The following is a 55,543-nucleotide window of genomic DNA, read 5'->3' on the forward strand; positions in this document are numbered from 1 at the left end:
AGAAAATAGAAGGGCTGGCAATGCGATGAGACAAAGTGCAAAAGAGAAGATCGTAGTGCTGGCGGTGAGTTTCGCGCTCTTCGTCGGCGGGGTGCTGGCCCTCTCGATGGACCGGGGCGCGGGGCGTACGGTCGTCCTTGCGTGCGTCGTGCTGGCTTTGCTGGCCGTCGCCGTGCGGCAGACGGTTTTGAAAAACGGAAAAAAGAAGTAACGAGACATGCGGTTTGCGGATATAACGGGACAGGAGGATTTGAAACGGCATCTGGTGCAGAGCGTGGACGCCGGACGCATCAGCCACGCCCAGCTCTTCACGGGGCAGGCCGGGGCGGGTGCTCTTGCGCTGGCGGTCGCCTATGTGCAGTACCTCTGCTGCTGCCACCGCCGCGGCGGGGATTCGTGCGGCGAGTGTCCCGACTGCAAGCAGATCGCTGCGCTGGCCCATCCCGACCTGCATCTGGTCTTCCCGGTCAACAAACAGGGCAAGAAGTCGGGCGAGGTGATGCGCAGCGACGAGTTCCTGCCGCTGTTCCGCGGGCTTTTCGCCGAGCGCGGCGGCTATTTCTCGGCGCAGGACTGGTACGACCGGCTCGATCTGGGCAAGACCCTCAAGGGCATGATCGCTGCGCGCGAAGCCGACGACATCATCCGCAAACTGTCGTTCAAGAGCTTCGAAGCCGACTATAAGACCATGCTGATCTGGCTGCCCGAAGCGATGAACGAGGAGGCGGCCAACAAGATTCTCAAGATTCTCGAAGAGCCGTGGGAAAAGACGCTTTTCCTGCTGATCTCCGAACAGCCCGAACGGCTGCTGCCGACCATCATTTCCCGCACGCAGGAGGTCGCCGTGCCGCGTATCGCGCCCGACGTGCTGGAGCGCGCGGCGCAGGAGCGGGGCGTTACGGACCCGGTCAAGGCCCGGAACATCGCCCGTCTGGCCGGCGGCGATCTGGTGGAGCTGCAGCACCTCGTGGCCGGTGAAAGCGACGCCCTGCGCAAAGAGAACTTCGAACTCTTCTGCGGGCTGATGCGTTTGAGCTACAATGACAGGCATCTGGAGCTGGTGACGTGGGCCGAGGAGGCCGCACAGCTTTCGCGCGAGCAGCAGCGGGCCTTCCTGCGCGACGCTTCGCGCCTGCTGCGCGAGAGTTACATGCTCCATGCGGGCATAAACGAAATCAGCTACCTCTGGGGCGAGGAGCTGGCTTTCTGTTCCAAATTCGCCCCATTCGTCGGATCGCAGAACATCGAACCGCTCATTGCCGAGATCGAATGCGCTTTGGCGCAGATTTCGCAGAACGGAAATCCGACGATCGTATTCACCCATTTTGCGCTTTCGGTGAGCAAAATGATAAAACGACTTTGAGTTATGGCACGTGTAGTACTTTTGACCGGCGGCAATTCCGGTGATGTGAAACGGACGCTTCAGGCGGCCCAGCAGCTCGTCAACGCGAAGGTCGGCGCCGTGCTGCGCTGTTCGCACCGCTACGAAACCAAGCCTTGGGGCTTCGACGCCGACGGGGTTTTCTCCAATCAGGCGCTGGAGGTCTCGACCGACCTGCTGCCTTTGGAAGTGCTCGACGCCGTGCAGGCCATCGAACGGGAGTTGGGCCGCAACCGCGCCGCCGAAGCTGTCGAGAAAGCCCGCACGGGCGTGAACTATACCTCGCGGCCGATCGATATCGACATCCTCTTCTACGACGACGAGGTGATCGACAGCGAACGCCTTACCGTGCCGCATCCGCTCATGGGCGAACGGGAGTTCGCACTCGTGCCGCTCTGCGAGATCATGCGCCAGCGCCGCCATCCGGTTACGGGGCGGACCGTGGGGGAGATGCTCGAAGAGCTTCGTAACAAGTAAATTCCGGAGATGAAGACAAAACGAATCATATTGTTTCTTGCCGCGGCCGCGTTGTTTACGGGGTGTTTCAAAGACGTCTCGTACAAGACGACCTATGTGTTCAAGCCGCTGGAGCAGGAGAAATCGGGCGATCCGACGCAGATTCTTGCCGACGCGAAGCTCTATGCCTTTGCGGCCGACACCTCTTCGTGGGAGGTCGCTTCCTACAAGGATGCGCTCGCGGGCGTAATTTCGCAGCGGGGCAACCGCAACGAAAAGATCTCCACGCCGCTCGCCGCGGGCGAGCCCTATGAGCAGGAGGGCGTCGAAGGGCTGCTCCAGATGTCGTTCGACAGATCCTCGGTGATGGTGGTAGCCGTGGACACGAAGAATGAACTTTACGGCTATACGCAGCAGGAAGTGCCGGAAAACACCCCTAAAATCTATGTCACGCTGATTTTCAAGCGGTGGAAACAGGGTTACTCCTACAAAGACGGCAAGTGGCTCATGTTCAACGATTCCTATACACCCCCGATCTATATCGACAGCCAAGTCACCGCGCAGCTTCAGGCCGAGGAGGGCGCCGAACCCACCGTGCCGTCCAACCTCAGGGTTTACGCCTATGCCGTCGATACGACCGCATGGAAGATCAACTCCTACAACGATGCGGCGCAGCGGATCATTACCTCGAAGAGCGATCCCAAGCAGACGCGGACCAGCCCCGACTTCGAAGCCTATTACTCCAAGGAGTCGGGCACTTACGGCATGAAGGTCAGCAGTCCGACGCTGATGGTGGTCGTGACCGATCCCGTCAACCAGCTCTACGCCTACTCGCAGCAGGAGGTCGAGATCGTCGAGGGCGGCCAGCCCGTAAACTTCCTTCCGGTCGTTTTCCGCCCGTGGAAGCAGGAATACCTCTATGTCGAGGAGGGCGGCTGGCGCGTGGTCAATGACAAACTGGCCCCCAAGGAGCCTGAAAAAGCAAGCAAGAGATAACGATGCAGACCCGTAAACGAAATATCCTGCGCCTGCTGCGCGCCGCAGTCCTGCTGCTCTTCGCCACGGCGTTCCTGAGCCGTTGCGCGAGCATGATGACCCCCACGGGCGGTCCCCGCGACACCCTGCCGCCGGTCATTCTGAACATGACGCCCGACAACTTCTCGGTCAACCGGCCCACCGTGCACCACGAGAAGATCTACATCGAATTCGACGAGTTCGTGCAGCTCAAGGACCAGCAGAAGGAGTTCTTCACCTCGCCCCAGATGAAGAAGAAGCCGCTGGTTTCGATGCGCGGCAAAGGCATCGTCGTCCAGCTGCGCGATACGCTCGAAGCCAATACGACCTATGCGCTCAATTTCGGCAGCGCCGTGCGCGACAACAACGAGGGCAACCCCCTCTATTCGATGCGCTATGTCTTTTCGACCGGTCCCACGATCGACTCGATGATCTTTTCGGGCTATACGGCCGACAGCTACAAGGCCGACTCGGTGTCGAAGTCGTTCATCTGGTTCTTCCCGGCGGATTCGGTCGAGAACGTGGCCGAATACGACTCGACGATCTTCAAGTACAAGCCCGCCGTAATCGCCCGTGCCGAAAACAACGGCATCTTCATCGCCCAAAACCTCAAGCCGATCCCCTACCGGGTTTACGCCGTTCAGGACAAGAACGACAACCAGATGTACGAACCCGGTTCCGATCAGGTCGGCTTCCTCGAAAAGAGCTACAATCCGGCCGAGATGCCCGACTTCGCCATGTGGTACGACTCGATCCGCCAATATGTCACGGCCGAGCCGCAGTTCTATCTGCGCATGTTCACCGACAAGGCGTTCCGCCGCCAGCTGCTTTCGCAGACCGAACGGCCTCTGCAGCACAAGGCGATGCTCTACTTCGGAGCTGCGCATCCGCGCATCGAACGCATCCGCTTCGACAGCATTCCCGAAGACCGCGTCATCGTCGATCCGCAGACCGTCGGGCGCGACACCATCGCCTTGTGGTTCAACATGCCCTCTTCGGCGTTGCCCGATACGATCAAGGGTGAAATCACCTACTTCAAGCACGATACGGTCAATGTCCTGCAGGAGGTTACCGAACCGCTGAAACTCTCTTGGCGGCTGATCGAGACCAAAGAGCAGGAGAAGGAGCGCGAGAAACTCGAACGCGACCGCCGCAAGGCCGAGGCGGCCGGCGAGGAGTGGGTCGAACCCAAGAAGGAGAATCCCTTCGCCTATAAACTTCCGCTCACGGGCGAAATCAATCCTGAGAACAACCTGACCGTCGATTTCGACTATCCGCTTACCCGGCTCGATTCGGCGGCCATGCTTCTGACGCTCACCCGATCCGACAACAGCATCGAGGACGTTCCGGTGCGCTTCGTGCGCGACACGGGCCTGCTGCGCCGCTGGCATATCGAGGCGCCGTGGACGAGCGGCGGACAATATACGCTGACCATTCCCAAGGGCGCCATTACCGACGTCGCGGGCTTCTCCAACGACTCGATCGTCGGGAAATACACGGTGCTCGATCCCGAAAAGTTCGCCACCGTGAAAATCCATGTCAAGGGCAAGGACGACAAGGCCAAATACATCCTCCAGCTGCTCGACGGCAGCAATGCGCTCAAGCAGGAGAAACGTGACGTCACCACCGGCGACTGGCAGTTCAATTACGTTCCTGCGGGGGAGATCAAATTCCGCATCATCGAGGACATGAACGGCAACGGCAAGTGGGATACGGGCAACGTGGTCGAGCGGCTCCAGCCCGAACGGGCCGAAATCTATGCCAACGACGAGGGCGAAGACACCTTTGCGACCAAGACCAACTGGGAGGTCGAATTTTCGATCGACATGAACCGGGTCTTCGCTCCGGTGACGATGGAATCGCTTTCGCGCCTGCTCGACGAGCGTGAGGCGCAGCGTCTGCGCCGCGAGGCGGAGAAACGCGCCAAGGAACCGAAAACCAACCGCAACAGCCACGACCAGAACAACCAGAACAACGCCAACGGTTTCGGAAGCTTCGGCGGTTTCGGCGGCGGCATGAACAACAGCATGAACTCTACCGGAGGCATGTTTAACCGATAGCGTTATGATAAAGAGACAACTTAAAACCCTGCTGTTTCTCGCCTTCGCCGCCGTTGCGTGGCAGGGCGCGTCGGCGCAGCATACGCTCGGCTTCACGGCGGGTTACGGCATGGCCAGCTCGCGGCTCGACCCCAAGCAGGAGATGAAGGCTATATGGGGTTCCTACACCGCCGGGCTTACGTGGCGCTATTACGGACAGCAGCGTTTCGTGGGCGGCTTCGGCATCGACCTCGAATTCCTGCAGCAGGGATTCTCGCTGGCCACCAACGCCTCGATGGTCGAGGAGAAGAAGGATTACCGCTACTACACGCGCAACGTCAATTCGATCGTGCTGCCGATCGTGTGGCAGCCCCACTTCTACCTCTTCCGCAACCATGTCCGCGTCTACCTCGAAGCGGCGGCGACTTTCTCCTATCACCTCTCTTCGACCTATGAGAACGAGGAAGCGAAAGCTTCGGGAGCGGCCGACTGGAAGGGCGACTACTCCTTCAAACTGCCGCGCGACAACCGCTGGGGCTACGGACTTGCGGGCGGCGGCGGTATCGCGCTGCTGATCCGGCGTTTCGAGATCAATGTCCGCGCCCGCTATTACTTCGGACTTTCGGACATCGTGCGCAACCGCAACAAATACGCCGACAACGGTATCGACGGTTCCGAAAACCCGTTCTGGGCGACGCCGATGCGTTCGCCGCTCGACAACCTCACCGTTTCGGTCGGGTTGAGCTACCGATTCAACAAGGAGGGCTTCTCGACGTGGAAACCGCGTCCCAAGCGCGAAAAGAACCGCGAAGTCTTCAAATACGGATTATAAAATTTCACCATCATGGAAACGACAAGACAGCAGAAAATCGCCAAGCAGATACAGAAGGACGTCGCCGAAATCTTCCAGAAGGAGGGCGAGGGCATCGTCCGGGGTTCGCTCGTCACGGTCACGGCCGTGCGCGTGTCGCCCGATTTCGGTTACGCCAAGATTTACGTCAGCGTCTTCCCCTTCGGGCGCAGCGCCGCATTGATGCAGGAGCTCGACCGCAACAACAAGTTCATCCGCCACGCTTTGGGCCAGCGCATCCGCAATCAGGTCAAGAACGTGCCCGAAATCCAGTTCTTCCTCGACGATTCGCTGGAGTATATCGACCATATCGAGCAGGCGCTCAAAAACGACTAACCCTTCCGGCCTCACGCCATGCTGCCGCAGTTCTTCGCCCGCCGCTACCTCTTCTCGCCCAAATCCCGATCGGTCGTCAATCTGATTTCGGGGCTGAGCGTTGCGGCCGTTGCGATGCCCGTTGCGGCGATGATCGTCCTGCTCTCGGTCTTCAACGGCTTCGAGAGCCTTGTCAAGTCCATGTGTTCGGCCTTCGACGCCGATCTGACCGTCTCGGCCCGGCAGGGGCAGACCTTTGCGGCAGACGCGGTCGATACCGCGGCGCTGAGACGCATTCCGGGGGTGGAGGCCATGTCGTTCGTGCTGGAGGAGAGCGCCCTGCTGGAACACGGTGACCGTCAGGCCACCGCGACGGTCCGCGGCGTCGATGACGCCTACGAAGCGGTTTTCCCGTTGTCCGACGCCGTCGCTGCCGGAGAGTACCGGGTGCGGGTGGGCGACCTCGAACGGCTCGTCATCGGTCAGTCGATGGCCTACATGCTCGGCGTGCGGACGCTGGCCGACGCCGACGTCGGCGTTTACGCCGTGCGGCGGGGAAGCTTTTCGTCGTTGCTGCCGTTCGACAACTATACGCGGCGAACGATCCCCCTCGGCGGGGTCTATACGCTCGACCTCGAAACCGAACGGACCTATGTCCTCGCTTCGCTGCGCATGGCGCAGGAGCTTTTCAGCCGTCCCGGCCGGGTTTCGGGGCTGGTGCTGCGCCTGCGCGAGGGAGCCGATGCCGTGCAGGTCCGCGACGCCGTGGCGCAGCAGCTGGGCGGCGATTACCGGGTCCGCACCCGCTACGAATTGCGGGCTTCGTTCTACCGGATCATGACCTACGAGAAGTGGGGCATCTTCTTCATCTCGCTGCTGGTTCTGGTCGTCGCTTCGTTTTCGGTCGTCGGGTCGCTGGCAATGCTGATCGTCGAGAAGCGGCGTGACATCGGGACGCTGCGCGCGCTGGGCGCCGATACGACGCTCGTGCGGTCGATATTCCGCAGCGAAGGGTTGCTTATCTGCGCGCTCGGCGCGGCGCTGGGCGTGGTGCTGGGCGTCGGTGCGACGCTTCTGCAGCAGCGCTTCGGGCTGATCGAGATTCCGGCCGAAACGTTCCTCACGAAGAGTTATCCCGTCGAATTCCGTCCGGGCGACCTCGCGGCGGTGCTGGCCGCTTTCGGCGCAGTTGCCTGTGTTATTTCGAATATTACCGTGCGCAGCATGATAAAATCCAACGTTAAGCTATGAAACGTATTGTCCGCATATCCCTCTGCATGTTCCTGCTCGTTCTGGCCGGAGCCTGCGCCCGCCACAAGATCATTCCCGACAGGAAACTGGCGCAGATTTTTCACGACGCTTTCCTCGCCAACGCCTATATCGGCAGCGAACAGGTGGACATCGACTCGCTGAATATCTACGAACCGATCTTCGCCGGTTACGGCTATACCACCGAGGACGTCTACTACACCATCGGCAACTTCTCGAAACGCAAGAGCGCCCGTCTGGGCGACGTGGTCGAGCTGGCGATCGAAATGCTCGAAGCCGAGGGCAAATATTACAACCGCGAAGTCGCCGTCCTCGACACGATCGACAACGTCGCCCGCCGGAGTTTCACCCGCACGGTCTATGCCGACTCGCTGATCCGCGTCGGCTCGCTGCGCGATACGGCCCGCCTGCGGTTCTCCGTAGACGTGCGGCCCGGCGAGTACAACCTGAGCCTCAAATACCTCGTCGATTCGCTCGACCGCAACGAAAAGGGCCTGCGGGGCGTGGTGTGGCTCGAACGCCGCGACAGCACCCGTACCAACGTCTATACGACGACCCTGCGCCGCGACCGGCAGGAGAATTTCACCCGCCGCTTTACGGTCGATACCACCCACCGGCGGCTATGGGTCGATTTCATCGAGTTCCGCGGGAAGCCCCAGCGTCCTTCGCTGACGGTCAGCGACCTGAAGATCGACTATACGCCCGAAACCTCCGCTGCCGAGGACAGTCTCTACATGCAGCAGCTCGACATCCGTATTTTCGCCGATGAATTCTTCCGCGCAGCCATCCCGGCGGATAGCCTCTAACCTGCTCTGGACGCCGCAGGGACTCGTCCGCAACCCGCTCGTCGAAGTTGCGGCGGACGGTCGTATTCTCTCGGTGGGGACCTGCTCCGAACCCGACCGTATGCCGGGCACCGAGTTCTACTCCGGTGTTTTGGCGCCGGGACTGGTCAATGCCCACTGCCACCTCGAACTCTCCTACCTGCGCGGCGCGATTCCCGAAGGGTGCGGTTTTGCGGGTTTCGCCGGAGCCATGGGACAGGTCCGGGAGCGGTTCGGCCCCGAAGAACGGCTGCGGGCCGTAGCGGCGGCCGACGCCGCCATGTGGCAGGACGGAGTGCAGGCCGTCGGCGACATCTCCAACGGCGATACGACCTTCTCCGTCAAAGAGCGCAGCCGCGTCGCCTATCATACATTCATCGAATTTTTCGGCCTGCGTCTCGCGTCGGCCGACTCCGTGCGGCCCCTGCTCCGCCATCCGCATACCTCGCTGACGCCCCATTCGCTCTATTCGGTGCAGGATGCGCCCCTGCGGGCGATCGCCGCCGAGGGCGACGCGCCGTTGTCGGTCCATTTCATGGAGTCGCCCGCCGAATCCGAGCTTTTCGCCCGCCGCGGCCCGCTTTGGGAGTGGTACCGGAAAGTCGGCTTCACCTGCGACTTCCTGCATTACGACTCTCCGGCCGAACGGCTCGTCGCAAGCGTACCCCGCGACCGCCGCGTGATACTGGTGCATAACTGCTGCGTTACGCAGCGCGACATCGACGTCGTCATGAACCATTTCACGGCTCCCGTCCGGTGGTGTCTCTGCCCCCGCTCCAACCGCTATATTTCGCGTCTCGAACCGCCCGTCGAACTGCTGCGCTGCAACCGGCTCGACATCTGTCTGGGCACCGACTCGCTGGCCTCGAACGACCGGCTGTCGGTATTCGAAGAGATGCGCATGTTCCCGGAGGTGCCGCTGCCCGAACTGCTTTCGTGGGCCGCCGAAGGCGGTGCGCGGGCATTGGATATGGATGCCGAGCTGGGCGAAGTAGCGCCCGGCCGCCGCTGCGGACTGACGGCCATTTCGGGACTCGACTACGATACGATGCGTCTGACCCCGGCGTCCCGGATACGGAGAATCCTGTAATATAAAATAAGGAGGAGGCCCGCAAAGACCTCCTCCTTTCGTTTCGGATGTTTCCCGTCCTATTTGTTCAGCGCATTGCAGATGCGTTCGTTGATCCTGCGGATGCGCTCCGGCTCGACCTTCATCACCTTGCGGTCGTAGGTCATCAGGCCGTTCACTTCCACTTCGACGTCGGTCGTCTGCGTGTAGACCGCCGCTGCGAATCCGCGCCCGATCAGCTTGTAGAGCATGTCGGCGTATTTCTCGTATTCGTCCGTCACCTCCTTGGGCGAGTTCAGGCGGACATAGCCCCAGTTGCGGTCGGGTTCCCAAAGGTGCTCTTTCATCACCAGCCCGATGCCGCCGTATTCGCCCAGCACCGTCGCGCGGTTGGTGTCGAGCAGCGTCATGCGCGGGTGCGGATAGTGGTGCGTGTCGAGTATGTCGCCCGTCAGGTAGTGGTTGCCGCCGCTGGCGGGATTGACCAGACGCGAAGGGTCGTAAGCCTTGGTCCATTCGGCGATTTCGGGAGCCTTGAACTGTCCCCACGCCTCGTTGAAGGGTACCCATACGCCGATCGAGGGAACCGAGTAGAGGCAGTCGATGATCTCTTTCCACTCCTTGCGGAAGTTGGCTTCGGATTCTGCCGAGCGGTGTTTCTCCGCGCCGTTGAAGTAGTTGTGCATCTGCCACTGGGGACCTTGGTCGCCGTTGGGCATATCCTGCCATACGATCATGCCCAGCTTGTCGCAATGGTAGTACCAGCGCGCCGGTTCGACCTTCACGTGCTTGCGGATCATGTTGTAACCCAGCTCCTTGGTCTTTACAACGTCGAACGCCAGCGCCTCGTCCGACGGGGCGGTATAGAGTCCGTCGGGCCACCAGCCCTGATCCAGCGGACCGAACTGGAACAGCGGTTCGTTGTTCAGCTCCAGACGTACGATGTCGTTTTCGTCGCGGCCGATCGAGAATTTGCGCATCGCCGTGTAGCTCTGCACCTCGTCCACCTTCCTGCCGTTGCGCACCAGCGCCACTTCCATATCGTAGAGGAACGGCGATGCGGGACTCCACAACTTAGGCTCCGCCACGTTCAGCTCCACGGGCGCACCGCTGAGCGCACGGCCCTCGGCTACCTTCGTGCCGTTGTCTAAAGACGCACTTCGATCACGTCGCCCGGCTGCGCGCCGCAGGCGGCCGTCTCCACGCGAAACAGTTTGCGGTCGAGGTCGGGCGTGGTTCGGATGTTCCTGATGTACTGCTGCGGCACGGCTTCGAGCCATACCGTCTGCCAGATGCCGCTCACGGGGGTGTACCAGATGCCTTCGGGACGGTTCACCTGCTTGCCGCGGGGCTGGCAGCCCGCGTCGGTGGGGTCCCACACGCGTACCTTCAGCTCGTTGTCGCCCTTCTTGAGCGCCGCCGTGATGTCGAATTCGAAGGGCGTGAAGCCGCCCGTGTGCGTTCCCACGCAGACGCCGTTCACCCAGACGTCGGCTTTCCAGTCCACTGCGCCGAAGTGCAGCAGCACGCGTTTGCCGTTCCATTTCGGGGAGATCGTGAAGGTGCGGTTGTACCAGAGTTCGTTCCGGTCGCCCAGACGCTTGCCGACCCCTGAGAGGCTCGACTCCACGGCGAACGGCACCAGAATCTGCCCGTCGTATTTTTCGGGCGTCTCTCCCATCGGGAGAATCGCGTAATTCCAAAGTCCGTTGAGGTTCTGCCAGCCGTCCTGCACCTGCGTGCGCGTCATCTGCGGACGCGGGTATTCGGGCAATACGTTCTGCGGGTCGAGTTTTTCGCCCCACTCGGTGCCGATGCGGTCGCCTGCGGGCTGCCACTGGGCCGCGCCTGCCAGAGTTGTCAGCAGGGCCGCGGCGGTCAGGAGAATGTTTTTCTTCATGTTTCGGTTATTATCAGGTTAATATATCGTTTCAAACAGTACAAATTTAAGTCATCTTGCCGGGAAAACAGTCCGCATCCATGCACAAAAAGTATGTTTGACACGCCCTGACGCTTGCGAAAACGTATTTTTCCGTACTTTCAGCCCCTGCGGCCGGATGTGCCGGCCGGGGATGCGGCATTTTTGGACAAACGATAAAAAGCCCTATCTTTGTAAACGTCTAACCGGAACCGAAGTGGAAGATTCGACATTGATAGCAAGGGTGAAAGCCGGCGACCGCGGCGCTTTCAACGAACTTTACGGCATCTACTGGGCGTCGCTCGTCAATTATGCCGGCCTGTTCGTCGGGGACGACGGGGCGGAGGATGTCGTACAGGACGTCTTCGTGCGCGTGTGGCTCCGCCGCGACAACCTGCGCGACGACGGCACGCTGCAGGGCTACCTGCTCCGCTCGGTCTACCACGCTTCGCTCAACGCCCTCAAGAAGGGCGCCAACGCCACGGCCTACCGGTCGTGGGTGGCGCAGCAGATCGAACAGAGCTGTTACGCCCATTACGATCCCGATGACAGCGAGGTGATCCGCAAACTCTACTCGCAGGAGATCGCCGGCCAAATCGACGCGGCGGTCGAGTCGTTGTCGCCCAAGTGCCGCGAGGTGTTCCGCATGAGCCATATCGAAGGACTTTCGAACCGTGAGATCAGCGAACGGCTGGGCATTACGCTTTCGACCGTCGAAAACCATATCTACAATGCCCTGAAGCAGCTCCGACAAAAATTGAGTCACTATAAGATGCTGATTCTCTTGACAATGTATATTCTCGGCAGATAATTTTTCATTTTTGCATAGGTGATTTGCCCCGGCGAGGTGTATTTAGGGTAGAAACCCAATATTCCGAACCGTGAAACAAGACGACACGACCGCCCGTTTCGACGAGAAACAGCTCGCTGCCTACTTCTCCGGCACCGCGACTCCCGAAGAGGAGCAGGCCCTGCTGGCGTGGATTCGCAGCAGCGATGACAACCGCCGTACCTTTGCCGAGCTGCGCGCCGTCTGGCAGCGCGGCCGCATGCAGCGTCCCGATACGCAGCTGCAGGCCCGTTTCGTGCGTTCGCTCAACAGCCTCAACCGGCGGATCGACGCCCTCGGCGCCGACGCCCCGCTCCGCAGGGGCCGCCGTATTCCGCTGCGCCGCTTCGCTGCGGCGGCAGTCATCGTCGTGGCGCTCGCCGCGGCTTTCATGACCTACCGGGTCGCCACCGCACCTTTCGTCCATCGTTTCCACAACGCCGATACCGTGGCCATGCACGTGGCCATGCCCGACGGCACCGACGTCTGGCTCAGCCCCGGTACGACACTCTCCTACGACGATACGTTCCGCATCGACGGCCGCAATGTCGAACTCGACGGCGAGGCCTATTTCGACGTCACGCACGATGCCGGACAACCCTTCGTCGTCACCGCGCCCGCACTCCGGGTCCGCGTATTGGGCACGGTCTTCAACGTCCGCTCCTTCAGCGGCGATCCGGTCGCCGAAGCCACGCTGGCCGAAGGCTCCGTGGCCCTGCAGCACGCCGGCGGCCGCAACCTGATCTGCCTGCATCCCGGCCAGCAGGCCGTCTATGACGCCGACGCCGAGTTGCTCGAAGTCAACGAAGTGCCCGTGGGCGACCTGCTGCTGATCCGTTACGGGGTCGTCACCCTCGATGACGTCACGCTGCCCGAAATCGTCGCGCGCATCGAACGGACCTACGGCGTAAGCCTGCGCATCGGGGCGCAGCAGATACCCGGCGAACGCTACAATTTCAGTTTCCAGAAGGACGCTTCGGTCGAGGACGTCGTGGAGCTGCTGCAGTTCGTGTCGGGCTGTCGTTTCGAAATAATTCAGCTGAATCGATAAATAGTAACCCAACCCCAAATCCGCTCAGCCTATGGAACAAGAGTCTTTTGCTATCCTTTAGTCCGAACCCGCCGTTCGGACCGGCCTTAAAACAAACTTCTTCCTTTATTCTAATCTGAAACATAATGAAAAAATCGATTACTTCACTCCTGAAAGGGTGGTGTGCGGCTCTGTTATGCGCCGGCCTGACGCTCCCGTCGTTCGCGGCGGCCGATGCCGACGCGGCTTTCGCCGCGCAGCGCCACGATCTGAAACTGTCGCTGCGCAACGCTCCCCTGCGCGAGGTGGTGACGGCTTTCACCCAACAGACGGGCGTGGTCTTTTCCTATGAAACTTCGCTCGGCGAACGGACCCTTCCCCATGTGGACGTCGCGCTGAACGGCTCGACGCTCGACGAGATGCTGGCTTCGGTATTCGCCGGCACCGGCATTTCCTATAAGATCAAGGACAAGGTGGTTGCTCTGTCCGCGCCTCCGCAGTCCGATGCGCCGGCCGCGCGCAGCGCCGCGCAGCAGCGGAAGCAGACCGTCGCCGGCCGTGTGACCGACGAACAGGGCGAACCGCTGGCCGGCGTGAGCGTGCTGGTGAAAAACACCCTTACGGGCACCTCCACCGATGCCGATGGCCGCTACTCGCTCTCCGTTTCCGGAAGCGGCGCCGTGCTGGTCTTCATGTATTTGGGATTCCAGACCCTCGAAGAGGAGGTCGGCGCCCGAAGTACGCTCGACGTGACGCTGCGCGAGAACAAGCAGATCCTCGAAGAGGTCGTCGTCGTGGGCTACGGTTCGGTCAAGCGCCGCGACCTGATCGGCGCCGTGGATCAGGTGGACAGCAGGCAGTTCGCCGAACGCTCCAATCCGAGCGTCTCGCGTTCGCTGCAGGGCGCCATCCCCAACCTCAATATCTCGATGCGCGACGGCAAGCCTTCGCGCGCCGCGACCATCGACATCCGCGGCGCCGGTTCGATCGGTTCGGGCGGCGGTGCGCTGGTGCTGATCGACGGCGTCGAGGGCGACCTCGAAACGGTCAATCCGCAGGACATCGCCAGCGTATCGGTGCTCAAGGACGCATCGTCGGCCGCCATTTACGGCGCCCGCGGCGCTTTCGGCGTGATTCTCGTGACTACCAAGTCGGCTTCCGAAGGCGAGGTGAACGTCACCTACAGCGGCAGTTTCTCAATCCACTCGCGCACCGTCAAGCCCAACCTCGTGACCGACGGTTACGAGTGGACGACGGGTTATATCAACGCATGGAACGGCTACTACAACGGTTCGAAGGAGCTCAATTCGACGATCAACAACATCGTGCCCTATTCCGATTCGTGGTACCGGGAACTCGCCCGCCGCAGTACGGATCCCTCGCTCGAACGCGTGCGCATCAACGACAACGGCAAATACGAATATTTCGGCAATACCGACTGGACCAAAGCCTTCTACAAGGACGTGAACTATTCGCACGAGCACAACCTGAGCATTTCGGGCGGCGGCAAAAACGCCGATTATTACGTTTCGGGCCGCTTTTACGATCAGGACGGCATCTACCGCGTCGGCGACGAACGCTACAAGCAGTATAACGTGCGGGCCAAAGGCAGCGTGCGCATCCGCCCGTGGCTGCGTCTGAACAACAACATGGACTTCACGGTCGTGGACTACCACCAGCCGATGCTCTACTACAGCAACCAGCTCGTGCCGCGCATGGTCGAACACTCCGGCCAGCCCGTCAGCCTGATTACCAATCCCGACGGCACGTGGACCTATGCCGCCGTGCTGAACGGTTACGCCGGGTTCGCCGAAGGGACGAGCTACCAGCAGGAGGATAAATTCACGCTCAAGGACAAGCTCGGCGTCGAGATCGACCTCGTGAAAGACGTGCTCAAGGTCTCCGGCGACCTGTCTTACCTCTTTTCGCGCAACACGCGCGAACGCGTGACCAACATGTACACCGGCTATACCGGACCCGAATCGACCATCACGGTCAATGAAAGTCAGGGCAGCACGCTCCAGAACGTCCGTTACGACATGAACTATGTTTCGAGCAACATCTATGCGGAATACACCCCCAAACTGGGCGACGACCACTCGCTCAAACTTTTGGGCGGCTGGAATCTCGAAAAGAAGAAATACCGCACCCTGACCGTCAAGCGCGAGGGGCTGACCGTTCCTTCGAAGCCCAGTTTCGGGCTGATGGACGGCGTGACGAGCGACCCCACGGTCGGCGGTTACGACTGGAGCTACGTCGGAGCCTTCTTCCGCGCCAATTACGGCTACAAGGGGCGCTACCTCGCCGAGTTCAGCTGCCGCTACGACGGCTCGTCGAAATTCCCCCAGAATTCGAAGTGGGGCTTCTTCCCCTCGGCTTCGGTGGGCTGGCGGCTCTCCGAAGAGAAGTTCATGGGGTGGTCCGAGGGCTGGCTCGACAACTTCAAGATCCGCCTTTCCGCCGGTTCGATGGGCAACGGCAACATCGACCCCTACAAGTATATCGACTACATGACCCTCAAGTCCTCGACCGTGGTCATCGGCAATGCGCTGGGAACCTACACCGTCGCTCCGGGCGCCATTCCGCTCTCGCTCACGTGGGAGACCTCGACCACGTACGACGTCGGCGCCGATCTGGACCTCTTCAAGAACCGCCTGACGATGGGCTTCGACTGGTACCGCCGCTATACGACCGATATGTACACCGTCGGCGTGAGCCTGCCCGCCGTGTACGGCACGGCGGCCCCCAAGGGCAACAACGCCTCGCTGAAGACCAATGGCTGGGAGCTCTCCGTAGGCTGGCGCGACAGCTTCAGACTGGCCGGCAAGGAGTTCCGCTACGGCGTCAAGGCGATGGTCTGGGATTCGCGTACGTGGGTGACCAAATACATCAACCCCACGGGCAACCTCGACGACTATTACGAAGGCATGGAGCTGGGCGAAATCTGGGGTTACCGCGTCGAGGGCCTTTTCCGCGATCAGGACGACATCGACTCCCACGCCACGCAGTCCTTCCTGCAATCCTCCGACAAGGTGACGCGCCCCGGTCAGGTCAAGTTCGCCGACCTGAACGAGGACGGCAAGATCGATCAGGGCGCCAAGACGCTCTCCGACCACGGCGACCTGACCGTCATCGGCAACACCTCGGCCCGCTACCATTACGGCATCAACGTCAATCTGAACTGGAACGGCATCGGCATTTCGACCTTCTGGCAGGGCGTCGCCAAGAAGAACTGGTATCCACGCTACGATTCGGGTTACTTCTGGGGGCAGTACAACCGTCCGTTCGGCTACATGCTCAAGGCCCATACGGGCAGCAACGTCTACAGTGAGGAGCTGGACAACTGGGACACGGCCTACTGGCCCCGCTATTCGGCTTACCAGACCAACGAAAGCTCGGTGAACCGCGTGCTGACCACGCCCAACGACCGCTACATGCAGGACGTGTCGTACATCCGCCTGAAAAACCTGACCGTCGATTACACCTTCCCGGCCCATATCTGCCGCAAGATGCGGATCAAGGGGCTGAAGGTCTATGTTTCGGGCGAGAACCTCTGGACCTCCTCGCCGATGTTCAAATACTGCGACAACTACGACCCCGAAGTCATCAACGCGGGCGACTCCGACTTCCGTACGACCGAGGGCGACGGTTACAGCTATCCGATGCTGCGCACCGTGACGCTGGGTCTCAACCTCACGTTCTAATTCTCAAACCATGCAAACGATGAAAAAGCTGTTTCTGATTCTGTCGGTCGCCGCGGGGCTTGTCTCCTGCGAGGATTTCCTGACCGCCGGAGACCCCAATAAGATCGACGCTCCCTCCTATTTCCGCAACGAGAGCGATCTGGAGGCCTATGCCAACGGATTTCTGCAAACCATGATCCCGACCGCCATTTCCGTGGCCACGGGCGACGCCCGCGCCGACTACATGGCTTGGCGCGGTGAGTGGCAGTACCTCACCGACAACTTCGACGCCGACGACCAGTCGGGCTGGTCTACGGGCAGTTGGGAGGACCTGCGCAACATCAACTACTTCCTCGGCAACTTCCGCCGGGCTGCGGCCGGCGAGGCGATTCTCGACCATTACGAAGGCGTCGCACGCTTTTGGCGCGCCTATTTCTACATGAACAAGGTCAAGACCTTCGGGGCCGTGCCGTGGTATGACAGGGAGATCGACGCCAACGACCGCGAGGCGCTCTACAAGCCGCGCGATTCGCGGGAATACGTCATGCGCAAGGTGCTCGAAGACCTCGATTTCGCCTCGACGCACTGCATCACCAACGCCAAGCTCGAAGTCAATTCGGTGCGCATCACCCGCAACGTGGCGCTGGCCTTCAAGGCCCGTTGCTGTCTCTACGAGGGCACTTTCCGCAAATACCACGCGAACGATCCCTCGACCGGCAAGCCGTGGACGGCCGACGAGTCGGAGATGTACCTCCGGGCCTGCGCCGACGCCTGCGAAACGCTGATGGGCGAGGGCAAATATGCGCTGGTTTCCGATCCGGCCAAGGTCGCCACGCAATACCGGAGTCTGTTCACCAGCGAGAGCGTCGCCTCCGGCGAGGTCATCTGGGCGCGCGCCTACGACGCTTCGCTCAACGCCACGCATATCCTCAATACCTATTTCGTGAATATGCAGTACGGCAGCTACTCGCTCACGCGCCAGTTCGTCAATACCTACCTCAACCGGGACGGCAGCCGTTTCACCGACAAGGCGGGGTATGAGAAAACCCTTTTTGCCGACGAGTTCGAAAACCGCGACTACCGCCTGATGCAGAGCATCCGCTATCCGGGCTATACGCGCAGGAACAACAACGTCAATACGCCCTACGCCCCCGATTTCGGCTACTGCGTGACGGGCTACCAGCCCATCAAGTGGGTCATCGACGACACTTCGATGGACAGCAATACGGCTCCCTGCGCCACCTGCATTCCGATCCTGCGCTATGCCGAGGTGCTGCTCAACTACGCCGAGGCCAAGGCCGAACTGGGCGAATTCAGCGAGACGGTCTGGAACGCCACGATCAAACTCCTGCGCGAACGCGCCGGGGTGGACGGCGCGATGCCTTCGGCCTACGATCCCTACATGGCCGAATACTTCCTCAACACCACGACCGACATGGCCATCTTGGAGATCCGCCGCGAACGCGGAATCGAACTGCTGCTCGAAAACTGCCGTTGGGACGACGACATGCGCTGGGGTATGGGACGGCTGCTGGAACGCCCGTGGTACGGGGTCTATGTAGGCGAGCTGGGCAAGGTCTACGACATGGACGGCGACGGTTCGGGCGACGTCTGCTTCGTGCGTGAAAATCCCCCGGTGACGGAGCCGGGCGTGACCTACCGGGTGCTGGGCGGCGACTATGCGCTTACCGACGGCGACAGCGGCTATATCGAGTGCTACATCCGCATGAACCGCAAGTGGGACGACAAGAAGTACGTGCGGCCGATCCCGACCACGGCCCTCAACGACAATCCCGCGCTGGGCCAGAATCCGGGCTGGAAGAAATAAACGATTGCGAACCTGAAAAATGAAAATCATGAAACGAATATATCAGTTTTTGCTGCTGGCCGCCGGGTGCGCGGCGCTGACGACGGCGTGCAGCGACGACGATGACAGCTATCTGGTCCGCGAGACGGATTCGATCCGCTTCGCCAGCTGTCTGGCCTCGTCCAAGCAGATCACGCTCCGCTGCAACGGCAGCTGGCGAACCGTGATTCCCGAAGACGCCGGATGGCTTTCGACCTCTCCCTCCGAAGGCGTCGGCAGCGGCGCGTTCGAGTGGATCGCCGTTTCGGCCACGCACAACCGTTCCGCCGAGCGCACCGCGACCATCTACCTCGAAAGCGGCGGCAGGCAATATCCGATCACGGTCACGCAGGCCGACGGCGCCGTCGTTTACGGCGCGCCCTATGTCGAAGGCAACCTCATCGAGCAGGAGCCGTCCAAAGCGCGCCTCTGCTTCACCTACGCCAATGCCTATGGCGACGAAACGATCGACGTGAGCTGCGCCCTGGGCGGCGATTCGCAGGGCCTTTCGGTGGCCGGCGCTTCGGTGTCGCTCGTCAACGGCGGCGATACGGTGGCGCTCGACATTGCGGGAACGCCGACCGTGCCGGGCTATGCGGCCTTCGCCGTGTCGGTGGACGGCGTGCAGATCGGTACGGCCCGCGCCAAGGTGTACGCCATGAGCGAAATGCCGATCGAGGGGCTTCCCGTGACGTGGGAGTTCTGTCCCGTCAAGGGCAGTACCGAGGACGTCAATGCCCTGAAAGCCCGGCAGCCCGACTGGGTAACCGCGTCGCACAGTCTGGTTTCGGAGGACGGCCGCGCCTACATCACGGTCGTCGAAGCCGATGCCAAGACGGCTTCGGCGGTCAACAGCTGGGGCTACAACGACGGGCACGCCTATCTCAAGGGGCTCTATACCGGCGATTACTGGCTGCAGAAGATTCCGGTGAAATACCTTGTCTCCGGCACGAAGATCAACTGTACGGGCAGCATCGGCGGTTCGGGTTCTTCGGCGGGGTTCTTCCTGATCGAGTATTCGGCCGACGGGCAGACTTGGCGGCAGGCCGGCGGCGCGAAGAGCGGAACCTTCAACAATACCGAGGTGACCTACCATGTCCGCGCCTACGACAGTCCGCTTTTCGAAGGCGAGAATACGGGTTATTTCTCGTACGATTTCCCCGTCGATCTTACGATCAATTCGGGTACGCTCTGGATACGCTACCGGGTTTCGGCCAACGTGCGCATCACGGCGAACAATACGATCACTACGGGCGGAGGCGGTTCGACGCGCCTGAAGGGCACCTTCTCGGTGTCGGTCGTCGATGAGAACATGAATTGATGAAAACAACGAACAGTATGAAAAAATACCTCACTCTGCTGTTGCTGGCCGTCGTTTCGGCCGCAGCGGGCGCCGGATGCTCCTCGGACGACAGGCCGGTGCAGATCACGTCGCTCAAACTCAACGAGAAGGATCTGGAACTTACCGTCGGGCAGTCGTTCCAACTGGTCGCCGCGACCCGTCCCGCCGACGCCGGAGTCACGCTCAAGTGGAGCTCTTCCGACCAGACGGTCGCCACGGTCGATCAAACCGGACTGGTGACGCTCCGCGCCTTCGGCACGGCCGTCATTACGGCCCGCTACCGCAGCTACTCGGCCCGCTGTACGGTCGCCACGTTGCAGGAGCCGCCGCTCGACCCTTCGGCTGCGCTCGCGGCCCCGCTCTCCGACGGGATTATCTACAGCAAGAACGTACTGCTGTATTATCCATTCATTTTTAGATAGAGTTGTAACTTAAAAAGTTATGACTCTATTTGCATATAGCAGGTAATGGTTAGGAAACAGTCGTATGCATTTGTTCGCATCTGCGTTCCATCTTGTCAAACAACTCCTGTTATTGAATACAAATTTAATAAAATGTCCCGATTTTTCAAATTGGATAATTTATTTAGAATGACTTCACCATGATAAATAGACAGTCCTCCAATGGTTATATTCCATCAAATGATCGTGAACAACAAAACTATCTCGGAGGATATGGGTTATCGTTCCGGAATATTGAGGAACATAAACACATTGACAAACGCTTGTACACTAATATAGAGCGTATGACTTTAAATATTTGGTTCTCCCGTCTCTAAATAGATTGAACCTGATAGATAAGCCGATTATATGCGATGTTGAACCGTTCACATAAATATCGATCGCTTCTGAATCGTACGATAAGCCCCGGGGATCTTTGATTTTGAAAACTAGCAAATCTCCGGGGCGATCTATGACGAATCGGTTATCGACCGGTGTGTTTATCGGGCATTGCCCCCTCCGGAACGTCAATTACGATGTCGTTTCTGTTTGCGAAATGAAGACGATCTTTCGGAACAGGAGCGACCCAACGGCATATTCGTCCGCGCCAGGGCATACGGGAAAAATCCGAAGGCCGAAAATAAAAGGGCTGTCTGTTATTCCCTCCACCCGGACCTTTTCCCGAATCAACCCAAAGTCAGCCACGTCCGACTCCGTTTCAAGGCTGCGCACAGTCTGCCGCCCAGAAAGAAAAGGCGATAACGCACAATAGTCGATGGAACGATTAATCGAAATATTCTTTCCAGATTTCCGGCACATCGAACGGATAATAGTTGTCGATCTCCGCGGCGAGAGTAACCAATTGTTTCCGTTCAGGACTTCGAATCACTCCATCCCGACATACGGCGGCCCGGACCACCGTCGAATCGGTCACGGTAAAAGGAGCTTCGTAAAGCGAAGCGTCGGGCGTCGGCGGGGTTCCGTCTAACGTGTAGCGAATCTCTGCGGGATATTTCTCACAGTCGAGAGTCACCTCAACCGCTCTATTTCCGGAACGAATGCGAGTCGTGATCTCAACTTCGTCGCTCAGCGTAAAAGTATTTAGCCCCCGTTGCTGCAACAGTGGGATATGGGAGTTCATCCGGACTTTGAAATCGCACCATTCGCGCTTCTCCTGCGGTGTCCATGCCAATTCTGCCACAGCCAGCAGACGCGGAAAGATCATGTATTCCTGTTGCTCTTCATCTTCGATATATTCAGCCCACGTACATCCCTGCACACCGACGATGCGGTCGGCGCGATCCGCCCGGATCGGCTCCACGGCCGCAGGGTCCACGAATTCGGCCCGGATGATCGACTCGTTGCGGGCCGCCGATTCCGGATCAGCCGGCACCGGCTCGAAAGCGTACATCTTTTTAATGGGAGAATATCCGTACATGGCACGCGGCTGAGTGGAAGGATCGGCCTGATACCAGTCGAAATAGAGCACTTCACCGGGTGTCATTACGGCATAATTGCCCCGATTAGCGGCTTCGATAGCCCCTTTCTGTCCACGATACGACATAACCAAGGTTTCGGAATGCAGTTCGTTGTGCAGTATTTCATCCCAGCCGACCATAACCCGCCCTTTCGAAGCGAGAAAATCCTGGATACGGGCGATCATATAGGGTTGGAGTCCCTGTATCCCGTCAAGTCTCTCCCGCTCGATCAGGGCCTGGCATTTCGGACAGGTCGCCCAGGCGACTTTCCGGGCCTCGTCGCCTCCGATATGGATGTATTTCGAAGGGAAAAGCTCCATAACTTCGGTAAGCACATCCTCCATAAAAGTATATACCTGTTCGTTGCCGACACAAAATTCTCCCGTCGTATAAGGTTTGCCCGTACAGCACAACTCCGGATAGCCGATGAACACGGCGTCGGAATGCGCCGGGAATTCGATCTCGGGAATGACCGTAATGTGCCGCTCGGCGGCGTAGGTCACGATCTCACGGATGTCCTCTTTGGTGAAATATCCGCCGTAAGCGCCCGGAGTTCCCTCGGGAAGATAGCGACGGTCGTTCTGGTCCCACCATGCATACCAATCCCGCTGCGTGCGGAATGCCCCTTCGGCGGTGAGCCGCGGATATTTGTCGATCCGGATGCGCCAACCACCGTTATCGGTCAGATGGAAATGGAATACGTTGAGTTTGTAGCGGGCCATTTCGTCCAGCATCTTCAGCACCTGACTTTTCGGAAAGAAATGCCGCGATACATCCATGTGCATGCCCCGGTAGGCAAACCGGGGCCGGTCGCTGACCCTTACGCAAGGAATACCCTTGTCGGTCATCAACTGTTCCAGCGTCCGTTTCCCATAGAAAATGCCGGTCTGGGTGGCGGCCGTGAGTCTCACCGACGAGCGATCGACCGTAAGTTCGTATCCCTCCCGTCCCAGCGCATCCATCCGGGAATTGTCCACAACTACGGTCGTGAAGTCGTCCACCGTCGTGTTTCCCGGCTGAAAATACCCGGACAGCACCTCCATTTCCGCCGGGCGCGGAATGAGATTCACCCGAATCGCTTCGTGTGAACAGCACCCGGAAAGGGCCATTAAACAAAGAAAAAGAATAGAGACTCCCCAGCCCGAACGGATACGTCCCGGCAACAATCGTTCATTCATGTCCAATTGATTTTTACATAAAATACGGCCCGGCCGTCAAGCCGGGCCGAAACATTCCTATTTACAGGACCACACGGTTATCTGCACTTCGGCAACATTCACATCGGAATCCTCGACCACATTGCCGTCGGCGTTCACCCGGGAGGTGATCTCGCATTTCACATACCGGTAGGTCGCATTTCCCTTGTCGAATTCGATCCGCCCGGTCGTGACCTCGGCTCCGGCGTCTTCCGTAGGTTTCGTCCGGTCGGAAGTGAAAGTCGTGATCAGCGTCCAGCTTTCGTTGCCGCCCCGATAGTCCTCCGGAGCATTGCTTCCATAGATATTCATCGTGCGGAGCTTCTGGCCGCCTTTGCCTCCGAATTTGTTCCAGTAGGTGAGCGTAATGCCCTGACATCCGGTTCCCAAATCCACATACCACGACGGAACGGTGCCTTTTTCTGCCTCCCCAACTGCGTCGGGGCCCCAATAGAGGTCCTTGTGCTCGTCGCTCCCGTCCATGATACCGTCATAAAGATACGAATCGTATTTTACGGAACCGTCCCAGTCGGTGAATACGGACGAAGCCCAGAAATTGTCATATCCGGGATCGGCTGCGCCGCTGATGGGAAGCGGCGCCGAGGACCAAACCTTATTCAGGTCGTCGTCGGTCTGGAAGTGATCCTCGATCGTTATGCTCGCATCCCACGGAGCATAGGTCAAACCCAACGTCAGTTCAGCATTCTTCAAGATCTCTTCCGCACGGCCTTCAAGCCGCGTGAGTTTGTCTGCCGGAATACTTCCGGAAAGACGTACGACGAAATCCTCATACGCGTCGCCCCGGAAAACCCGAAAATCCATCTTCACATTGGCCCTCGTCTCGTCCGAAGGCATCAGCACACTCCGGGCTGAAAAAACGGTTCCCTCTTTCGTCAGCTCGATCCGCTTCGAAGCAGGCTCCCCCGTCGAAAAGTCGTACTGCCCCGTAAGGTCGACCCGGTCGTAGAGATCGCCTACGGTAAGTTCCACGGCCGTGACATCATTCGGGACATCGGTCAGGCGGACATCCAAGGCCCCGACCAGCCGTTGCAGGTCGGAGACGGGAACCGTCGCGCCGACATTCCGGGAAACGGACGCCGTACCGAGCACCATATCCGGAATAGTCTCGTTCATGTCCGTTACGGTCACGGTTGTGTTCTTTTTGGCCTCGTCCGAAGCCTCATAGAAAACATGAGGAACATCACGATCCATCATCAGCGCGACAAGCGAATAAGCCGCCTTTTCCACCACGAAAGGTTCGAGATCGCCGAACGAGTCGGCATGCTGGTATTTATAGCAGTCGGATGACATGTCGTTGAAAAGGTAGAGCGACACCCCATACTCACCGAGCCCCTCGAAGCCATCGCTTTCGGATGCAAGAACGGGAACGATCTTCCAAAGCTGATCCCCCTCTTCCGGTCTTTCGGATTTCGCCTTGTCCTCGTCGCACGAGCAAAGCAGAACGAGCGTGAGCGCAGGCAGTAACAGAAGGCGTGCAAGGCGATCCGCCCATCCGCAGGCATTCCCGACATTCTGTTTTTTCATCATCATGGCTTTCATATTATATACTTGATTCTTCAGGCCCCGCAGGCCCACACGACTGCCGTTCGGGGCGATGCCGGGAACGGACCGTTAAAGTCCGCTCCCGCAAATCCCCATTCAGCGTATCGCAGGAGGAGAACTCCCCTCCGACAATTATTTGAACTCCCAGTAGGAAACCTCTACCTCGCCGACATTCACGTCGAGCACATCCGTAATGGTCGCACCGTCAGGATTGACCTTAGATGTCATCACGCATTTTACATACTGATAGGAGACGCTTCCATCCTCCGAGAATGCGATCTTGCCCGTCGTCACCTGCGCCCCGGCGTCCGTGGTCGGAGTGGTCTTGTCGGAGGTGAAAGTCATGATCTTCAACCAATCCGCATTGCCACCGCCGTAATCGGCTCGCGTATTGCTTGCGTAAATGTCCATCGTCTTGATTTTCTGACCGCCCTTACCGCCAGCCTTGTTCCAGTAGTCGATGGTCACGCCCTGCTTGGCAGCGCCGAGGTCGATATACCAGACGGGAGCCGTGCGGTCCCATTCGTCAGGACACCAATAGTTGCTTCCGTCCGTTTTGTTCCCGTCATAAAGGTTGTACTGCCAGAATGTCTCGCCCCAGCCGGAATCGCCTCCATCGGACGACGCCCAGAAATTGTCGTATCCAGGAGCGGCTGAACCGCTGATTGGAAGGGCTGTCGGACCCATCCACTGCTTGTCAGGGGTAGTCTCGTCGATGGTAAAGCTGTCGGAAAGATTCACCACCGTGCTGTCCCAGGCCGCGTAGGTAATCGCCGAGTTGAGGTTGACCTTCGAGGAGGAACTGCCGGCTTCGACCGTCGTCGCCAGTTCATACTGCCCGTTGGCCGCGATCCGGCCCGCAGGGGTGCTGGTGTAATCCGTGCCGTTGACGCTGTAAGTCAGCGAGAGGTTGGAAGCCTCCGTATCGGTAGGCATCACGATAGCATTGCCGACGAACTTGCCTTCGGCATTCTTGGTGAGTACAAGACTTTTCGATGCGAACGCAGCTCCGCTCTTGGAAAACGCTCCGTCGAGACTCACCTGATCGTACATGTTGCCGATCGTCAGGGTGATGCTCTCGGCATCGACGTTCTCCAGTCCGCTGACCGTCACCGTGACCGATGCCACGACGCGCTTGAGCTGGAGTGCGGCCGCCGCGCCTTCGGCACCGACCGTAACGACGTCGGAATTACCGACCAACAGTTCGGGAATCTGAGCCGAAATGTCGGTTATTTTGACACGTGCATCGGCAACGGCATTCGAAGCGGCGACACCCGTAAAAGTGAGATTCGTCTCGTCGCTGGAAGCGACGGCGTAAACGGTGTAGCTGCCCGGCTCGACCGAGAAAGAACCTAAAGCCGCAGCATCGGCGGCGCTCTTTGCATCCGCAATGTTACCCTCCGACACCAGAATCGCCCGGTGTGCATAAGCAGCCTCGGCGGCATCCGCCGAGCGGGTCTCGATCTTCAGTTTCGGTCCGTTGTCGGGAGTACCTCCCGGAATCTCCTCCGAAGAGGAGCAGCCCGTCAGAATCATACCGGCCAGCATGGCGACGGCAAATGTGTACATGGAATACTTTTTCATAATTATGCGTTTAAGGTGGTTAATAAAATTTTTTTATTGATTTCAGGCGGTTATTCGAACGTCACGTTCCGGACGTATCCGTTTATCTCCAGATGAGGCCCCGATCCGTCGGTTACCGGCGCGCCGTTGACCGTGAAGTTCCCGATCGTCACTCCGTCGATCGACTGCGCGTCGCTGCGTCCTCTGATCCAGCTCGGAGTCGCCCGCGTACCGGTATAGGCGATGTTGCGCAGGGTGATGTTCCGGGCCCATTGTCCATAAAGTCCGTCGAACGCCCAGGCGTTGGTGAAGTGCGCGCAGAAAACCTTTCCGCCGTCGATGTCCTCGACAATGATGTTTTCGAACGCAATATCCTCGAACGTGCCGTTATCGGCGATCATCACCGCCATCGCTCCGGGATAGATCCCGTCGTTCTGACGGTTTTCCAGCACGATGTTGTCGTGGAACCGGATATTCCGGAATGCAATGCCCCGCGCCTCGGGACCGACGAGCATGTTGTGCGCCTTGTCGGCCCAGAAAACACAATTGCGGATCTCGTAATCGTAGACATCAAACTTGTTCTGCGCCAGATAATAGACCGTCCAGATGGAAGCGTCGGTGAACGATCCGTCGGAGGCGGTGTGCGCGGTGACGTAATCGGTCTTTCCGTTGAAGGCCTTGATAGTCACGTTGTCGTCGTAGTTGCGCTGGAACGTATTCTCGACCAGTACATTGCGACAGCAGATGAAATCCATGCCGTCGGAGTTCATGATCCAGCCGATCTCCTTGATGTTGTCGATATGCACGCCCGTGCTTCCGACGATCTTGAGTGTCCAGTTCGGCGTGTCGCGCAGCAGGATGCCCTCGACCTTGAAACCGTTGCAGTCGAAGGTTTCGATCTGCGGCTGGCGGCCGTCACCGTGATTCTCCTTCGACGAACAGAGGATGCCCCGCCCCCGGATCGTCAAGTTGCGGCATCCCTTGGCATAGATGCAGCCGTAGACCAGCGCCCCCTCGTCGAGATAGATCGTCTGATTATCCTTATAGAGAATCTCCTTGCGCCCCATATTATGAATGCCGGGACCGAAATAAGTTACGTTGGCACCCGTCGGGATCGCCGTGTCGGGCAGGTCGGGCAGGATGAAGAGGTTCTCCATCCGGTTATCGTCGAACTCCACCGAAACCTTTTGCGCGGGATCGTCCAGTTCGAACTCGACGCTGTTCGGGGTCTGCACGTTGGGCACGATGCCGTAAGAAAGCGGACGAATCTCCACTTTCGAAAACGTCCCCGCACGGCGGGTCACACGGACCTTCAACGGAGCGGCGAACGCATCGGTGAACATTGCAAAGCCCATGTCATGCTGGACGTACCCCGCAGCCGGATTGGCGGCATAGTCCGAAACTTCGGCATTGTGCACGAAAATCTCTTCCCAGCATCCGTTGCGGAAAATCTCTACCGTGAAATCGTCATTGGCCGGACGGTCGTCCATGGCGGGCAGCCCGTCGTCGGGAATCGTCGTCGGAGCGTCCCAGGGGAGATAGCTGATCACGGGCGTAAGTTTCAGGTCGGTATCGTCCTTAAATTTCGCCGCGACCGAAAGCGCGTATTTCCGATTAGCCTCGATACGCGTTTCCTGCACGGAAACATAATTCTTTCCGTTGATCGTGAAGCGGAACTCCAACGTCGCGGAGGCTGTGTCAGTCGGCAGGACGACGGCCTGGCCGACATAACGTCCCGCGCTGTTCCGAGCCAGCACGATCGCCTTTTCGGAAAATTCAGCCCCGCTGTTTCCGGGCGTTCCGTCGGAGGCGATCCGGTCGTACATCCGGGGAATCGAGACCGTGATACTTTCGCAGGAGAGCGCTTCCAGCCCCACGACAGTCACCGTAAGGTGAGCCACGGCCCGCTTCATCCCGACCGGAGCCGAAACCGATCTGGCGACGGCTTCGAAACGGCTGTTGCACCCGATCAGCAGGTCGGGAATCGGAGCGGTCATGTCCGTTATCCGGACGCCGTACTCCGACAGAGCGATCCCCTCCGCTGCCGGAAAGGTCAGATTATCCTCGTCCGCAGCAGCAACCGCCAGCATTCCATAGGTTCCCGGCTCTACCCGAAACGGTGCGAGCGCCGCGGCGGATGCCGCAGAGACGGACTGCGCAACAACGCCTTCACGGATCAGGCAGACACGGTGGGCATAGGCGGCCTCCGCAGTCACGGACTGCGGTACGGCCCGCACCATAGCCATTCCGCCCGCAACCAAGTCCGAATCGCACGCGGAGTCGGAGCAGGCGGCTGACAGCGCGGCCGTACACAGGGCAAGAGAGGTTATTAAGATTCTTCTCATGACAAAAGTCTATTCGAACGTTACGTTTCGGACATATTCATTGATCTCCAGATGGGGGCCCGATCCGTCGGTTACCGGCGTGCCGTTGACCGTGAAGTTCCCGATCGTCACTCCGTCGATCGACTGCGCGTCGTTGCGTCCTCTGATCCAGCTCGGAGTCGCCCGCGTACCGGTATAGGCGATATTGCGCAGGGTGATGTTACGCGCCCATTGTCCATAAAGTCCGTCGAACGCCCAGGCGTTGGTGAAGTGCGCGCAGAAAACCTTTCCGCCGTCGATGTCCTCGACAATGATGTTTTCGAACGCAATGTCCTCGAACGTGCCGTCGTCGGCGATCATCACCGCCATTGCCCCGGGATAAATCCCGTCGTCCTGACGGTTTTCCAGCACGATGTTGTCGTGGAACCGGATATTCCGGAATGCAATGCCCCGCGCCTCGGGGCCTACGAGCATATTGTGCGCCTTGTCGGCCCAGAAAACGCAGTTGCGGATCTCGTAGTTGCAGACCTCGAAGTTGCGAAGCCCGGCAACCATCCAGATCGCCCCGTCGGAATAGGAGCCGTCGGTATTCGTATGGGAAGCGATGTATTCGGGCGTGGCATTGAAAGCCTTGATGGTCACGTTATCGTCGTAGTTACGCTGGAAGGTGTTTTCGACCAGCACATCGCGGCAGCAGATGAAATCCATGCCGTCGGAGTTCATGATCCAGCCGATCTCCTTGATATTGTCGATATGCACGCCCGTGCTCCCGACGATCTTGAGCGTCCAGTTCGGCGTGTCGCGCAGCAGGATGCCCTCGATCTTCAGATTGTCGCAATTGCGGAACTCCATCTGCGGCCGCCGGCCGGCGCCGTGATCCTCCTGCGACGAACAGAAAACACCTCGTCCTCGAATTGTAAGGTTGGCGGCATTTTCAGCCTCGATCCGTCCCAGCACGACCGCCCCTTCATCGAGATAGAGAATACGGCCGCTTTCATTCGCAATACGGATCACACCCGCATTGTGCACCCCGGGACCGAAATAAGTTACATTGGCACCCATCGGGATCGCCGTGTCGGGCAGGTCGGGCAGGATGAAGAGGTTCTCCATCCGATTGCCGTCGAACTCCACCGAAACCTTTTGCGCGGGATCGCCCAGTTCGAACTCGACGCTGTTCGGGGTCTGCACGTCGGGCACGATGCCGTAAGAGAGCGGACGAATCTCCACTTTCGAAAACGTCCCCGCACGGCGGGTCACGCGGACCTTCAACGGCTGCCGAAACGAGTCCGTAAACAAGGCGAACCCCATTGTATACTGGGTATATCCCGCCTCGGGATTGCCGGCATAATCGGAAACCCGGGCATTGTAAACGAAAATCTCCTCCCAGGTTCCGCCCCGAAAAACCTCGACCTTATAGGCGGCGTTTCCGGGCAGGACGTCCCGGCCCTCCCCATAGGCCGTTCCGGGCATCAGGCAAACAGCAAGTATCCAGAATACGCCTTGTGCAATCTTCAACAACATTCCTATTCGGTTTTAAATCCATACTTTTGCAGCAGAGCTTTCGCCTCTGCATCTGTCAATTCCTTGCCGGTCAACACTTTCAGCAGAGGACAGTTGATCCGGTAAATGCCATATTCCATATCGACAAATCCGAATCCGCCGTCGAGGCACTCCCAAAGCGTCCATGGAATATTATTTGCCTCCATGGCAGCCACCATATCCGTGAACCACGCCAAACGCATCGCTTCCGCGACGTTTTTACTGCATCCGAATTCGCCGCAATGTACCGCAAGTCCGGCATTCCGACCGTCGGACGCCGCATTGGACATTTCACCCATAATCCGGTCGGCATTGTAGGTCGTTTTGTGAAAAGAGGCATACTGCGGGTATTTGTCAGCATCCGACTGAGTGGGAATGACCACCCCCGGATATTGCACGGCTCCCTGATAGCCGACCCACGCCAGCATCTTATAATGCGACAGCAGCATCGGGAGATAATAATGGAACGACACAACCGCATTGGGATCTTCCTCGGCCACCCGTGCATACTTGATGTAGTTGTAGTCCTGCCAGCCCATTGCCGGGACGAATACGATCCGTTCGGGGTCCTGCTCTCGGACTGCCGTCAGAACCTCATTCTGGAGCTTATTCCAACCAGTTGCGTCGGGTGTCCCGTCATGCGGTTCGTTCAGCAGTTCAAAGGCCACGCACTTCGGATTGTGGCCCTTGAATTCTGCAGCAAGTTTTCGCCAAACATTTACGAAATGGGTGCGAAATTCGGGATAGGCAGGGTCGTACAACTCCTCCTCCCGGTAACTGTCCGAGCCTTCACGGGGAGCCAGTGTGTGCATGTCGAGAATCGCATACATGCCGTTTTGCTCGCACCATGTAAAAAGTTCGTGTAATTTCCCGACGGCCTTTTCGTTAAACTGCCCCTCCCGGTCAAAGATGCACAGCTCGTCGACGGGAACCCGGAAATGGTCGAATCCCAACTCTTTCCACAACGGGAATTGAGCGGGCATGACATAGCCCAACCAGTCACGATCGGCTTCCGTCATCCAATAAGCGAGGTTCACGCCGCGCCGAAACCGGAAGTCAGAGAGATGATCTGCCACCGGTATCGGAGCAATGTCGGCAACCAGTCTATAAGTGTACGTATTGCGGCCTTTGTAAACGGAAAAACTCTCCCCGGTCGAAAGGTCGTACGAAACCTTTTCGCTTGTCGGCCGATAGCCGTCGGAAAGCGTGATATCCAGCGGTACGGCACCCAACAGCTCCTCCGGATATTCCGAAGCATAGATCGTCGTGATCGGGAACGAAACCGTCCTCGTCTCATGGTCAATCACTCCCTCGATCGGTTTCCCGCGAAACAGGAAAGAGGCCGACAAGACCGGAGTTTCGTTCCGGGCTGAGATTTCGTAGGAGACCTCCCCGGCTCCCGAGCTGACCGTCACGGTTCGGGGTTGCGTCAGGTCCATCGTCGTCTCCGGTTCCTTCGGAGAAACCATCGCATACCCGGGATTCAACTGGAACGTCAACTCCACGGCATCCACATCCCGCTTTTTGTCGAAAGTCAGACGGATCGTCCGCTTGCCGTCGTCGATGACCGCCGAAATGGAAGTCCGCCCGCCGTCGGCAGCGGTCACCAGGGCAAAAGGCTTATTCGCAAATACGCCGTCCAGACCGGAATCTTCCCCACAAGCAGGCATCAATGCGACATAAATTAGCAGCAATATGTATTTCAAGAGTTTTTTCATCTTTATCGTTGCTTTTTCAATTATGATTGTCATTCGGCTTCGGGATCGACCAATTCCCGCACGACCTCGTAAAATTCGATCTCTGCGAGTGAAAAATAGGGCTGGTAGACATCGGTTCCTTTCACCACCTCGTATTTTACATGGGAAATAGGCTCTTCCGGCAGAAACAACTCCGAAGTGTAGGAGGAACCCAGATCACCGGGCAGGTTATCCAATTGGGCCAGCAACACCCACGTTTCGCCATCCGGGCTGCCGTAAATATTCACGGCCTTGGGCAGCGAACCGTTCGCTTTCTTACGGTTCCAATATTGGAATTTAAACGCTGAAACTTCCTTGCGAAGATCGAAAGTCAGGTGATGATAACCCGTAGGCTTCAATTCGGGATAGGTCCACTCATCCCAGAAACTCTGGAAAAAAGTATCCGGATTTCCATCCACAAGCAAATCCAAGGGGCCTTCGCTCGGCTCCTGGGCATTGGTAGCCAACTGGTCTGCTGCGAGCGGGATCGGATTCTCCGCAACAACCACATAATAGGACTCGGCCTTTTCACACTGCCGTTCGATATAGACGGGTTGCCCGGGCGTTCCGTTTACATCGTAAGCCGTAAATGTGAAACGGTACTTCCCATATCGGTTTAGCAGTCCGTCAATGTAGAGGGTGCCGGTATAGCGGCTGCACTGCTTCGAAATTGTCGTCTGCGTGCCGAAATCGTAATACGAAACCTCGGCATAGAGGAAGTCGCGGCTTTCGATCGGGTTCCATGTCAGTCGGATCGCTCCCGGAAATGCCTCGGCACGGATTCCCTGTACGGCGAGCGCCGTCATGACAGGCTCATCGTCCCCGCCGCACGAAACGCCGCACGAACAGGTAAAGAGTAACAGTATTTTATATATGCTTTTCATAGATGCAGTTTTTCAAATTCGTGATTCTGTCAATAACCCGGATTCTGGACGAACTTTCGTTCGTTCTTGTTGATGTCATCCTTGGGTATCGGCATCAGGTAATGCATCGGAGTCATGAACTTGCGCTGGACGATCACCTCGGTCACCCGGAAGAAATCGGCATCGGACTCCCCGTTGTAATTCATGCCTTTGGGGCGGACGTTGAAATACTTGTCGCCCTCTTTCCAACGGCGCACATCCCAGAAGCGGTGCCCCTCCAGATAAAGTTCGATAGTCCGCTCCTGACGTGCCATGCGGATCATTTCGTCGCGTCCAAGCGTCAGCCCCGCCTTTTCGAAAGCCTCGTCCACCGGGTCCAGTCCCGCCCGTTCGCGGACCGGTTTCAGCGCTGCTGCCGCTTCGTCAATCCGTCCCAAGTTGGCATAAGCCTCCGCAAGATTCAGGTACAGCTCTGCCATGCGAATCACCGGCCACGGATAATGCGGAGCGGCAACGTCCTCCTGAATGTTGTTGTAGAGCGGCGAACAACCCTTCTTATTGAGGTATCCCGTAGGGGTGTAGTTCGTCGTGCGCTCCTTGATGCCGAAAACATCGTTTTTGCGGAACTTCGTCTGCACGATGTTCGCGTTGTCGTCAGCTCCGTCGCGACGGAGCACTTCGTAATACCCGTTCTGGAAAGCCACCCACGCATAGAAGCGGGGTTCACGATCGATATTCAGGTTCATGGTCACACCGTCGCAGACATCGTTATGATACTCCCCGTAACGGTACCTCCCGGTATAGTCGTATTCCGGGTCGAGATCGATCGGAAGTCCGTTTTTGGAATAGAACATCTCGACCATCGTCAATGTCACGCCGACACCGTTGCCCGATGACGGACCCACGCGATAGGGAGTGGACTTGTATTGCAACCCATAGTGACCCTCTTTCCGGGTATCGGCCCACAGCACCTCTTTCGAAGTGTTGTAATCCATGAAATTCAGACGGAGCACCCGATGCACGGGATCGGTCGGTTGGGCGAACCTCGACGTAACCACCGGACTTTCGGTATAGAGTTTATAACCTGCGGCCTTAGCGACCTCAATGGCCTCCTCGGCTGCGGAAGCCGCCTTTTCCCATTTTGCCTCCGAATAAGTCTGGCTGATCAGATGGCGCCCGTCCACTTTGCTGACGAAATTTGCATAGTATTCGCTGTTTCCGTTGAAGAGCGGGGAAGCGGCATAGAGCCACAACCGTGATTTCAGCGCTTTGGCAGCAACGCTCGTGGCCCGGCCGTAGGCCGTGGAGGTCTGCTCTGCCGGCAGCATCCCGGCCGCTTCGTCGAACAGGTCAGAGATCCACTGCACACATACGTCGTAACTGTCCCGCTCGGGGAAGTCCGCCTTGTCCATATCGATGGACATGACGCCCTTGATAAGCGGAATCGGACCGTAGTTCTTCAAAAGCAGGAAATGGTAATAAGCGATCAGGAATTTCGCCTCTCCTTTGTAAATCCGGAGATTCGCCTCCGTCATGTTGGGCACTGCGTCGATATTTTCCAGCAAGATGTAGCACCGCCTGATACCTCCGAAAAGCGTATTCCAGTAGGAGATCACCGGTTCGCTGGCGTTGTAGTTTCCCTTCGGGAAGTTGGCGAAGGTCTCGTGTTCCCACGGGGTCACCACTTCATCGGCCGTCATCAGATCCAGCGAAGCTGTTTCGTGACGCGGATTGGGCAGGAACGAATAACAGGAATAGAGATAGCGTTCGGCCATCGTCGGGTTCTGGAAGGCGTCTTTCTCGTCCGGCGTCTCATCGGGGACTACGTCCAGATAACTGCACGCCTGAAACAGGAATGCGGCAGATAAAATCAGGGATAGAATATGTGTGTAATATTTCATAGGATTTCGTTTGGAATTTATTTTATAACGTCATCTGGATTCCAATGTTGAAAACCCGCTGGGTCGGATATTTCAGTCCCGATCCGCCGCCCTGTTCGGGGTCCCACAACTTGAATTTCGAGAAGGTCAGCAGGTTCGATCCGCTGATGTAGAAACGCATTTTCTTGTAGGTATAGCCGATCTCCGCGTTTTTCAGTTTCAGGAACGACGCGTCGCGGAGCCAGTAGGTCGAGGCAACCGTGTTGTTGCCGTATTCCACGACGCTCAACCGCGGATAGGCCGCATAGATATTCGGATTGCTTTCGCTCCAGTAATCGTCGGCGACGAACTGCATGACGTTGCGCTTGACATTGTTATTGATACCGAACGGATGGAATCCGCTCATCACGAGCGACGTATTGGCCGTACCCTGGAAGAAGACCGAGAAATCGAGTCCTTTCCACTGCGCTGAAAACCCGAACCCGTAGACGATCTCCGGCACTTCGGGATACCCTGCATAAATACGGTCGTTCGAATTGATCGTGTTGTCGTAGTTGCCGTTCGCATCGGGCTGGTTGACGTATTTGATGTCGCCGGCCATGATTTCACCGCCCAGCAGTTGTTCAGGACTGTATTTCACCTCGTTATTGTCGATAAACAGGCGTTGCGCCTCATAAAGCAGGAACGAATTGACCGAACGGCCGACCCGCGAAAGATTGGGATACTGCAGGTAATCCGGCTCATCCTGTTCGAGCACCCGGTTGCGGGCGAAGGTGAAGGTTCCTTTGGCAGAAATGAAGAAATCCTTGCCGATCTGATGGGTATAATCCATCGAGAGATCCAAACCGCGATTTCTCACCTTACCCAGATTGCCGTACACTTTTGTCGTAGCCGTTCCGAGAAAAGCCGGAACTGTGCCGCGTTCCAGGAAAATACCGCTCCGGACCTCCTGAAACAGATCGACCATTACATTCAGTCGGTTATAAAATTGCAGATCGACACCGACATTGAGTTTTTCTCCGGTTTCCCAAGTGATCTTCTTATTCTCGAAACGGTTGTAAACGGGACCGCTCAGCGTATACTCCCCGTCGGCGCCCGTCGTATATCCGGCTCCGGAAAGGGAGAGGTCCGACATGTACATGAAACGCGTCTCCTCGCTGTCGTTGCCCACAAGACCGTACGAACCGCGGAGTTTGAAATAAGAGACGGCCTTCTTGATAGGCGCCCAAAATTTCTCCTGACTGACCACGTATCCCACGGCCACCGAAGGGAAAAAGCCGAAGCGCCGTCCCTCGGCGAAATTCTCACTGCCGTTGTATCCGAAATTGGCCTCGATGAGGTAACGGTTGTCGTACCCGTAGGTCAGACGGCCCGCAAGGCCCTGTTTACGCTTGGGCAAAGAACTGAACAGACTACCGGGATTTCCGAGCGCAGTCTCCTCCTGATTATACACGACCATAGCACTCACGTCATGACGGCCGAAACTGCGGTTATAGTTGATCATTCCCTGGATATATATCTTGCGGTCTCCGTCAGTACTGCTGGAGGTGGCGAGTGTCGTACTTTGCTCGTTGCCGCGGATCTCCAGATCATAGTCTTCCAATCCGTCATCGCCCGTATGCGTACCCGAAATTTCGTAGGAATTATAACCTGCCGAACGCGATGTCTGGGTATAGGAATAGTTCTTGAAAGAGATCAGCGCCGAAGCGGAAAGCCCTTCGGTGATGAAATCGAAATTCTGATCCAGACTCAGATTGGCGTTCAATACGCTCTGGAACTCGTCTTTGTAGCCGGTAACCATTTCAGCCACGGGATTCTTCACCATGGCTTTGCCGCCCCAACGGATATGGTTTACCGTCGGATCGTCGGGAAAGGTTATCGGCATATCGGCGGGATTGCCGTTCATGATCATTCCGAAAATGTTTTCGCTGCTTTTCACCGGCCCGTGCGTATCCCGGAGCTGGGTGTTGATTTTCAGCGACACTTTGGTAGACTTCGTAAGATTGACGTTGACATTGTTCTGGAAAGCGTAACGCCAAACCGAGTAATTGTTGTTATAGGAGAAGTAATCCCGGCTCAGGTTCTTCAACATACCTTCCTCGTGACGGACGGTGGCGCTCATGAAGTAATCGACCCTCGAACTGCCGCCGCGGATATTGAAGTTAAAGTTTTCGTTGACTGCCAAATTTTTAAACATCTCATCGTACCAATCCACATCCGGATAGATATATTTGTTGCTGCCGGCCCGCGTACCGTCGATCTTCGCCTGCGTATAAGGAATCTGCCCCGTACCGCGCGTCAGAACCGACTCGTTGTACATCTGCATGTAGGTCACCGCATCAACCGTTTCCGGGCGGCTCGTCGGAGTCGAAAGAGCCGTCTCGAAGCGAAAATTAATGACCGGCTTATCCAGATTCTTACCGTTCTTCGTCGTAACGATCATCACGCCGTTGGCTCCCCGCGAACCATAGAGAGCGGTCGCCGTAGCATCCTTGAGCACCGAAAAACTCTCGATAATCTCCGGGTCTAGCCCGTTCAGTTCATTCGCGTCGATAGCCACACCGTCAAGGATGATCAACGGCTTGGTCGCGGAACCGAACGTGGAGATACCGCGTATCCAGAAATCCGCCTGGTCGGCACCGGGCTGTCCATTGCGCTGCACGGCGATCACACCGGCCAGGCGTCCGGCAAACCCGGTCGACAAACTCGACGAAGGCATCCGCAGTTCCGCGGGAGCGATGGACTGTACCGAGCTCACCAGCATGCCTTTCTTTTGCTGGCCGTAACCCACCACCACAACTTCGTCCAACGCATTGGCGTCCTGTTTCAACGCCACGTTGAGATAATTCTCACGGCCAACCGCAATCTCCTGGGCTTCATACCCGACATAGGAGAAAAGCAGTGTTTTCCGGTTTGCCGGCAGGTTGATCGAAAACATTCCGTTCAGGTCCGTCGTAGTACCGATGGTCACACCTTTTACCTGTACGGTGGCTCCGATCAGCGGCTCTCCGGTGGCCGCATCGGTGACAGTACCGGAAACCGTTCGGGGAGCAGACTGTGCATATATTCCGCAAGGAACCGCGAAAATACCTCCGGACAACACGGCGAGCATAATCAACCGCGCAGTCCGCAACATATTATCAATCTTAATACATTTCATGATTTTCTGGGATCAAACATTAGCGATTCGTAGAGATGGGACCCGACTACAAATAGAGAACGGGATAAGAAGTAATGTCGTAAACGTGTGTCATGAGCATGTTTCATTTTACAATTTTCAGATAAAGTAGTTTCGGTTGAAATGCCGATACAAAATTCTTCTCTTATTTAGAAAAAAGGTCGAAATTTTACCGGAAAAACACCGTAAGGAAAATAAAGTGGGATTCCTTCGTTTTTTTTTGGATTTCGGCAACCCATTCGTTATTTTTGGCTATGCATTCATCTATAATCCAATGAAAAAGATCATTTTAACAACTCTTTGCTGTCTGACGGCCGCACTCACATCCGCAAGGGAAAAATCTCCGGTCACGATCATCATGCAGGTTTCGGACCCCCAGATGGGGTTCTATGCCGACAACCGCGACATGGCCTATGAAACCCGCACCCTCACAAAAACCGTCGAAGCAATAAACAGGCTCCGCCCCGATGTCGTCGTCTTCACCGGCGATTACGTGCACAATGCAGCGGACGAGAGCCAATGGACGGAATTCCTGCGGATCGTCGCAGAAATAAATCCCCGCATCAAGACCCTTTATCTCCCGGGCAACCACGACGTCCGGCTGGAAGAGGGTTCCGTCGATGTGGAACCCTACACGAAACACCTCGGAATCGACCGCTTCTGTGTGCGTGTGAACGGGATCCTACTGACCGGAATCAACTCGGATTACCTGAAAGACGAAACCCGGGACCCCTCGAAAGAAGAGAATCAGTTCCGGTGGCTGGCCCGTTCGCTCAAAAAGAAAAGGCCCAGCCGGACATCTCTTGTCTTCGCACACCACCCGTTCTTTCTCCGGCAAATCGACGAACCGGACGGCTATTCGACCATTTCGCCGGAAAAACGCCGGAGATATTTCGAACTGTTCCGGGAAACCGGTGTGCAAACCGTCTTTACGGGACATTTGCACGACAACGCGGAGACATCGTACGACAACATCGGAATGATAACCACGAGTGCCGTGGGCCGACCGTTGGGAGACGCTCCTTCGGGAGTGCGGATTATTGTCATCAAGGATCGAACGATCATCCACCGGTACTATCCGCTCGATGAAATACCGGACGCTCGAACCGGACTGATCCAGGCTCTCCGATAACGGAGTTCAAATTCCGGACGGTACGACGAGGCCGGTTCGACGAATCGGCCTCGTCGCTTTCAGAGCGTAAAAACCATTGCTATCGGATAGTGATCCGAAATGTAAGGCGCCCCGTAATCGCCGTCGAGGGTGACGAACTTTCGACATTTCATCCTGCCGCGGTAGAAAAGATGATCGAGAATAATCGTGTCCGGAGCCGATCCGAAACCATTGAATGTTCCCTTTTGATCGGTTTCCGCCGCTGTATCGCGTGCCGAAGCCATCAGTCTGGTCAACGGCTTGAGATGCGGATTGTCAATGGATGTATTAAGGTCTCCGCCCAAGATAACCGCCGCTTTCTTACCGGCAATCTGTCGAATCTTCGTCACGATCAGTTTCACGCCCTCCTCACGGGCAATTTTCCCTTGGTGGTCGAGGTGAGTGTTGAAATAGAAAAACTCTTTGCCCGAACTCTTGTCGCGCAATTCGACCCATGTTACCGTGCGGTTGCAGGCGGCATCCCATCCGCGCGACACGTTGTCGGGAGTCTCGCTGATCCAGAAGGTGCCGCTGTCCAGCAGTTCGAACCGGTCGCGGAGGTAGAACACCGCCATCGTTTCGCCGCCTTCGGCCCCGCCGTCACGATCTTCGCCGACACGGGCATACCGGGGACATTCGGTGTCGATGTAATACAACTGGTCTTGCATGGCTTCCTGCACGCCCATCACATCGGGAGCCTCCTGCCGGAGCATTTGCGCCGTGGCGTGACGACGGTTCGGCCAACTGTTGTCGCCGTCGCGCCCCCAACTGGTACGCATATTGAAAGAAATCAGTTTGATAGATACTGCATCCTGACCGGCCTGGACCGAGTTCGAGAAACAGAACGCAAGCAGCAAAAAAAGCATTGTCTTTTTCATCGGAATATTTATTGGTTCGTTGCCTGATAGATTTTACCATTTATTTTGATTCTCAAATTCTTCCATTGCGGCGGCAGGACAGACGGGCGCTGCACGAGACCGTCCGCCGTAATCTCCAGCCCGCCGAATCCGAACAGCACGGCCTGCAACATGCCGCCCGCACCCGTCATGAAATAGGGATTGCCGCTGGTGGCCGTTTCGGCAAACACCCCGAACGGCGGCCGCAGGTTGGGCAAGTAGGAGCGACGGAACATTTCGCAGGCTTTTTCGGCCATTCCGAGCCGGGCATACTGAATCGCAAAAACCGAGTAACTCATCGCCGGACCGTTACGCGGATCGATTCGGCGCTCGTAGTATTCCAGATCGCGCAACTGAGCTTCGCGTCCGGTCACGATGCCCAGCGGATAGCCCAGCAGGTTGGCATCGGCCTGTTTGATCATCTCGCCGTCGTAGCCGGCATGCTCGCGCGTCGTTCCGTCGGCGAAGTGCGGGATGCGAAGGCCCGCGGCTACTGCACTCCACTGCGGATCGGGACGCTCGCCGCAAAGCTCCGCCGCAGCCGAAGCGTACTCCAGTGCCCGGCGGGCCGCGCCGTTGGTAAAGGCATTGTCCGTGACGCCGACGGCGTATTCGTTGGCTCCGATCACATTGCGGATCGAGTAGCTGCCGTCGGCATTCGCCGTAACGCGATCGCACCAGAAACGTGCAGCCTCGCGCATCAGCGGGAAACCCTCGCGGCGCAGCCACTCCCGGTCCTGCGTCACACAGTAATAGTTCCAGCTGGCGATGGCGATATCGGCTGTAATATGATGTTCGAGCGGACCGGTGAGGGCAAAGGTCGGCGTAGCCTCCTCGCCCCGGTCATCCCCTTCCCAGGGGAACATCGCGCCCCGATAGCCGTGGGCGTAGGCCCGACGACGGGCCGCATCGAGTCCGTCGGTTCGGTAATCGAGCATCTGGCGCGCCAGGCAGGGCCGGAGCACCAGCAGCGCCGGATACATCCAGATCTCAGAATCCCAGAAGATATGACCGTTGTAAAAGCCCCGGGCCGAAAGGCCCATCGGCGGAATACTCCGGCGACTGCCTTCACGGATAGAGCCGTAAAGGTTGAACAAGGCGAAACGCACATCCAACTGTGCCGTGGGATCGCCTTCGATCTCGATATCGCCCTGCCACAACTCCGCCCATTTCCGTTCGTGTGCCGCAACGAGTTGCGCCGCTCCCTCCCGGGCTGCATAAATAGCCTGCCTTTCCGATTCATTCCACGGGTCGGCGAAAGCGGCTGTAGTACAGATTGTTCCCACAAGGGAGAACGACGCCCGGCCGCCCTTGCGCAGAACAATCCTCACGCTTTCCGGTGAGACCGCTTCGCACCCTTCACCGCAAAGAAAAGTCGACGAAGCCACAATATGGTCGCGGCCGCGGTTGTAACTGCCGGAAGTGCGCTGTACGGCAATACGGCTGCCGTCCTCACATCCGACCGTGCGCGACTCCCGCAGGGTGTCGGCGAACTCTCCGGGAACGGTATGACCGTTTGAAAAAAGAACCTCTGCATCGCGTTCCGCCGTCACTTCCACTTCTGTCATAAGAGCGTAAGGCATGTTCCGCAAGGCCCGTATACGATAGACGACCGTCACACCGTCCGTTGAAAAACGGGTCGTGTGCACTGCACGCCGCATATCGACCGACTGATGCTGTGGACGGACCTCCGACGGATCGAACCGATGACCATCGACAGCCATTGTCAACCCCAGCGGATTGATCCCTTCCAGAATACGACTCACATCATCTCCGAACCCCGGCTCATAACTCCCTCCCAGAATCACAGAACCGAGGGCAAAAGGCTCCCGCCCCACGGCTACGCCAATTTCTCCGTTGGCCATGGCGACGGCAAAATAATCAGCCGTGGTATCTCGTGCGGTAATTACCCACCCTTCGCTGCGGGCATCGACCGACAGCGGAACGACCGACAGCAGCACGCCCCAAAAAACAAGTCTCATCATGGTTCTATTCATTTACGGGAACAAACGTCACGGCCTGCCCGCCACGGGCAGTCATTGCAATTTCGAGCATATCGGCAGAAGTCACGGTCCGTTTTTCGATGCGATAGTTTTCGGGATTCTCCGCAGAATCCGGAGCGTCGGCATAGATCGTTGCAGTATAAGTCATACCGGACTTCAGGAAGCCGAGTTTCTGGGTCAATGTCCGGGGCTCATCGTTCGTGCCGGCGCCCAGGAAGAAACTGTCATCCGCACGGCGTACGACGACAATATATTCGCCGGGTTCACCCTGCAATGCTTCGGACCAGTCACAGTCGGCATCGAAATCCCGGAAGAATTGGAAAGCCGGATGTCCCTCGTAGTTTTCGATCAGATCGGACGCCATCTGAAGCGGAGAATAAATAATCACCCAGTTGGCAATCTGACGTGCCAGCGTAGTCTTGATACAACACGAATTGTTGTCGCCGTTCCACTCCTGCATTCCGGTTTCCCGGCCCCGGACGCGCGAGTAATCAAGATCGAATACCCCCGGCGTATAATCCATCGGACCGCTCAGGAGCCGTACGAAAGGCAGCGTACAGAGATACTCCGCGGAGTTCCCTTCCGACCATGCGTTCCACTCCATGCCGCGTGCCCCCTCCCGGGTCATCATATTGGGCCACGTGCGGCGAATGCCCGTATCCTTGATCGGCTCGTGGGCATCGATGACGATCCCATAACGGGCCGCCGTCTCGACGACACGCTGGTAGTGCCGCACGCCATACTGCGAGTGGTGGAGCTGGCCGTCCCTGAAGCCTCCGGCATATCCCGTTTTGACGGCATGCACACCCAATCCGGCATAGCGCTGCATAGCCGTTTCCAGAGCCGCTTCATATTCAGGAATATTACCACCCGTTTCATTGTGCATCCACAACTCGATGTTCTTCTCCCGGGCATACGCGGCAATGCGGTCGAGATCGAAATCTGCATAGGGCTTCACATAATCGAAGTGCTGCGTTTTACCCCAGTTCTCCCAGCCTTCGTTCCACCCTTCGAACAACACTCCCTGAATATTGTTCGCCGCTGCGAAGTCAATATGACGCAGAGCATTCTCCGTCGTCGCTCCATGCCGGGGTGCCATTGTCCATGTATGGGTGCCGAGATGCAGTCCCCACCATACGCCGATATATTTCTGCGGTTTGATCCACGAAGTGTCAGCAATCTTCGAAGGCTCGTTCAGGTTAAGGATCAGCGACGAGTTGATCAGGTCCACCGCTTTGTCTCCCACTTGGATCGTCCGCCACGCCGTCATGAATTTCGAGGGAATACGAGCCTTTATACCGTCAGGCAGCGGAGCCAACTCGGCTTTGAAGGCCAGCGAATCGGTCCGGTAGAGATTCATTTCGGGGAAATCGTACAGCGCCGCTTCGTGAATCGAACCGTATGTGCCGTCCACACGGAATGTGAAAGGCGTATTGGCGTTTTCGACGGCCGAAACCGGCAGTTCGCGATACAACAATTCATAGGTGTTGAAATTTCCAGGAATCGACCACGACACGCCGTCTTCGGCGAAGCGGAATTCGGTCAGTTCATCGGTGACGGTCAGCGAATCGAGGTCCGGCACCTCCCATTCATAGCGGAATGCCACACCGTCGTCAAAAGCCCGGAAACGAAGCGTCAGCAACACGCCGTCGTCGTTTTTCAATACCGCCGTCATTTCGTTGTGGCAATCGCGCAGGATTTTATTTTCGCCCCACGGCTGCGTCCATGTTTCGTCCACGGACCTTTTCACAATCTCCCGTACCGAAAAGCCGCCGGCGAGGTTCCGTTCTTGCACCACGAGGCCCAAGGCAGAAGGAAGGATCAAAGGTTTGCCGTCGCGTTCGACGGTATAGGCCATGCAGCCGTCGGCGCCCGTCACGAACGAAAGGCGTGTGCGCCCGTCGGGAGAAATTATCTCCGGATTCCCGCCGCATGCAAACAGAAGCAAGCACACACAGGACAAAAACAAGTTCCGGAACGAGAACTTCAAAGTTTGGTTCATGCTAAATTTATTTAAATGAGGTTATTGTAATTTTCGGGCTATTTGCCGGTCATACCTTAAGGAAAGTGTTTTTTCGATACAAGAAATAGAGAAACAGCCAGCAGAGCACGATATAACCTATATCGTAGATCACCGCCCCTACTGTTTCACTGCATTTGGAAGCAAGTCCGCCGACGAAAAAATCGGACGCATAACGCAGTGGAATAATCCGCTGCGCCATATAAATCGTAATGGAATTCAATCCGATAACCCGGAAAACGAACGTCCATCGTTTGTACCCGCACACGTCAATCAGGTAATAAAACAAGGCGGTCATCCCCAGCGAATAACCGGAGACCACGCAAGTGAACGAACTGCTCCATAAATTCTTGTTGACCGGCATGATAAGATTCCAGCACAAGCCCGCCGTCGTGATCGCCAGTGCGGCGACGGCCATATAGAACGCTTTCCAAGAGCCAGAGAGCCCTCTCCGGCCATCGAGCAAAAATTCGCCGGTGAACATTCCGAATAGAGCCGATACGACTGCCGGCAGGGTGCTCAATATCCCTTCCGGATCGAATGCCCCGTAAAGGATGTGTCCGGGAAGGTACTGTCGGTCAATCCATCCGGCCAGACACCCCTCCACCGAAAGCGGATCGGCACCGACCGGAGCATCGGGGGCTACGACCAGGCCGAGCAGCAGTGAATAGCCTATTAGGATAATCCCGGCAACAGCTATCCGAGTTCTCACGCTGCAATACACGCAGAGCAGTGCGGCGAACATCCAGGCCAAGCCGATCCGTCCCAGCACGCTTGCTATGCGCAACGAGGAGAAATTGAGCTCGAACAACCCGTTATAAACCATTCCCAACAGGGCAAGAATCAGTCCGCGGCGGAAAATCCGGTCCAGAATCCGTTTTCTGCCGAATCCGCGTGCACGCTGTTTGGCCAGCGAGAAGGGGAACGCCACGCCTGCGATAAAAAGAAACAGAGGAAAGATCGTGTCTTGAATCGTTAGTCCATTCCACGCCGCATGCTGCATCTGCGACGCAAGCATATCGGTAAAAGATCCGGGCCACAGTGCGCACAACGAGGTCACGAGCCCTGAAAAGCCCATAATAAAGAACATATCGACCCCCCGCAGGGTGTCCAAAGATAAAAGTCGTCTGTTCGGGTTCATCATCGCAGTATATTTAGCACCGGTAGACCGATTTATTCGCCCGTTCCATCGAAGAAATAGGAGGCGTAGCGATAGCCGCATTTGTCGTAAAGTTTCCGGAATACCGTCATGCGCCGGGTGAAATCCCCGAAATCGCGGCGGTCGCAGGCCCATCCCACCTCCGCTAATGCGGCCAGCCGCGGCAAGGCCATATGCTGTGCATGGGCAAAAGAAGCGATATATTCCGTCCATATATTCCCTTGTACTCCCTGAATACAGGATTGTTCCGCTGAAGAAAGACGGTCATAGGGATCGAACGAATAAACCTTACGAACCGGCACGTAACCGCCGATACCGAGTGGTTCGAGGCGCTCCGGCTCCTGCGTCTGAAAATAATCGAGATAACAATGCGTGTTGGGGGTCATGATCACCTGATTCCCGGCCTTGGCAGCGGCAACGCCGCTATCGGCACCGCGCCACGACATAATCGTAGCCGTCTTTGAAATCCCTCCTTCGAGTATTTCGTCCCACCCGATCAGATTGCGCCCCCGGGCGTTGAGCCATTTTTCAATCCGATGGACAAAATAACTCTGCAATTCGTTTTCATGCTCTAACCGCTCATTACGGATACGCTGCTGACAGGCGGGACAGCTCGTCCAACTCTGTTTGGGACACTCATCCCCGCCGATATGGATATATTCCGAGGGAAACAGTTCACACACCTCTGCAAGCACGTTCTCCATGAATTCGAACGTCGAATCCTTGCCCGCGCAATAAACTTCCGGGAATACACCCCATCGCGTCCGTACCATATACCCCTCACCGGCACACCCCAGCCAGGGATAGGCCGCCAGTGCCGCCGAGGCATGTCCCGGCATTTCGATTTCAGGGATGACCGTAATGAACCGTTCGGCCGCATAGGCTACGACGTCACGAATTTGTCGCTGCGTATAGTATCCTCCCGAAGGTATGCCGTCGTAGATATTCGTATTGCGTCCAAGGACTGTTTCGGCACGCCGTGACCCCTCTTTCGTCAATCCGGGATAATGCCTGATCTCGATACGCCATCCCTGGTCGTCGGTCAGATGCCAGTGAAAACGGTTGAGTTTGTGGAGCGCCAATATGTCGATGAACGTTTTGATCTCGTCAACCGTGAAGAAATGACGGCAGCAGTCGAGCATGGCGCCGCGATAAGCGAAACAAGGTTCATCCTCCACATGCACTGCCGGAAGTCGCATGCCATACTGCGAGATAAGTTGACGCAAGCTCTGCAATCCGTAGAAGAGTCCCGAAGGGGAACCGCCCGTCACGGCGACACGCCCTTGGCCGATGTCGAGCGAATAGGCCTCCGCCCTGAGCGCCGGATCGATCCCGAGTACGATGCCGCTTTCGGAAATTCCGGAAACTTTCAGCCGAAGTCCATGTTCCCGGCAAATATCCCGCACGAAGAGTTCCGCGACACTCCGCAACGCTTTAGCCCCGCCGGGTACAGCGATCCGCGATCCGGCGGAGAGCACCGCTCCTTCGCCAGTTGCGTAAGCGATGTGCTGAGGCATGGGAACGATCGCGGGAGAATCCGCCGCTCGGGTTTCCGTAAATGAAACAGCAAGCGCCATGACGGCAAAAAAAACATTTTTCATATCGGTATGTTTTAGAACGGTTTCAGGGAATGTTAGGGGTGTCCCACACCCGGGTTTCCACGCATCGGACGAACAGGGTCTCCGTACCCATACGGATCCGGAAATCGCCCTTTTCGAGCCGCCAGCGACCGTCATAACCGACAAACGCCAGATCGGATGCCGGTATCGAAAGCGTCACCGTACGGGTTTCGCCCGGTTCAAGGGAGATCTTCTCGAAATTGCGCAGCCGGATCACGTCAGGCGTCAGGCTTGCCACCAAATCGCTCGACCAGAGCAATACGGCCTCCTTGCCCGCGCAGTCGCCTGTATTGGAGATATCGACCGTGAACGAAAGCGTATCTCCGGCCCGAAATTCCGTAAGGTTAGCCCGCAGATTTCCGTATTCGAATGTAGTGTAACTCAATCCGTGGCAGAAAGGCCATTGCACGTCCATCACGGCATCGTAGTTGTATTCGCCCTCCATCGTACCCCTTTTCTGACAGGGTTTGTAGTCATAGGTGGCCAACGCATCGGGCCAGCGCGGATAGGTAAAGGGAAGCCGGGCGCTGAAGTTCGCATCCCCGGCAAGCAGATTGGCCAGTGCGTCACCCCCGTAATTGCCGGGCAGCAGGATATCGACGACAGCCTGCGCCAACGGCTCTATATCGCCGATCAGACGCGGCCGTCCCTCGTTCAACACCAATACGAGGGGTTTCCCCGTAGACGCCAGTTCGCGGACCAGTTTTTTCTGGTTTTGCGACAAGTTCAGATCATTCATGTTGCCCGGAGTTTCACAATAGGAGTTCTCGCCGATGCAGACGACAATCACGTCTGCATCGGCCGCTGCCGAGACTGCTTCGCCGATTCCCCGCACACGCTCCACCTGCCAATTCTCCGAGGGGGTGCCGTATTCTACGCCTGGAATCCAGGTAACATGATCGAATTTACGCGCCAAGGCCTCGTAAATCGTATTGTAACGATCTGCAAACTCATCGCAACGCTCACCCTGCCAGGTGTAAGACCAGCCGCCGTTGAGACAGCGCATGGAATTGGCATTGGGGCCGGTGAGCAGGATACGCGCCGACTTCGGGAGCGGTAGCAGACCTCCGTCGTTTTTGAGCAGCACCTCCGACTCTTCGGCAGCTTGCAAAGCCACGGCGGCGAATTCATCACTCGCGAAACGATCGAACTTCGAAGTGTCCGGGAACGGCTCTTCGAACAGCCCGATGCGCATTTTCAACCGCAAAATCCGACGAACGGCATCATCGATGCGTCTTTCGGAAACCAGCCCTTCCTCGACCAGTTCACGGAGATAGACGCAGAAATCCCGGTCCAAAGGGACCATGGCCATATCGATCCCGGCATTTATAGCGATCCGAACCGCATCCTTGCGGCTCTCGGCGATATGATCCCGCTCATATAGATTGTAAATATCATTCCAATCCGTAACGATCACCCCGTCCCAGTTCAGTTCTTCCTTCAACCACCCCGTGAGCAACTCGCGGTTGGCATGAAAGGGCATACCGTCGTTGTTGGACGAGTTGACCATCAACGACAGCGCCCCGGCCCGGATACATTCGAGAAAGGGGGCAAAATATTTTTCGCGCAGGGCGTTGCGCGTAACGGACGAAGGCGTTCGGTCCTTGCCCGACACGGGGACGCCGTAGGCCATGAAATGCTTCAAACAAGCAGCCACCCGATACATCCCGATCCGATTGGGATCATCGCCCTGCAAACCGCGCACGGAAGCCGCCGCCAACCGGGAATTGACACAAACATCCTCTCCGTAACTCTCCCACATCCTCGACCATCGGGGATCGCGTCCCAAATCCATCACCGGCGCAAAATTCCACGGAATGGCACAGGCACGGGTTTCATAAGCCGAAATCTCCGACGAACGGCGCATCAGTTCACAGTTCAGCGCGGCACCCATGTTGATCCCCTGCGGAAAAAAGGTTGCACCGCGGGTGTAGGAAGCACCGTGCATTTGATCGACACCGTAAATGCAGGGAATCCCCAGGCAGTCGAGCGAACGACGCTGAATCCTACCGATAATCTGCGTCCATGCCTCCCGGGACTGCGCCTCATCGAACGGTACGTTGAGAATCGACCCGACTTTGTAATGTCCGATGACCGTATCGAGCAGCTCATCGCTGATGAACGGATGCCCGGAATCATTCATATCGGTCACCATGCTGACGGTCAACTGACACATTTGGCCGATTTTCTCTTCAAGCGTCAGGCGGCCGAGTATCTTTTCAATCCGGGTTTCGATCTTCGCGTCGGGCCGGATAGCGGGCGGCACTGCTGCAAACAGCGCATTGCAGCCCATACAAATCAACAAACAAGCTATTATTTTCATTGCATCAGAATTTGAGTCGTCGCAGGGGCTCCTGCGGTTTCAGTACGTCATGCACCTTGCGCTCGGAAGCTTTGGCGACAAAAGGCAGCCGCTGGACAATGTCGTCGGCAGAACGCCCCAGTTCGGCCATATAGCGCCCCGAATCGACGACAAACGCCGAAATACGCTCGTCGAACGAGGCCAGATCGGCAGCCGCGAAACGAAGGGTCAGCGCCTGCGACTCCCCGGGCTGCAATTCCCGGCTTTTGGCAAAAGCCCTCAATTCGCGCACGGGCTTCGGCAGCGCCCCTTGCGGGGCTGCAACATAAAGTTCAACGACCTCCCGTCCGGCGCGCGAACCTGTATTGGTTACACGGAGCGTTACCGCATAATCCGTCCCGGAACGCCTGACGGCCGCATCCGTCCACTCGAAGGTCGTATACCCCAAACCATAGCCGAAAGGATAGGACACCGCCTCCGGAGCATGGGTCGAGAAATAGCGGTAACCCACCCAGATATCCTCCTCGTAACAAGTGAATCCCAGGTTTCGCAGGTGCCGTTCCGGGGCGTCGTCGGCCCAATCGCCGCAGCGCCCCCGATAGTCGAGCGGAAAATTCTTCGATGACGGATGATCCGAATAATCCGCCGGAAAAGTCATCGGCAGCCTTCCCGAAGGCGATACGCGGCCGCTCAAAACATCAGCCATGGCATTCCCGGCTTCCAAACCTCCCTGCCAGGCCAACAAGATAGCGTCGGGAAGTTCCTTCCACGACATGGTTTCGATCACGCCGCCGATATTGAGCACCACGACCACCTTCTTACCCGCGGCATGAAACGCCGAGCAGACCGATTCGAGCAGTTCCCGTTCGGCTTCCGTCAGGTAGAAATCCGATGTAGGACGATCGTTGTATTCACCCGAATTGCGGCCTAAGGCAACGATGGCCGCATCGCTGTCCGCCGCACGCGAAGCGATGAATTCCGGCGTCAGCGTCGTTTCGGGGACAAACCACTTTTCGCCCAAATAACGCAGGGCGTTCTGCTCCGCGAGCAGTGCCTCACCGAAAGACATGTATTTTGCATAGAGATCTGCCGTACGGGTGTTAAGCCGGAATCCGGCGTTGCGCAAACCTTCGTCCAAATCGACCGTATAGGCTTTGTTGACGTGTCCGGCGCCCGTACCTCCGGCAATGCAGTCATAGGCATTGACTCCGAACACCGAGAGATTACATCCTGCGGCAAGTGGTAAAGCAGCGCCTTCGTTGCGGAGCAAAACCATGCCTTCCGCTGCCACCTGACGCGATACGGCAGCATGTGCTTCCAAGTCGGGAGTCTCCGACACGGCTTGTTTCCGGAAACGGGGCGTCCGCAGAATATATTCGAGTACACGGGTCACACACCGGTCAACATCCGCCTCGGCGAGTCTCCCGCTGCGCACCGCTTCTACAATCTCTCTCGCCTGAGCCGGTTCTCCCGGCATCATCAGGTCGTTGCCGGCATGTACTTGTGCCACGGTGTTACGTTTTCCGATCCAGTCCGACACGACAAGACCTTCGTAGCCCCATTCGTCGCGCAGAACAGAGGTCAGCAACTCGCGGCTCTCCTGCGTATAAGGTCCGTTGATACGATTGTAGGACGACATGACCGTCCACGGACGCCCCTCCTTGACGGCGATCTCGAATCCTCGCAGATAAATCTCACGCAACGCACGTTGCGACACCCGGGCGTCATTCTGTAAGCGCATCGACTCTTGGTTGTTGGCCGCAAAGTGCTTGACCGAAGTCCCTACGCCTTGCGACTGAATGCCCCGCACCATCGCCGCGCCGCATTTGCCGCTCAGCAACGGGTCCTCGGAATAATATTCGAAATTGCGGCCGCAGAGCGGATGGCGGTGGATGTTCATACCCGGACCGAGAATCACGTCGCAGCCATATTCGAGCACCTCGTTACCCATTGCTGCGCCACAGCGTTCAATAGCCGCCTCGTCCCAGGTCGAGGCGAGCATCGTGCCGATCGGAAAAGCCGTACAGAAATAAGTCCGTGCATCTCCTGCACGTTCCGGATCGATACGAAGGCCCGCAGGACCGTCGGCCATCACCGTTGTCGGAATGCCGTAGGATTCCAAAGAGCGGGTAGTTCCGGCCGAACCGGGAACTGTTTTCAACGTGCGGCCCGTTACAGCGCCCTCGCCAGCGTAACCCTCCATTGAGGTTCCCACCAGCAGGCCGGCCTTCTCCTCAAGGCTCATAGCCGCAACGATCTTCCGGACCGGAGCCTCGCCCAACCGGGGCTTTGCAGACGGAACCGCCACGACCAGCGTCACGGGAAACAAAAACAGTGCGATCAGTAGTTTTTTCATAAAGTATCGATTAACGGTCTGTCGAGGCGTATACCTCGGGAGTATTCAGATAAGTATAGTAATTATCGACATTGCGGCGGGCATCGACATAGAGTTCCGTCATGGTCCCCTCCATCCTGCCTGCGACAAAGAGCGCCGCCCGGACGGTTGTCCCCGCTTTCACGACAAAAGGCCCGTCGTAAAGGTCTGATCCGGGAACCGGGGCCGTACCGTCCAAAGTATAGCGTACTTCGGCGGGATATTTCTCCGTGTCGAGCGTCACCCGGGCCTTTTTGCCTTCGGAAAGCATCTGAGCCGTAATCACAACGTCGTCGCTCAATGGAAAAGCATTGATTCCCCGCGCATGCAGCAACGATACATGAACATTGATACGACGACGGAAATCATTCCACTCACATCGCTCCCGGGGAGTCCAGGCAAGTTCGGAAACAGCCAGCAAACGCGGGAAAATCATGTATTCCAAATGTTTTTCCGTTTCTATAAACTCGGTCCATGTGCAACCCTGTACCCCGATGACGTGCTCTTTGCCGCCGTCATAGATATATTCGACCGAATCCGGCGAAACGAATTCACCGCGAATTATCGATTCATTGTCGGCCGCCTTTGCAGGGGTATCGGGGACGGGATGAAAACCGTACATCTTCCGAATCGGCGAGAAACCGCCCATCGCGCGCGGCTGTGTATGAGGATCGGCCTGATACCAGTCGAAATAGAGGATCTCGCCCGGCGACATGACCACATCGTAACCGCGGTTGGCCGCCTCGATGCCTCCTCGCTGCCCCCTGTAGGAAATTACCGTAGAGGTGGATCGCAGGTTGTTCTTCAGGATTTCATCCCATCCGATCATCGTGCGTCCGTGTTCCGCCAGAAACTTTTCGGCGTGTTCGACCAGATAGCATTGCACCTGGTCCACTCCGCCCAACTCCCTGGCCAGATGCCGGCATCTGGGACAGCTCTTCCAAGCTGTCCGGTCGGCCTCGTCGCCGCCGATATGGATGTATTTCGAGGGGAACAACTCCAGAACCTCGGTCAGGACCTCGTCCATAAATTTCAACGACAGCGGATTGCCGACGCAAAACTCGCCGGAAGTATAGGCCCGGCCCGAGCAGCAGAGCTCCGGATAAGCTGCGAAAACCTCGTCGGAGTGCCCCGGGAACTCAATTTCCGGAATCACCTCGATGAAGCGTTCGGCAGCATAGGCAACGATTCTGCGAATTTCCTCTTTCGTATAGTAACCGCCATAGGCCCCCGGTGTGTCCTCGGGTACATAATGCCTGTCGCCGTAACTCCACCATTCGAGCCAGTCGGACTCCGTACGGAATGCTCCCAGCCGGGTCAGCAGCGGATAAGCGTCGATCCTGATGCGCCAGCCGCCGTTATCCGCCAGATGGAAATGAAATTTGTTAAGCTTGTACCGTGCCATTTCATCGAGGAGCCGGAATATCGTTTCAACGGGGAAAAAGTGCCGCGAAACATCGAGATGAATACCCCGATAACCGAAACAGGGATTATCGATGATTTCCACGCAGGGAATCCCCTGTGCGGTCGCCAACAGGCACAGCGTCTGCCGGCCGTAGAACAGTCCCGCGGAATCCAGGGCCGTAAGGTCAATGCCCCGGCGAGTCACTTTCAGCCGGTAACCCTCCGGACGAATCTCCGGAGCCGAAGGATCGATTCGGCAGGCAACGTACCCATCGCCTGCACGCTCCACGAATCGGGCGCTGTCCGTTTCAAAGTAACCTCCCGTAAAGGTTGCCTCCTGCGGCATCGGCACCAGAATCATTTCGCCGACAGATCTCCGGCAGGCAGTGCCGAAGAACGAAAGAGCGACAATGGAGATTGCAAAAATGAGTTTCATAATCATATCCTATGGATTGAGCCGATTCCATCCACTCTGCCGGGACAAAATCTACCGGGTACGAAAATACTCCTGACATGGATCATGCAGGTCGAATTTTTACCGAAAAACGGTTGTAGGCCCGCTTCTGCGGACAATCAAGCGATTTTATCGCCTTTTTCGTTCAGTCTGTCGATAAATTCCTTGGGAGAGAATCCGAATTTCTTTCTGAAGCACGTACTGAAATATTTCGGGTCGTTGAATCCGGAAGCATAGGCCAGATCGGCAATACGCATCTTCTTCTGCTCTTCGAGCAAATGATAGGCAGCACGCAGTCGCACGTCAATGATGAATGCAGCCGGAGTCAACCCGGTGAGCGATTTGAGTTTTTCGGTAAGAATCGTACGCGACATATTCATTTCACGGGTAAAATCGGCCTGTGCAAATTCGCAATCGTCGATATGCGCATTGACGCACGCCATAGCCTGACGCATGAACTTTTCGTCCATTGAAGTATACTCCAGTTTCTCCACCTCAAAAACCGGCTGATTACGGAAATGCAGGCCCCGAACCTCCAATTTCCGGAGTTGATTGACAATCTGGGCGTAGAGCAACTGCAGGTTGAAGGGCTTGGTGACATAGCCGTCCGCCCCTGAATTATACCCTTCAATCCGGCTTTCGTCGGCATTTTTGGCCGTAAGCAGGATAACCGGAATATGACAGTATTCGAAGGTCTGCTTGATCCGTCGGCACAATTCGATACCGTCCATGCCGGGCATCATGATATCCGAAACGATCAGATCGACCGGCTGTCGGGACAATATACGAAGCGCTTCTTCTCCGTCGGATGCCGTTTCAATTCGGAAATAGGGCGCCAAAAGATTGGAGATCAACAAGAGCAGTTCTTCGTTGTCATCGACGACCAACAGCGTATGGTCAGTGCGTGTGCGGGAGGGGGTATCGGTCATCGCCGCATCGGGCTGCACCGGAACGAATTCTCCGGCCCCTTCGTAAATTTTTTCCGCGGCATCGTCTCCGGTATCATCGTCGATCTCCTCTTCGGTATAAGCATCTCGACCTATGGGTAGCGTGATTCGGAAACAGTTGCCGTCCTGCTCGTCGCTCGACACCCGGATTGAACCTCGGTGGAGGTCGGTGAGATCCTTGACCAACGACAGACCGATACCGGTTCCAATCGTATGGTGTTTCCGGTAATTGCCGTCGTAAAACCGGCGAAAAAGTCCGTCGATAGTCTGCTGGGTCATCAGTTCGCCGCTGTTGGCGACCGAAATGCAGACCGAACAGTCGTCTCCGGTTTCGATCCGGATGATAATTTCACCCTTGTCGGGCGTGTATTTTGCCGCATTGGACAGCAGGTTGTAGACGATCTTATCGAGTTTGTCGGGATCGAACCAGCCGTCGACCTGTTCCGACGAAGCACGGAAATAGACCTTGAGCTGCTTTCGGGCCACAAGCGGGGCAAAAGCTTCCACACACCGGCGAACGAATCCGACGACATCGCCATGCGAAACACGGATTTTCAGATTCCCGCTCTCGACTTTCCGGAATTCGAGTATCTGCTGAATCAGTCGCATCAGCCGCGTCGCATTGGCCGACATGACACCGTAAAGAGTCTGATTGTCCCCTGTGCCGTTGTTCAGGTTCTGGAGCGAAGTAAGAATAATCGTCAGCGGAGTCATCAGTTCGTGAGTGACGTTGGTGAAAAACTGCAATTTGGCATGATTCAGTTCTTCGGTTTTTTGTCGCTCCAACTTCGAAATCTGCACCTCCTGACGCAGCCGGAGCCGGTAGCGCAGGAACCGCACGACCCCATAGGCGAGCACCAGCAGCAGCACGGAATAGATCGTCCAGGCCCACCACGAAAGCCACGGGGCGGGGAGTATCCGCACTGTGAGCGTCCGCTCGTTGCTGCTCCACACGCCGTTTTCCCCGGCAGCCTGCAGACGGAATGTGTAGGTTCCCGGTGAAAGATTGCTGTATGAGGCGAAACGGTGGTGCGAATCGGCCGTAACATACTCCTTATCAAATCCGTCGAGCCGGTATCTAAAAATATGATCGCGCGGATTGGCATAGGAGAGCATCGAGAATTCGATGAAGAAGTTGTTCCGGTCGTGCGTAAGCGTCACGGCATCCGTGTAATCGATATCCCGGAGAGAGATGCGCGATCGTTCCCGTGCGGGAATGGTCCGTAACGAACGATTATGCACCTTGAAGTCTGTGAGCACGATCGGCAGTCTCGTCTGGTGGGGCTGCGTGCGATTGCCGGTGAATATCATCAGCCCATTCGATCCTCCGAAAGCAATGCGTCCGTAATCGACCTGCGCCGAAGCGTTTCGGTTGAAGAAGAACGACTGCATGTCGGCCGATATAATATAGGTATTGATATGCTCGGGATTGCCCAGGCTGTCCGGCGAAAAGGAAAAGACCGAATTATTCGTGGTAATCCACATCCGGCCGTTTTCATCCCGGGCAATATTGCCGATACCTTTGTTTTCCAGATTCGGGAAAGCCGACACGGCCTTAAAGCTCCCTTCCGAAGGAATACGGACCGCAAG

At 57.2% G+C, this 55,543-nt stretch carries 36 protein-coding genes and 1 pseudogene (1 of these 37 only partly in view); 18 read left to right on the forward strand and 19 right to left on the reverse strand.

Features of this window, described 5'->3' with window-relative positions; all coding sequences use genetic code 11:
• The 11 genes in view from HMPREF9720_RS14560 to HMPREF9720_RS14610 are tightly spaced (at most 18 nt apart) and all read left to right on the forward strand, a layout consistent with a single transcriptional unit that may run on beyond the window.
• On the forward strand, positions 1-9 hold the 3' portion of the coding sequence (locus HMPREF9720_RS14560; RefSeq protein WP_009599097.1) for a lipopolysaccharide biosynthesis protein. Its footprint begins 1,461 nt before the window's first position; only the last 9 of its 1,470 coding nucleotides appear in the window; the start codon falls outside the window, past its left edge; its stop codon occupies positions 7-9.
• A 16-nt stretch (positions 10-25) separates the two neighbouring features.
• Positions 26-211 (forward strand): hypothetical protein, encoded by a 186-nt coding sequence (locus HMPREF9720_RS14565; RefSeq protein ID WP_009599160.1) that lies wholly within the window; start codon positions 26-28, stop codon positions 209-211.
• 6 nt (positions 212-217) lie between these two features.
• On the forward strand, positions 218-1,363 hold the full coding sequence (locus HMPREF9720_RS14570; protein WP_009599165.1) for a DNA polymerase III subunit: 1,146 nt from the start codon (positions 218-220) through the stop codon (positions 1,361-1,363).
• 3 nt (positions 1,364-1,366) lie between these two features.
• Positions 1,367-1,858, forward strand: a complete 492-nt coding sequence (gene folK / locus HMPREF9720_RS14575) for a 2-amino-4-hydroxy-6-hydroxymethyldihydropteridine diphosphokinase (RefSeq protein WP_009599135.1) — start codon at positions 1,367-1,369, stop codon at positions 1,856-1,858.
• A gap of 9 nt (positions 1,859-1,867) precedes the next feature.
• On the forward strand, positions 1,868-2,833 hold the full coding sequence (locus HMPREF9720_RS14580) for a hypothetical protein (protein WP_009599085.1): 966 nt from the start codon (positions 1,868-1,870) through the stop codon (positions 2,831-2,833).
• Positions 2,834-2,835: 2 nt separating this feature from the next.
• Positions 2,836-4,911 (forward strand): Ig-like domain-containing protein, encoded by a 2,076-nt coding sequence (locus tag HMPREF9720_RS14585; RefSeq protein ID WP_009599157.1) that lies wholly within the window; start codon positions 2,836-2,838, stop codon positions 4,909-4,911.
• 4 nt (positions 4,912-4,915) lie between these two features.
• Positions 4,916-5,722, forward strand: a complete 807-nt coding sequence (locus HMPREF9720_RS14590; protein ID WP_009599122.1) for an outer membrane beta-barrel protein — start codon at positions 4,916-4,918, stop codon at positions 5,720-5,722.
• Positions 5,723-5,734: 12 nt separating this feature from the next.
• A complete protein-coding gene (gene rbfA, locus HMPREF9720_RS14595) occupies positions 5,735-6,076 on the forward strand; it encodes a 30S ribosome-binding factor RbfA (RefSeq protein WP_009599109.1) in 342 nt (113 codons plus the stop codon).
• 18 nt (positions 6,077-6,094) lie between these two features.
• Positions 6,095-7,306, forward strand: coding sequence for an ABC transporter permease (locus tag HMPREF9720_RS14600; RefSeq protein WP_009599125.1), 1,212 nt, complete (start codon positions 6,095-6,097; stop codon positions 7,304-7,306).
• On the forward strand, positions 7,303-8,130 hold the full coding sequence (locus HMPREF9720_RS14605; RefSeq protein WP_009599095.1) for a hypothetical protein: 828 nt from the start codon (positions 7,303-7,305) through the stop codon (positions 8,128-8,130). Before HMPREF9720_RS14600 ends, HMPREF9720_RS14605 begins: the two co-directional genes overlap by 4 nt.
• Positions 8,090-9,238: an amidohydrolase family protein gene (locus HMPREF9720_RS14610; protein ID WP_009599128.1), complete on the forward strand. Its 1,149-nt coding sequence runs from the start codon at positions 8,090-8,092 to the stop codon at positions 9,236-9,238. The genes HMPREF9720_RS14605 and HMPREF9720_RS14610 overlap by 41 nt, the downstream gene beginning before the upstream one ends.
• A 59-nt stretch (positions 9,239-9,297) precedes the next feature.
• On the opposite strand, the pseudogene HMPREF9720_RS14615 reads toward HMPREF9720_RS14610, so the two are convergent.
• A pseudogene (locus HMPREF9720_RS14615) lies at positions 9,298-11,117 on the reverse strand (glycoside hydrolase family 2 protein).
• Between the two features lie 235 nt (positions 11,118-11,352).
• Between HMPREF9720_RS14615 and HMPREF9720_RS14620 the strand changes: the two are divergent.
• The 6 genes from HMPREF9720_RS14620 (at position 11,353) to HMPREF9720_RS14885 (ending at position 20,287) form a co-directional block, all read left to right on the forward strand.
• Complete coding sequence (locus HMPREF9720_RS14620) at positions 11,353-11,946, forward strand: RNA polymerase sigma-70 factor (RefSeq protein ID WP_042493394.1); 594 nt, start codon at positions 11,353-11,355, stop codon at positions 11,944-11,946.
• Positions 11,947-12,016: 70 nt separating this feature from the next.
• Positions 12,017-13,015: a FecR family protein gene (locus tag HMPREF9720_RS14625; RefSeq protein ID WP_009599121.1), complete on the forward strand. Its 999-nt coding sequence runs from the start codon at positions 12,017-12,019 to the stop codon at positions 13,013-13,015.
• 125 nt (positions 13,016-13,140) lie between these two features.
• Positions 13,141-16,698, forward strand: a complete 3,558-nt coding sequence (locus tag HMPREF9720_RS14630) for a SusC/RagA family TonB-linked outer membrane protein (RefSeq protein ID WP_009599094.1) — start codon at positions 13,141-13,143, stop codon at positions 16,696-16,698.
• 19 nt (positions 16,699-16,717) lie between these two features.
• Positions 16,718-18,505 (forward strand): RagB/SusD family nutrient uptake outer membrane protein, encoded by a 1,788-nt coding sequence (locus HMPREF9720_RS14635; RefSeq protein WP_009599155.1) that lies wholly within the window; start codon positions 16,718-16,720, stop codon positions 18,503-18,505.
• A 28-nt stretch (positions 18,506-18,533) separates the two neighbouring features.
• Complete coding sequence (locus tag HMPREF9720_RS14640; protein WP_022044072.1) at positions 18,534-19,844, forward strand: BACON domain-containing protein; 1,311 nt, start codon at positions 18,534-18,536, stop codon at positions 19,842-19,844.
• Positions 19,845-19,861: 17 nt separating this feature from the next.
• Complete coding sequence (locus tag HMPREF9720_RS14885; protein WP_254654392.1) at positions 19,862-20,287, forward strand: Ig-like domain-containing protein; 426 nt, start codon at positions 19,862-19,864, stop codon at positions 20,285-20,287.
• 802 nt (positions 20,288-21,089) lie between these two features.
• Here HMPREF9720_RS14885 and HMPREF9720_RS14655 read toward each other — a convergent pair.
• The 9 genes from HMPREF9720_RS14655 to HMPREF9720_RS14695 form a co-directional block, all read right to left on the reverse strand.
• Positions 21,090-22,826, reverse strand: coding sequence for a beta-N-acetylhexosaminidase (locus tag HMPREF9720_RS14655; protein ID WP_039940899.1), 1,737 nt, complete (start codon positions 22,824-22,826; stop codon positions 21,090-21,092).
• Between the two features lie 192 nt (positions 22,827-23,018).
• Positions 23,019-24,530 (reverse strand): hypothetical protein, encoded by a 1,512-nt coding sequence (locus HMPREF9720_RS14660; protein ID WP_227901015.1) that lies wholly within the window; start codon positions 24,528-24,530, stop codon positions 23,019-23,021.
• A 144-nt stretch (positions 24,531-24,674) separates the two neighbouring features.
• Complete coding sequence (locus HMPREF9720_RS14665) at positions 24,675-26,126, reverse strand: fimbrillin family protein (protein ID WP_240047963.1); 1,452 nt, start codon at positions 26,124-26,126, stop codon at positions 24,675-24,677.
• Between the two features lie 50 nt (positions 26,127-26,176).
• Positions 26,177-28,450, reverse strand: coding sequence for a glycosyl hydrolase family 28 protein (locus tag HMPREF9720_RS15710; RefSeq protein WP_175282424.1), 2,274 nt, complete (start codon positions 28,448-28,450; stop codon positions 26,177-26,179).
• A 9-nt stretch (positions 28,451-28,459) separates the two neighbouring features.
• Positions 28,460-29,950 (reverse strand): glycosyl hydrolase family 28 protein, encoded by a 1,491-nt coding sequence (locus HMPREF9720_RS14675; RefSeq protein WP_009599145.1) that lies wholly within the window; start codon positions 29,948-29,950, stop codon positions 28,460-28,462.
• A 2-nt stretch (positions 29,951-29,952) separates the two neighbouring features.
• Positions 29,953-31,686, reverse strand: a complete 1,734-nt coding sequence (locus HMPREF9720_RS14680) for a glycoside hydrolase family 5 protein (RefSeq protein WP_240047962.1) — start codon at positions 31,684-31,686, stop codon at positions 29,953-29,955.
• 29 nt (positions 31,687-31,715) lie between these two features.
• Positions 31,716-32,588, reverse strand: coding sequence for a discoidin domain-containing protein (locus HMPREF9720_RS14685; RefSeq protein ID WP_009599158.1), 873 nt, complete (start codon positions 32,586-32,588; stop codon positions 31,716-31,718).
• Positions 32,589-32,617: 29 nt separating this feature from the next.
• Positions 32,618-34,468, reverse strand: a complete 1,851-nt coding sequence (locus HMPREF9720_RS14690) for a RagB/SusD family nutrient uptake outer membrane protein (protein WP_009599100.1) — start codon at positions 34,466-34,468, stop codon at positions 32,618-32,620.
• A gap of 22 nt (positions 34,469-34,490) precedes the next feature.
• Positions 34,491-37,559 carry a SusC/RagA family TonB-linked outer membrane protein gene (locus HMPREF9720_RS14695; RefSeq protein ID WP_009599108.1) on the reverse strand — a complete coding sequence of 1,023 codons (3,069 nt, stop codon included), beginning with the start codon at positions 37,557-37,559 and terminating at the stop codon, positions 34,491-34,493.
• Positions 37,560-37,899: 340 nt separating this feature from the next.
• Here HMPREF9720_RS14695 and HMPREF9720_RS14700 point away from each other — a divergent pair, with 340 nt between their 5' ends.
• Positions 37,900-38,757, forward strand: a complete 858-nt coding sequence (locus HMPREF9720_RS14700) for a metallophosphoesterase (protein ID WP_244076206.1) — start codon at positions 37,900-37,902, stop codon at positions 38,755-38,757.
• A 59-nt stretch (positions 38,758-38,816) separates the two neighbouring features.
• Here the strand turns inward: HMPREF9720_RS14700 and HMPREF9720_RS14705 are convergent, their stop codons facing one another.
• The 9 genes from HMPREF9720_RS14705 to HMPREF9720_RS14745 all read right to left on the reverse strand — a co-directional run.
• Positions 38,817-39,653 carry an endonuclease/exonuclease/phosphatase family protein gene (locus HMPREF9720_RS14705; RefSeq protein WP_009599127.1) on the reverse strand — a complete coding sequence of 279 codons (837 nt, stop codon included), beginning with the start codon at positions 39,651-39,653 and terminating at the stop codon, positions 38,817-38,819.
• 8 nt (positions 39,654-39,661) lie between these two features.
• Positions 39,662-41,656, reverse strand: a complete 1,995-nt coding sequence (locus HMPREF9720_RS14710) for a glycoside hydrolase family 65 protein (protein WP_009599083.1) — start codon at positions 41,654-41,656, stop codon at positions 39,662-39,664.
• Between the two features lie 4 nt (positions 41,657-41,660).
• Positions 41,661-43,676, reverse strand: a complete 2,016-nt coding sequence (locus HMPREF9720_RS14715; protein WP_009599144.1) for a glycoside hydrolase family 97 protein — start codon at positions 43,674-43,676, stop codon at positions 41,661-41,663.
• A 49-nt stretch (positions 43,677-43,725) separates the two neighbouring features.
• Positions 43,726-44,835: an acyltransferase family protein gene (locus tag HMPREF9720_RS14720; RefSeq protein ID WP_014775057.1), complete on the reverse strand. Its 1,110-nt coding sequence runs from the start codon at positions 44,833-44,835 to the stop codon at positions 43,726-43,728.
• Between the two features lie 32 nt (positions 44,836-44,867).
• Positions 44,868-46,454, reverse strand: coding sequence for a beta-N-acetylhexosaminidase (locus tag HMPREF9720_RS14725; RefSeq protein ID WP_009599092.1), 1,587 nt, complete (start codon positions 46,452-46,454; stop codon positions 44,868-44,870).
• 22 nt (positions 46,455-46,476) lie between these two features.
• The gene (locus HMPREF9720_RS14730) at positions 46,477-48,765 is read right to left on the reverse strand and encodes a glycoside hydrolase family 3 protein (RefSeq protein WP_039940910.1); all 2,289 of its coding nucleotides are present in this window, start codon (positions 48,763-48,765) and stop codon (positions 46,477-46,479) included.
• A gap of 34 nt (positions 48,766-48,799) precedes the next feature.
• Positions 48,800-51,130, reverse strand: coding sequence for a beta-glucosidase family protein (locus HMPREF9720_RS14735; RefSeq protein WP_009599090.1), 2,331 nt, complete (start codon positions 51,128-51,130; stop codon positions 48,800-48,802).
• 10 nt (positions 51,131-51,140) lie between these two features.
• Positions 51,141-52,994, reverse strand: coding sequence for a beta-N-acetylhexosaminidase (locus tag HMPREF9720_RS14740; RefSeq protein WP_009599147.1), 1,854 nt, complete (start codon positions 52,992-52,994; stop codon positions 51,141-51,143).
• Positions 52,995-53,125: 131 nt separating this feature from the next.
• Positions 53,126-55,543, reverse strand: a 2,418-nt coding sequence (locus tag HMPREF9720_RS14745) for a hybrid sensor histidine kinase/response regulator transcription factor (RefSeq protein ID WP_039940924.1), incomplete at its 5' end; no start/stop codon positions are given.

The sequence above is a fragment of the Alistipes sp. HGB5 genome (assembly GCF_000183485.2).
Classification (GTDB): Bacteria; Bacteroidota; Bacteroidia; order Bacteroidales; family Rikenellaceae; genus Alistipes; species Alistipes finegoldii.

Excerpts from the sequence above, each read along its gene's own strand:
- HMPREF9720_RS14565 (WP_009599160.1), top strand. The coding sequence starts at position 26 with ATGAGACAAAGTGCAAAAGAGAAGATCGTAGTGCTGGCGGTGAGTTTC.
- HMPREF9720_RS14570 (WP_009599165.1), top strand. The coding sequence starts at position 218 with ATGCGGTTTGCGGATATAACGGGACAGGAGGATTTGAAACGGCATCTG.
- folK (WP_009599135.1), top strand. The coding sequence starts at position 1,367 with ATGGCACGTGTAGTACTTTTGACCGGCGGCAATTCCGGTGATGTGAAA.
- HMPREF9720_RS14580 (WP_009599085.1), top strand. The coding sequence starts at position 1,868 with ATGAAGACAAAACGAATCATATTGTTTCTTGCCGCGGCCGCGTTGTTT.
- HMPREF9720_RS14585 (WP_009599157.1), top strand. The coding sequence starts at position 2,836 with ATGCAGACCCGTAAACGAAATATCCTGCGCCTGCTGCGCGCCGCAGTC.
- HMPREF9720_RS14590 (WP_009599122.1), top strand. The coding sequence starts at position 4,916 with ATGATAAAGAGACAACTTAAAACCCTGCTGTTTCTCGCCTTCGCCGCC.
- rbfA (WP_009599109.1), top strand. The coding sequence starts at position 5,735 with ATGGAAACGACAAGACAGCAGAAAATCGCCAAGCAGATACAGAAGGAC.
- HMPREF9720_RS14600 (WP_009599125.1), top strand. The coding sequence starts at position 6,095 with ATGCTGCCGCAGTTCTTCGCCCGCCGCTACCTCTTCTCGCCCAAATCC.
- HMPREF9720_RS14605 (WP_009599095.1), top strand. The coding sequence starts at position 7,303 with ATGAAACGTATTGTCCGCATATCCCTCTGCATGTTCCTGCTCGTTCTG.
- HMPREF9720_RS14610 (WP_009599128.1), top strand. The coding sequence starts at position 8,090 with ATGAATTCTTCCGCGCAGCCATCCCGGCGGATAGCCTCTAACCTGCTC.
- HMPREF9720_RS14630 (WP_009599094.1), top strand. The coding sequence starts at position 13,141 with ATGAAAAAATCGATTACTTCACTCCTGAAAGGGTGGTGTGCGGCTCTG.
- HMPREF9720_RS14635 (WP_009599155.1), top strand. The coding sequence starts at position 16,718 with ATGAAAAAGCTGTTTCTGATTCTGTCGGTCGCCGCGGGGCTTGTCTCC.
- HMPREF9720_RS14640 (WP_022044072.1), top strand. The coding sequence starts at position 18,534 with ATGAAACGAATATATCAGTTTTTGCTGCTGGCCGCCGGGTGCGCGGCG.
- HMPREF9720_RS14885 (WP_254654392.1), top strand. The coding sequence starts at position 19,862 with ATGAAAAAATACCTCACTCTGCTGTTGCTGGCCGTCGTTTCGGCCGCA.
- HMPREF9720_RS14655 (WP_039940899.1), bottom strand. The coding sequence starts at position 22,826 with ATGGAGGTGCTGTCCGGGTATTTTCAGCCGGGAAACACGACGGTGGAC.
- HMPREF9720_RS14660 (WP_227901015.1), bottom strand. The coding sequence starts at position 24,530 with ATGATGATGAAAAAACAGAATGTCGGGAATGCCTGCGGATGGGCGGAT.
- HMPREF9720_RS14665 (WP_240047963.1), bottom strand. The coding sequence starts at position 26,126 with ATGAAAAAGTATTCCATGTACACATTTGCCGTCGCCATGCTGGCCGGT.
- HMPREF9720_RS15710 (WP_175282424.1), bottom strand. The coding sequence starts at position 28,450 with ATGAGAAGAATCTTAATAACCTCTCTTGCCCTGTGTACGGCCGCGCTG.
- HMPREF9720_RS14675 (WP_009599145.1), bottom strand. The coding sequence starts at position 29,950 with ATGTTGTTGAAGATTGCACAAGGCGTATTCTGGATACTTGCTGTTTGC.
- HMPREF9720_RS14680 (WP_240047962.1), bottom strand. The coding sequence starts at position 31,686 with ATGAAAAAACTCTTGAAATACATATTGCTGCTAATTTATGTCGCATTG.
- HMPREF9720_RS14685 (WP_009599158.1), bottom strand. The coding sequence starts at position 32,588 with ATGAAAAGCATATATAAAATACTGTTACTCTTTACCTGTTCGTGCGGC.
- HMPREF9720_RS14690 (WP_009599100.1), bottom strand. The coding sequence starts at position 34,468 with ATGAAATATTACACACATATTCTATCCCTGATTTTATCTGCCGCATTC.
- HMPREF9720_RS14695 (WP_009599108.1), bottom strand. The coding sequence starts at position 37,559 with ATGCTCGCCGTGTTGTCCGGAGGTATTTTCGCGGTTCCTTGCGGAATA.
- HMPREF9720_RS14700 (WP_244076206.1), top strand. The coding sequence starts at position 37,900 with ATGAAAAAGATCATTTTAACAACTCTTTGCTGTCTGACGGCCGCACTC.
- HMPREF9720_RS14705 (WP_009599127.1), bottom strand. The coding sequence starts at position 39,653 with ATGAAAAAGACAATGCTTTTTTTGCTGCTTGCGTTCTGTTTCTCGAAC.
- HMPREF9720_RS14710 (WP_009599083.1), bottom strand. The coding sequence starts at position 41,656 with ATGATGAGACTTGTTTTTTGGGGCGTGCTGCTGTCGGTCGTTCCGCTG.
- HMPREF9720_RS14715 (WP_009599144.1), bottom strand. The coding sequence starts at position 43,676 with ATGAACCAAACTTTGAAGTTCTCGTTCCGGAACTTGTTTTTGTCCTGT.
- HMPREF9720_RS14720 (WP_014775057.1), bottom strand. The coding sequence starts at position 44,835 with ATGAACCCGAACAGACGACTTTTATCTTTGGACACCCTGCGGGGGGTC.
- HMPREF9720_RS14725 (WP_009599092.1), bottom strand. The coding sequence starts at position 46,454 with ATGAAAAATGTTTTTTTTGCCGTCATGGCGCTTGCTGTTTCATTTACG.
- HMPREF9720_RS14730 (WP_039940910.1), bottom strand. The coding sequence starts at position 48,765 with ATGGGCTGCAATGCGCTGTTTGCAGCAGTGCCGCCCGCTATCCGGCCC.
- HMPREF9720_RS14735 (WP_009599090.1), bottom strand. The coding sequence starts at position 51,130 with ATGAAAAAACTACTGATCGCACTGTTTTTGTTTCCCGTGACGCTGGTC.
- HMPREF9720_RS14740 (WP_009599147.1), bottom strand. The coding sequence starts at position 52,994 with ATGATTATGAAACTCATTTTTGCAATCTCCATTGTCGCTCTTTCGTTC.